We start from the raw sequence: 57,671 nt of genomic DNA on the forward strand, positions 1-57,671 counted from the left end.
GGAGATACAACCAGATCTTGTGCTGATTGATCTGAAGCTTGCCGATGAATCGGGCCTGGATATTATCAAGGAAGCACGCGTACGCGGGTTCTCATGCAAGTTCATCCTGCTTACGTCCTCAGCCAGCCGGGAAGATTTCCTGAAGGCGGAGGAAGTGCTGGTAGACGGTTATGTACTGAAGGAAGCTCTGCCTGAGGAATTGCTGTTTGCAATTCAACTGGTTCACAAGGGCAGGAAGTATTACGATCCCGGGCTGATGGAAGACAAGATGCGCATGAGCGGCAACAGTCCAACCGATGAGCTTACACCCAAAGAGAAGGAAGTCCTGATCGAACTGGGACAGGGGGCCTGCAACCGTGAGATTGCTTCACGCCTGTTCATCAGCGAATTCACCGTCAAAAAGCATGTCAGCCAGATTCTGGCGAAGCTGCAGGTGGCGGACCGGACACAGGCAGCCTTATATGCCAATGCTGTCGGGCTTACCAAATATGAGATGTCATACGATTAATAATTATCCCTGTGAATGATCGGGGACGGAGCACGGACCACGTTGTCCGTGTTTTTTTGCGTCCAGGGACAATAACCATCACACGGGAAGAGTGTAAGGCTCACCAGTGATGTTAGCATTTTTCAGTCATATGGTACTAAAGTATACCATCCACCCCCTCTGGAGGACCGAACGGAGTCACTCAAAAGTGAAGTGTAAAGTGATGCGAGGGGGCATGTGATAAATCCTGCGCATTGTTAGAATAAAAGCAAGACATCTGAAACTTTCATGATTGCTTTCAAAACGAACACAAGCGGAAGGAGGGTTACTGTGGAAAAGACGATTTTGGATTACATTAACCTGATAAAGAAAAAATTATGGTTAATCATGGTATTTGTACTTATCTCCTGCGCCACCACCTTCTATGTCAGTAAAAACTTCGTTGCACCCGTCTACTCCGCCTCTGGACAGCTACTGGTCAACAACGTTGTGAATGTCCCCGAGAGCAATAATCTTAACGCACTGAACTTCAGTCTTAACCTCATCGAGAGCTATAAGGAAATCATGAAGTCCCCCACCCTTATGAAGAGTGTAATCGCGGAGCATCCCGAATTCGGCCTGACAGCGGGCCAATTGGCTGCCAAGCTGCAGATCAAATCCTCTGAGAAAAGCCAGGTGATTAATCTGAGCGTGGAGGATAAGGATTACGGTACCGCAGCTACGATTGTTAACGCGGTTTCGCAGACCTTCATCCGTAGCCTGCCGGCACTGATGAACCTGAATAATGTAACCTTCCTGACTCCGGCTGATCTTGCTGCCCAGCCTCAGCCGGTCAACGGCGGAGTGACCATGAATATTCTCATCAGCTTCGTGGTGTCGCTGATGGCAGCGGTCGGGATTATCCTGCTGATGGAGACGCTGAACGGTACGCTGAGAAACGAGAAGGAAGCGGAATTCGAGCTTGGCCTTCCGGTCATTGCCAGCATTCCGGCGATCCGCAAGCGCGATTTCGGCAAATCGGACAATGACAAGGCAAGAGTAGGGGAGGGCAAATATGTTACGGCTGAATAGAAGTCTAATCACAGACATGAACCCGTCCTCGCATATCTCCGAATCCTTCCGCTCGCTGCGCACGTATATCCGCCAGCTCGGCTTGCTGAAAGGGACGGGCGGACAGGTGCTGCTCTTCACTTCTGCAGAGAGCGGCGAAGGCAAGACCACCATTCTCGCCAATCTGGCCGTATCCTTCGTACAGGATGGCAAGAAGGTGGCGGTGGTGGATGGTAACCTGCGGAAGCCCGGCCTGCATAGCATCTTCGATGTGGAAGGCAGCCAAGGGCTGGCAGCTTACTTAAGCGGCTACGAGGAAGCCAAGGATATTGCTGTCTATGGCAGCTTGGCGAACCTGGCGGTGATTCCTGCCGGAATAACCCATGTCAGTCCGCCGGACTTGCTCGGCAGCGAAAGAATGGCCGGGCTGCTTACGGAGCTGAAGGCAAGCTTCGATCTGATTCTGCTGGATTCGCCGCAGGGCGTAGATTACAGCGATGCACGGATTCTGGCCCCCCTCTCGGATGGGGTGGTCATAGTAGCCAGACACGGCCGGACGAAGCGCGAAGCGCTCCGCAAGCTGAAAGGTCTCATGGAGCAGACAGGTGTAAGGATTCTCGGGATTGCGATGAACCAGACCAGATAGAACACCAAATCGGCAAGGTGAACAAAACTACTTGGGAGGTATGTGTGATGAAAAAGGTAAAAAAGGTAATTATCCCTGCAGCCGGGTTAGGCACACGGTTCCTTCCGGCGACCAAAGCAATGCCTAAGGAAATGCTGCCCATTATCAACAAACCGACGATCCAGTATATCGTGGAGGAGGCCATTGCCTCCGGGATCGAAGACATCATCATTGTAACCGGTAAGGGAAAGCGGGCGATTGAGGATCATTTCGACAATGCCTTTGAGCTTGAATCCAGACTGCTGGAAGATGGTAAGCTGGAGCTGCTCAGAGAGGTGCAGCGGTCCTCCAAGGTGGAAATTCACTATATCCGGCAAAAGGAACCCAAGGGTCTCGGTCATGCTGTATGGTGTGCGAGACGGTTCATCGGCGATGAGCCGTTCGGCGTTATGCTCGGCGATGACATTGTTACCGGACAGGTTCCCTGCCTGAAGCAGCTGATCGATCAGTATGAGGAGACCCAGAATTCGGTGATCGGGGTGCAGGTCATTCCGGATGAATTCACGAACCGCTACGGGATTATCGAGCCGGATATGCAGGACGGGAAGCTCTACCGGGTGAACAATTTCGTGGAGAAGCCTCCGCTTGGAACAGCGCCTTCTAATCTGGCGATCATGGGCCGCTATGTATTTACCCCTAAGATCTTCAAGTATCTTGATCTTCAGGAGAAGGGCGCGGGCGGCGAGATTCAGCTGACGGATGCGATTCAGAAGCTGAACCAGAGCGAACGTGTCTACGCTTATAACTTCGACGGTACAAGATATGATGTCGGTGAACGTCTTGGATATATTTTGACCACACTGGAATTTGCCCTTGCGAGCGAAGATTTACGCTATCAGGTCATGGATGCCATGGCAGAATGGCTGAATAAGGCGGGACAGAAATCGCTAAGCAGCTGAGACCGTCCCCCCAACCCGATGGTTACAAGCCGGAGTCAAGAAGTAAGGCTGCATAAACCTTTACGAGAAATGAGGAGAGATGAGCATGCAAAAACTGCCGGAAGACTATGAGGCCGTCCTGCCGAAACTTTACATGCTGCATTCGGGTGAAGAAAGCAAGGGAATGGAATCCTATCTGGTCTTGAAGCGGATCATCGACATCTTGTTCTCCGCCCTGGGTCTGCTGTTCCTGCTTCCGCTGTTCGCAGTGGTGGCTGTCCTGATTAAGCTGGAAGATCCGAAGGGCAAGGTGTTCTTCCGCCAGGATCGGGTCGGCAAGGACGAGAAGCTGTTCCCCATGTACAAGTTCAGATCCATGGTGTCTAATGCCGAGGAGCTTAAGGCCAATCTCATGGCCTACAACGAAGTAAGCGGCGCGATGTTCAAGATTAAGAATGATCCCCGCATTACGCGGATTGGAAGATTCCTGCGCAAGACCAGTATTGATGAACTGCCACAGCTCTGGAACGTGCTGATGGGGCATATGAGTCTGGTGGGTCCCCGTCCTCCGCTCGTTGAAGAGGTGGAGCAGTATACGGATTACGACAAGCAGCGGCTGATGGTTACACCCGGCTGCACCGGCTACTGGCAGGTGAACGCCAGAAACAGTGTCGGCTTTGATGAGATGGTTCAGCTGGATCTGACATACATCCATATGCGCAGCACAATGCTGGATCTGAAGATTATCGTCAAGACTGGCCTGATGCTGCTCGGTTCCAAAAATGCGTATTAAAAATATGGGAATTAGGTGATGCCGATGTTTGTACACGGAGATGTACCTGAGATTTCCATTATCATTTGCACCTATAACCGGTCAGCTCTGCTGGTCAAGACGCTGCACTCGCTGCTGCCGCTGGAGAATTTGCACCAGGCCGAAATCATCGTGGTGGATAATCAGTCTACGGATGATACGGCGGCCGCTATCAAGGGGTTCATCGGGACCTATGGTGATGATATGGATATCCGTTATTTGCTGGAGCCGGTTCAAGGGCTGTCAGCAGCCCGCAACACGGGCATTCTGGCTTCTAAATCGCAGCTCATTGCTTTCTTGGATGATGATGCGATTCCTTGCCGGACCTGGATTACGACGATTGTCAGCACATTTGCGGCTAGGCCGGAAGTGATGGCTATGGGCGGCAAAATCGCTCCGATCTTCGAGAGCAAACGCCCGGATTGGCTGATTAAGCCGTTCGAGCTTCCTTACACGATTGTTGATCTGGGGGGCCGGATCAGAGAGTATCCGAAGCGGCTTCATCCCTGCGGTGCCAACATGGCGATGCGCAAGCCGGTGTTCGATATCAGCCTGTTCCCGCTGGAGCTGGGCCGCAAGGGCGACTCGCTGCTCTCGGGTGAAGAGACCTGGCTGTTCAGCCAGCTCCAGCAGGAGGGACATTCCATTCTCTATCATCCGGAGATGGCTGTGGATCATTTCGTTCCGGCGAACCGGCTGACAGAGGACTGGATCATGAAGCGGTATTACAGCCAAGGCATATCGAACGCTATGAAAAGTGAAGGAATGAAGGGCCACCTGCTGCTCCTGGGCAAGACGGGGGCCAAAGTGATCTACATCCTGGCAGATTCTGTTCTCTCCCGCAGTAAGGGAAGAAGGCTGCTGAATAAGTGCCGGCTCGAGAGTATTCGCGGAACTCTCCATATGATCTGGAACCGGAAGAGGGAATCCGCAGCGGGGTGAGGGGAGGACGCGCGATGACCAATTTTGAGTGGGGCGCCAAAATAAATAGTCTGCCATACGGAATGCTCTATCTCGTAACTGCACTGTTCCTGGGAACAGCCGTCATCTTCCAGCCGGTCATCGCAGTAGCGGCCGTATTCTTCATTCTGCTGCTGGTTGCCTCCCTATCACGCCCAGAGCTGATCAGCTATTTCGTTCTGCTGACTACGGCAGTCTCGATTAACTTTTTGTACAGCGGGAGTATGTTCGGTATTGAGATCCTGTCGCTCTACAAGCTGGTTATTCTGATGCTGCTCGTACCGTGTATCCTGGTCAATGGCCTGAAGTTCAAGCTCAGCCCTCCCTTATGGGCGATGCTGGCCCTGATCCTGCTCACCTTCAGCTTCTCCATCTGGCTGCCGGAGATGAGCACATCCATTGCGGTCAAAGCCTTCATCGGGCTATCCCTGCCCTTTGTACTGCTTCTGATTAACTGGAAGAAGGAAGTCGCCGAGAAGCAGATCCGGATCATTACCCTGCTGCCTCTGGTCAGCATGTTGCTGGGAGTGGTGCTGCAGGCTGCGAATATACATTCACTGGTAGCCGTTGAGTTCACAGGCGCGGTGCGGGTGCAGGGGGCGAACATTCCGCCTCACCTGGCGATGCTGGCCTTCATGGGAGTAGCGATCGCGTTCATTGAGATCAAGCGCAGTCCGCTGTATACGCGGTTCAATTACATCATGCTGGGGCTGAATTTCTTCATTTTGGTAATTACAGGCACGCGCGGGCCGATTCTTGCCCTGGTGCTGATGGTACTCTATTATTTCTACGATATCTCCCGCGCCTTCCTAAAGGGCAAGAAGAAATTTCTGATCCCGCTGCTGTGTTCGCTGCTGGTCATTACCTCGGCCGTATACATGCAGATGGACAACATCAAGAAGCGCTCCTTTGAACGGACGACCGAGACCGGGATAGACCTGTCGGGACGGGCGGAGGCCTGGGAGTACTTTTTGAACAAAGCCGCGGATTCACCTTATGCCGGGCGGGGGCTTGGAGCGGTAACGGTGGCGAATGACGGTACGCTGTACGGCGGGTTTGTCGTTCCGCACAATGAGTATATCCGCTTCTACTACGACGGAGGATACATCGGTGCCATTCTGCTGCTGCTGTCCTTGCTCGCTGTGTTTCTTATGGTGTACAGGGTGCTTTTACCAGCGGTGAAACCTTATTATCTGCTCTTTATTGCAGCTTTTCTGATCTACTCTTTCACGGATAACACGCTGTCGACGGTCCAATTCATCATTCCGTTCTGTTGGTACCTGAACTGCCTGTACCGATCTTCACAGCTGGCCGATTCCCCACAAAAAGAAGTGATACGATGAACCAAGTGAATATGTTCGATGTCAATTTCGATAACTATGATTTCATGGACCTGCTTGATTACATAGACAGAACTATTCAGGAAAGGAGCCAATCCTACATCCTGACCTGCAATGTCGATCATGTGATCAAGCTCCGCAAGGACAAAGAGTTTCGGGAGGTCTATTCCGAAGCAGGGGCTGTTGTAGCCGATGGAATGCCGCTGATCTGGGCGTCCAAGATGCTCGGTAAACCGCTGAAGCAAAAGGTATCCGGGGCTGATCTGTTCAGCCAACTGGGTAACGCATTTGAACAAAGGCAATACCGGTTGTTCTTCCTGGGGGCCGCCGAGGGTGTGGCAGAGCAGGCAACGAAGAATCTGAAGGCCGCCTTCCCGGGCATTAACGTAGTGGGCTGTTACTCTCCTTCTTACGGCTTCGAGCACAACGAAGAAGAGAACCAGCGGATTATCCAGATGCTGACCGAGACCCAGCCGGATATTGTGTTCGTAGGCGTGGGAGCACCGAAGCAGGAGAAGTGGATCTACCGTCACTATACCTCCTACCAGGCGCCGGTCTCCATCGGCGTAGGGGCCACCTTCGACTTCCTGTCCGGCTCGGTGAAGCGGGCACCGGATTTCATGCAGAGAACCGGCATGGAGTGGCTCTGGAGACTTAGCCAGGAGCCGGGCCGGTTATGGAAAAGATACCTTGTCGACGATGCCCAGTTCCTGGTGCTGCTATTCAAGGAGATGCGCAAACGGGGCAAGGTGAAGAACAGCAGTGCCGATTGAATGAGAGCGGCGAAAGAGGGGGGCAGGGAATGAAGATGCTAAGCAGAGATGAGAAAAGTCTGAATCTTCCATCGGCACAAGCCGTGAAGTCGGCTGTAATGATGACCTTGATCTGCGCTTCGGCTCTGGCCCTGCCGCTTGCGATCGGCTTCGCCAGTGCGAATCTGAGCGCGTCGAACAGCCTGCAGGGCATCATTCTGGCAGGTATCCTCTTTCCGGCCTTGCTGCTGGCCCTGCTGAATACACGGATGCTTATTCCTTACACTTTGCTGATCTGGGCAGTTGCCCCGGAGCTGCGGCGGATTGCAGACTGGTACGAAGGCGTATATCACTCCGTCTCCCTGCTCAGTCTGGCCCCGCTGCTGACCGGAGCGACCTTAGCCATTCCCGTGCTGCGGGAAATTCACCGGATTCGCAAGTCCTCCACCCGGATCATGCTGCTGTTCTCCGTCGCACTGGCCTACGGCGCGTTGATTGGCCTGGCGAAGAACGGCATCGGCTCGGTCTACGATCTGGCGAATTACATCGTCCCGCTGCTGCTCATTCCCTTCTTCGCGGTCACGCCGTTTAAGCCGAAGGATATCGACCGGCTGCTGTACGCTTTTGCCAACATCGCCGTGCTGGTTGCGATCTACGGGATCGTGCAGTATCTGACCGTTCCCCCTTGGGACGCCTTCTGGATGCGGAATGCCGATATGATCTCAATCGGAACCCCGTATCCGCTGGAGATCCGGGTCTTCTCGACCCTGAACTCTCCGGGTCCGGCTGCAACCTTCCTGGTCTTCGCCCTGGTGCCGATGATTCTGGAGAAAAGATGGCAGGGTACGCTGCGCTGGCTCGGTGTTCTGCTCGTAGTGGTCTGCCTGCTGACTACGCTAGTCCGTTCTGCATGGCTGGTCCTGCTGGTGATGCTGCTGGTCTACATCGCTTCCTCTCCCTCCAAGGGCAAATGGAAGACGCTGCTCCAGCTCGTATTCGTAGCAGCCGCGCTGTTCTGGATTGTTCCCAAGCTGCCTGGAGCAGAGGGGCTGGTGGCCCGGATGGAGACCCTGACCTCCGTACAGGAGGATCATTCCTTCAATGAACGCCTCAGCCTCTGGACCAATATGCTGCCGATGGTGGCTGGCAATCCGGTAGGGCAGGGGATCGGCAGTGTAGGCCAGGGCACCAAGCTTGGCAACGGCGGAGAGCTGGGGGAATACGGGAATATGGATAACGGCTTCATCGCGCTGCTGCTGACCTTCGGCGTACTCGGTGCATTGTTCTTCTTCGGGGCACTCGGTGCGGTCATCAAGGAGATCGGCGTTAGAGTGACCCGCAGGAACGAACTTCAGCCTTACGCCAGGCTGGCGCTGGCGGCGTGGATGGGAGCTGTAGCCAGCCTGATATCGGATAACGGCTTTCCCGGTCTCAAGGGATATCTGATCTGGATGCTGATCGGACTTGGCCTCAGCGCCAAGGAGCTCACTCAAAGCAGAAAGAAGGGAATACCGCATGCAGCAGTCCAGCGCCAAATCACTACCCGCTAACCGGGTATGGTCCACCTTCCGGAGATTCACGAAGAGTAAGGACAATAGCTCGGCTGCTGTCAAAACGATGTTCGTCAGTGTGCTGATCCTGCTGGTCAATATGCTGACCGGCGTACTGACCGCCCGTTATCTCGGCCCGACCGGCCGGGGGGAGCAGACAGCGATGGTGAACTGGTCGCAGTTCCTGGCCTTCAGCATGAGCTTCGGCATTCCCTCGGCGCTGATCTACAATGCCAAGAAAAATCCGCAGGAAGCGGGAGTGCTGTACCGGATCGCGCTGCTGATCGGCCTTGTGTTCGGAACCATCGCCATGACGGTCGGGATACTCGTGCTGCCTTATTGGCTGGGGTCCTTCAGTCATGAGGTAGTGGTCTTCGCCCAGTGGTCCATGATCCTCTGCCCGCTGATTGTTATCTCGCAGATTAACAATGCGGCCTTCCAGTTCAGAGGGGATTACAAGACCTTCAACTGGATGCGGTATCTGGTGCCGCTGCTGACACTGGGGGCCATCGGCATTCTGATCCTGAGCGGCTACATGAATCCTTATACGACCGCACTGGCCTATCTGGTTCCGTCAGTTCCACTGTTCATCGGAATGACCATCCTGCTGCTGCGGACCTACAAGGTCAAGCTCCGGGATTCCTACCGCAATTTCAAAAGATTGTTCACCTACGGCCTGGGCTCCTACGGTAATGATCTGCTCGGCCAGTTCTCAGTATACATAGACCAGATCATCATCGCCGGACTGCTTAGACCGGCGGATCTGGGGCTCTATGCGGTAGCGGTTAGCCTGTCGCGTATGGTGAACTTCTTCGCGAATTCGATCACGGTGGTGCTCTTCCCGAAGGCCTCCGAGATGGCGAAGGACGAAGCGGTTGCCCTCACCTTCAAGGCTTTCCGGATCAGTACTACCTGTACTTTGCTTGGCGCAGTATTCCTGATGGTGGTAGCGCCGTTTGTCATCCCGCTGCTCTACGGCAAGGATTTCAACACCGCGCTCACCGTGTTCCGCCTGCTGCTGCTGGAAGTAACCATCAGCGGCGGGACGCTGATTCTGGCACAGGTGTTCATGGCACTGGGCAAGCCGAAGTTCGTATCCATCCTTCAGGGGGTCGGCCTGATCCTGGTGATTCCGCTGCTGTTCCTGCTGGTGCCGAAGTTCGGATTGTTCGGAGCCGGGGTGGCTATGCTCTCCTCCTCCGTGCTGCGTTTCCTGTTCATTATTCTTAATATCAAGTACAACCTGAAGGTTAAGCTTCCACGGCTGCTCATTAACGCCCAGGACCTTCAGTGGATGAAGACGACGATGAATTCGTATATTCGCAAGAAACCTATGGATGTGTAGGCAGTTAAGTAACTAGTTGTTTCGGCGAGCCGAGTACACGAGGCGAGCCCCTTATCTGCTTAAAAAACAAAGGGACGGTGCTTGGAGAAGCGGAGAGAAAATTTGGAGCTGTAGGAGCGTTAGCGTCCGCCTTTGTTCTCTGATTTCACCCGCTATCAGCGGTCCAATCAAAGAAATCAGAGAACAACAGCGGCCGGAAGCCCAAACTTTTCTCGCAGCGACGACACACGCCGGACCCTACCAGGCAAAGGAGGATACCTTCATGGATTCAGTAACAAGCGTGCTTGGCGGCCGGGGCAGCTACCCGATCTCGGCAGTCATCATCGCCCAGGACGACGAAGTTCGAATCACCAAAGCCATTCAGTCCTGCCGGTTATTCGCCGATGAGGTGGTCGTAATCGACGGAGGAAGCAAAGACGGGACCGTAGGGCTATCCGAGAGCCTGGGATGCCGGGTGTATGTCAACCCCTGGCCCGGATATGCGAAGCAAAGGGAATTCGGAGTGGAACGTGCCATCCATGATTGGGTCTTCCTGATTGATACCGACGAAGTGGTCAGCGAGGAGCTGGCCCGGGATATCCTGGAGCGCAAGCCGGGACTGACCGATGCTACGGTGGCGTTCTCGCTGTACCGGATTGGTGATTTTCTCGGCAAATGGCTGGATAAAGGCGAATATCTGGTGCGGCTGTATAACCGCAAGGAATACGGTATCCGCAATTCTCTGGTCCATGAGATGCCCGAGGTGTCCGAGGAACGGACGGTGAAGCTGAACGGAACGCTGTGGCATCAAGGCTTCCGCAGCATCAACGATCATGTCGCCCGGTTCAACAAATACACCGATCTGGAAGCAGAGAGTGCGTTCGCCAGCGGCAAGCCGTTTAAGCTGAGTCATCTGCTGCTGCGTCCGCCGGCACGGTTCCTGCAGAAGTATTTCCTGCATGGCCTGTTCAAGAAAGGCATCTCGGGCTTTGCGGTATCCGTCTTCTGGGTGATGTATGAATTCATGGTCGGCTTCAAGCATTACGAATTGCACAGCGCAGGAAGGCTGGCCCGGCATAACGAAGCGGGCCAGGCCGAGAAGGAGAACAAGGGGGAGAGAAGCTATGTCGTACAATGACGGACTCAACATTATGACGACCGGCCTCAGCTGGCCCTCGTTACAGCCCGGAGGACTGAACACCTATTTCAAATCCGTGTGTGAGCAGCTGTCCTCACGGAATCAGGTGCATGCCCTGATCTGCAGCCAGGAGACGCCGGAGACCGCGAAGGAACTGATCATCCATAATGCCGGAGACCCGAAGGAGACGATCTGGAAGCGCAAGGATGCCTTTCAGCGCAAGGCGGCGTCCCTGATGGGGGATGGCAGCGGGAGGATTGATATCCTCTACACCCACTTCGCACCTTACGGCATCGGGCCTGCGATAGAAGCGAAGAAACGGGGAATTCCGGTGGTGATGACCTTCCACGGGCCCTGGAACGAAGAGATGAAGATTGAAGGTCAAGGCATCAAGCATAAGGTCAAGACAACGATTGCCAAATCGATAGAACATAAGGCTTACAAGCTGGCGGACAGATTCATTGTCCTCAGCGATTACTTCCGTAATATGCTGCACGAGCTGCACGGCGTACCGCTGCACAAGATTACCGTCATTCCGGGAGCGGCCAACGTGGAGCGGTTCATGCCGGCCACGAACCGGCTGGCGATCCGCCGGACGCTGAATCTGCCGGAAGGCGCAACCACGGTCCTGACGGTCCGGCGGCTGATGAACCGGATGGGGCTGCTGCAGCTGCTTGAAGCCTGGAAGCAGGTGAGCGAGCGGTTCCCGAACGCGATTCTGCTGATCGGGGGCAAGGGCCCGCTGCGCGGGGAGCTGGAAGAGAAAATAGCCGATTACGGGCTGGGCAACAAGGTCCGGCTGCTTGGCTACATTCCCGATCATGAGCTGGCTTCTTATTATCAGGCAGCGGATATGTTCGTCGTTCCTTCCCAGGCGCTGGAAGGCTTCGGCCTGATCACCGTTGAGGCTCTGGCCTCGGGGCTGCCGGTAATGGCGACTCCGGTCGGCGGCAACAAGGAGATTCTCCAGGGCTTCCGTCCGGAGCTGCTGTTCAAGAGTGCCGCCAGCGAAGATATGGCGGAAGGCATGATTCATATGCTGAGCAACCGCAAGCTGCTGCCCGGCCGGGATGAATGCCGGAATCATGTGCTGGAGAAGTACACCTGGCAGCATGTAGGCGATCAAGTGGAATCTGTGTTCCTCGAAACTTTGGGAAAGGGTGTGAGCGTAGGATGATCAAAGTCGCTTATATTGATCACACCGCCAAATGGAGCGGGGGAGAGGTCGCCTTGTTCAACATTCTCACCAATATCGGTGAGCAGATTGAACCGCTGGTTATCCTCGCAGAGGAAGGCGCGCTTGCTGAACGTCTGCGGGAGAAGGGCATAGACGTCCGTATCATCCCGCTGGATGAGAGCATCCGCAGCCGTGGCCGCAATGCCGTGAACCTCGGGGCTCCGGCGGCTGCGATGAAGCTGCTGGCGTATGGCCGCAAGCTGGCTCCGCTGCTGAAGGAAGAGAAGGTGGATTGTGTGCATACCAATTCCCTGAAATCAGCCTTTTACGGAGCCGTCGCTGCCAAAAAAGCAGGCGTGCCGCTGATCTGGCACATCCGCGATCACATCGGAGCACCTTATCTGAAGCCGGTTGTCGCCAAGGCGATCCGGCTGCTGTCACGCCTGCTGCCGAACGGGGTCATTGCCAATTCCCACTCCACGCTGAATGCGCTGGAGCTGCCGCGCTCGAAGAAGACACTGGTCGTCTACTCGGCCTTCGCCAAAGCCATCGGTGAAGGCATCGGTAAGCGGGACCAGAAGGACTTCAACGTCCTGCTGGTCGGACGGCTCGCCCACTGGAAGGGCCAGCATATTGTGCTGGAAGCCGCGAAGACCTTCAAGCATGACAGCCGCGTGAAGTTCTGGCTGGCCGGGGACGCGCTGTTCGGCGAAGAGGAATACAAACAGGGATTAATTCAGCAGATGCAGCAAGGGGACATCACCAATGTCAGCCTGCTGGGTCATGTGGATGATATACAAGGACTCATGAATAAAGCGGATTTACTGATTCATACGTCGATCACCCCTGAGCCGTTCGGCCAGGTTATCGTCGAAGGTATGGCGGCCGGACTGCCGGTGATCGCCTCCAATGAAGGCGGACCGGTGGAGATTGTGGTTCCTGGTGAGACGGGACTGCTGATCCAGCCTGGAGATGCTACTGTACTTGCAGATTCCATCACCTGGATGCTGAACCATCCCGAAGAGCGTAGACGCATGGCGGACAATGGAATGAGACGGGTGAAAGAGCATTTTGTCATCGAGAACACGGTCAAGGACATCGTCGCTTACTACAAAGGTCTGCTGGCTGTCACCTGATCCTCCCGCTCACGATAATGATTAAGGCTTGCATCACATCTGTTTCAGTCATGCGTTCACTGCTTGATGATGCTGCTCCAAAAAACTTTGAGGATGATTCACATGAAAATTGCGATAGCGCACGATTATTTAATCCAGATGGGCGGGGCGGAACGGGTGGTGGAGGTCTTTCATCACATGTACCCGGAAGCTCCGATCTTCACAACGGTTTTTAACGGAAGCCGCCTGACCGATAACCTCAAAGACGCGGATATCCGGGCCTCCTGGCTGCAGAACATTCCGGGAGTGAAGCGGAATTTCAAAGGTGTGCTGCCGCTCTACCCTATGGCTGTCCGCGATTTGGACTTCAGCGGGTATGATATCGTCCTTAGCTCCAGCAGTGCTTTTATGAAAAGCATCCAGGTGCCCGAGTCCACCTTCCATCTGTGCTACTGTCATACGCCGATGCGTTTCGCCTGGGATTATGACACGTACATGGAGCGGCAGTCGAATTCAGGATTGTTCAAAAGACTGCTGAAGGTGTATATGCAGCGGCTCAAGAGCTGGGACCAGCGCACCTCCAAAAATGTAAATCAGTTCGTCGCCAACTCTTCTGTCGTGAAAACGCGGATTCAGAATTATTACCACCGGGATTCCGATGTCATCTTCCCGCCGATCAATACAGCCCGCTTCAGCAGCTCCTCGAACATTGGAGATTATTATCTGATTGTCTCGCGGCTGGTCTCCTACAAGCGGATCGATCTGGCGGTGGAGGCGTTCAACCGTAACGGGCTTAAGCTGTATATTGTCGGGGACGGACCGGACAGGAAGCGTCTGGAAGGCATGGCTAAGGGGAATGTATCTTTTCTGGGCCGGCTGGAGGATGAGGAAGTTACAGGGCTGATGTCCCAGTGCCGGGCGTTTGTTTTCCCGGGGGAAGAGGATTTCGGTATCACGCCGCTGGAGGCGAATGCCGCTGGAAGACCGGTCATCGCCTATCAGGCCGGGGGAGCGCTGGACACGATTATTCCATACGTTAACGGCGTGTTTTTCCAGCACCAGGAAGTTGATGATTTGCTTAAGGCTATTGATGAGGTGGAGGCCTATGCGTGGGATATCGACCAGATTATGGGCCATGCACGCAAATTTGATGAGCAGGCGTTTATGGTTCAGTTCAAGCAGTATGTGGAACAGGCCTACGTCAATTTCCTAAAAGGAGGATGAAACTATGAAACTCGCAGTAATTGGTACCGGCTATGTAGGACTTGTATCAGGCGTCTGCTTCACCTTGAACGGGAATCATGTCATCTGTGTGGATAAGGATGAGGAGAAAATCAATAAGCTGAACCGGATGGAATCCCCCATCTATGAGCCGGGCATTGAGGCCTTGATCGAAATGAATCTGCGCGAGGGCCGGCTAAGCTTCTCGTCCGATCTTCAGGAGTCGGTCCGCCGCTCCGATATCGTTATTCTTGCAGTGGGTACTCCTTCACTTCCGGGCGGCGAAGCCGATCTGAGATACATTGAAGGGGCAGCAACCGAAATTGCCCACGCGATGGAGGGCTACAAGATCATCATGACCAAGTCGACGGTTCCCGTTGGCACCAATGAGCGAATCCGCAAGCTGATCGCCTCCCATACAAATCATCCCTTCGATATCGTCTCTGCCCCTGAATTCCTCCGCGAAGGCTCTGCGATCCGCGACACCCTTCATCCCGACCGGATCGTGATCGGACTGGATAATTCGGCGCTTGAGCCGACCATGCGCGAGCTTCATAAGGGCTTCACAGACAACGTATTCGTTACGGATATCCGCAGCGCCGAGATGATCAAGTATGCGTCCAACGCTTTTCTGGCGACGAAAATATCGTTCATTAACGAGATTGCCAACATTTGCGAAAAGGTAGGAGCTGATGTAACCGAGGTGGCAGAGGGGATGGGCATGGACCGGAGAATCGGATCTACCTTCCTGCAGGCCGGAATCGGCTATGGAGGCTCCTGTTTCCCGAAAGATACCAATGCGCTGATCCAGATCGCCGGCAATGTGGATTATGAGTTCAAGCTGCTCAAATCAGTCGTCGAGGTGAACAAAGGCCAGCGGTTCATGATCATCTCCAAGCTGCATGAATCGCTGGGCAGCCTGCGCGGCGCCGTAATCGGTATCTGGGGGCTTGCGTTCAAGCCTAATACCGATGATGTCCGCGAGGCACCGGCCCGGGAGATCGTCGAGGCGCTCGTCGCCGAGGGAGCAATTGTGAAGCTGTATGATCCTATTGCCGCGGACAACTTCCGTAAGGAATATGATCACCCGCAGCTCCGCTGGTGCGGACTGGCCGAAGAAGCCGCTGAAGGCAGCGACGCCGTCTGCCTGCTGACCGACTGGAGCCAGTTCAAGGAGATCAACCTGCACCAGCTGGCGGGAACCATGCGCCGCCAGGTGCTGATCGACGGCCGCAACGTCTATACCAAAGAGCAAATCGAAGGCACCGGCCTCGAGTACATCTCCGTCGGCCGCCCGCAGATGGGCGGGCTTAGCGGATTCTCCGCCAGCGTGGCTGGCGCGGTGTAGAGCGGCGATCCACTTGATGCATTACGCCGAAAGTGGGCTGCGCGGTGAAATGAGAGGGATAAATCCCATTAAATGCGCCGAAAGTGGGCTGGATGGCGAAATGAGAGGGATAAATCCCATTAAATGCGCCGAAAGTGGGCTGGACGGCGAAATGAGAGGGATAAATCCCATTAAATGCGCCGAAAGCGGGCTGGACGGCGAATTGAGTGGGATAAATCCCATTAAATGCGCCGAAACGGTTCGGCCCCCTAATTATGGAGACATTCTGCTAAAAACTCGTGTTTTCGCAGGATCTTGTTTACAGCTTTATTTCTATCGGTTTTAGCTTGCCTGCTTTCCATGCGGCGTGGTATTGCTTGGGGCTCATGCGCTGCAAACTGCCATGAAAACGGCGCTCGTTGTAAAAATTAATATAAACTGCGACCGCTTCATAGGCTTCTTCAAACGTTTCAAAGTACCTTTTCGTGTACAAATCTCTCTCCAAAATACTGTGAAACGACTCAATGTAGGCGTTCATATTCGGCGTTTTTGGAGGAATCCGCTCATGCTCCAGAGGACGCTGCGTTTCCGCACACAGCTCGCCAAAGACGTCGCTTAGGAATTGCGGGCCGTTATCGGAACGGATCACCGGTGAGGGATCTCCAGGCTGTAAACGTCGGCCCAGCGCCTCCCTTAACGTGGCACAGACTTGCTTCGCTGTACAGCTCGCGCCCACGTGGTAGCCGACGATACAGCGGTCAAACACATCAATCATATCAAAGATAAAAAAGAAGCGGTCGTAGCCATGAATGTATCCATATTTAATGTCAATCTGCCAGAGTTGGTTGGGGCCGGTGACCACTCGATTTCGCGCTAAACGTCGAGGGTATTTTAGGTTCCTCACCGGCTTTTTCTGAAGCAATCCGAGCTTCTTGCACAGCCGGTACGCCTTCTTGTGGTTGAGGATTAAGCCCTGCTGGACCGATAGGGCATACGCCAGGTTCCGGTAGCCATAGCCGTTCTCCTCGCCCTCTACCAGCTCACTCAGCCACTCCTCGATCTGTAGGTCACTGACCCGCAGACCGCCGGTAGTGAGGGAATAGGCGGGGATCGGACGACCCGAAGTCACGACCGCATCCGGGGCACTCCAAAGCCCCAGGAAACGTTTTTTATGCGCATAATAGGTGGAAGGTTGAACCTCCACGATACGTAGAACCAGTGTAGCCGAATAACCCCGCTTTATCGCTTCGTCGGCCAGTTCGAGTTTGTCTTGTAAGCGGGGTTGGCTTTTTTTAAGAGTTCACGCAGCAGTTCGATTTCCAGATCCTTTTCACCCAATAACTTAATGGCCGTCTCCATCTTCGTCTCCAGATCTTGGACACGCTCCGCATCTTCAATCCGTTCTTGGACGGACGGAGTGGCCTCTTCTCCAAATCGTTCTTTGTAGAACTTCACCCAATTGGCAATGGTGCTGGGAGAGACGGAATACTTTCGGGCCAGGAAGGAAACCTTGGTTCCATTGATCGCTTCTTGGGCTACTTTGATCCGCTGTTCGTCATACAACTTGTTGCTTCTCATCGGCTCCACTCCCTCTTCTTAGTGTACCTCTTACATGTCAAGGTCTCCACTTTGATTAGGGGGCTTAAGAGGAAAGCGGGATGGATGGCGAAATGAGAGGGATAAATCCCATTAAATGCGCCGAAAGTGGGCCGCACGGCGAATGAGAGGGATAAATCCCATTAAATGCGCCGGAAGTGGGCTGTACGTTGAAATGAAGAGTATAAGTACCCTTGATTTATCGGATGATGGCCGAATGGAGCAAATGAGGAGCACAAATGCCCCTGATTTCCCGAATTCGAGCCAAATGGAGTAATTGAAGAGCACAAGTGCACCTGATTTCTTGAGTGCGGGCCAAATGGAGTAACTGAGGAGCATTAGTGCCCCTTTTTTAACTAACTAGCTTCTGCCGCCGCGAACTTGTGCGGCGAGCCCTTGGCACAAGAGTCTTGAATCCCGATCTTGAATCCCATTGTCTTGGATTCTATTGCCCATACTCTTGTTCTCTCCAGCCGCTAACTCAGCGGCGACGCCTTGGAACAAGCGGCACTTAAGAGTCTTTGAGCCTTTGAATTTTTCTCCGCCGCAACAGTAGGCGGCAACCAGGGATTCAACTGCTGCCGCGCAAGCATAGCGCGGCAGCCCGGCCCCCCTTGCCGCTACAACAAGCGGCAATATCGGATCTTTAGCCGGGAGCTTCGCCTGCGGGCGAAGCGGATGTAAAAGCACAGCCTGTTATGAAATGGAGCGGAGAGGAATTTTGGAGCTGTAGGAGCGTTAGCGTCCGCCTTTGTATTTGGATTTCTACCGCGAGGAGCGGTTCTAATCAGGAAATCCAAATACAACAGCGGCCGTAAGCCCAAAATTACTTGCAGCGACCCTCATAACAGGCGGGATTTTAACTCACAGCTCCGCAACAAGAAATACCCAATAACAATACGATATGGAGGGTTCACTATGAAACTAGTACTTCTATCAGGCGGCTCCGGCAAGCGGCTCTGGCCGTTGTCCAATGATTCACGCTCTAAGCAATTTCTGAAGGTACTGGAAAGCCCGGCAGGTGAACCGGAATCGATGGTACAACGGGTATGGAGACAGCTGGAGGAGAACGGCATGGCAGGGTCCTCTTATCTGGCGACCGGACGCAGCCAGGTGGAGATGATCCAGAGCCAGCTCGGCAGCGAGGTGCCGATCATCGTGGAGCCGGAGCGGCGGGATACCTTCCCGGCCATTGCGCTGACGGCGGCCTATCTGTATTCCATCGCGGGGGTGTCCCCAAGCGAGACCGTGGCGATTCTGCCGGTGGACCCATACGTGGAATCCTCCTTTTTCGAAACGGTGCTGCAGCTGGAGAACACCATGCTGGTGAGCGGGGCGAACCTGGCGCTGATGGGCGTAGTTCCCGAGCATGCTTCGGAGAAATACGGCTACATCATTCCAACGGGCGCCGATGCGGGAGCCAATGGTTACCTGCAGGTCAGCCACTTCCAGGAGAAGCCGGACCGCGTGCAGGCCGAGGAGCTGATCAGCCAGGGCGCGCTCTGGAACTGCGGAGTGTTCGCCTTCCGTCTGGGTTACCTGCTGGATATCCTGCAGCGCAAAGGGCTGCCGCTGAATTACGAAGAGCTGCAGAAGCAGTATAAGCTACTGTCCTCGATCAGCTTTGATTACGAAGTGGTGGAGAAAGAGGAGAACATCGTCGTACAGCCATACGCCGGATTCTGGAAGGACCTGGGTACCTGGAACACCCTGACCGAGGAAATGACCAGCAACCATGTCGGCAAAGGCTTTGTGACCGCTGACTCCGAGGGCACCTGCCTCATTAACGAGCTGGATATTCCGATTACGGTAATCGGGGCGAAGGATCTGATTATCGCCGCCAGCCCGGACGGCATTCTGGTGACGCACAAGACTGAGAGTCCGCGGATCAAGGAAGTGCTGAAGTCTTTTGAACAAAGACCGATGTACGAGGAGCGCCGCTGGGGTCACTACAAGGTGATTGACTATGTGAAATATGACGAGGGCAACGAGGTGCTGACCAAGCGGATTTTCATCAATGAAGGTAAAAATATCAGCTATCAGCTGCATCACAAACGCAGTGAAATCTGGACCTTCATCAGCGGAGAAGCCAGCATTGTCATCAATGAGAAGATGCATACGGTGAAGGCGGGAGATGTGGTGCGGATACCGGAAGGAACCAAGCATGCCATTCTTGCTCTTACCGATGTGGAGTTCATTGAGGTGCAGACGGGGTCGGAGCTCGTAGAGGAGGATAACATTCGTATTACTCTGGACTGGGAGGATATAGCTCTACATCAGTTCATTTCGTAGGTCTAACTTATCTATTTAACCAAATGTTACAATTTCAAATCAGGCATTAAGAACTATTTTTTGGGATAATTTCGACATTACTATACATTAAATTTGCATAGAGACGATACTTAAGGTAAGAGGGATTGATCCTTCCAAAACGACAATGGCAAACCTAATCGAAAGATAGGGACGCAAAGCTATAGGGCCTTCGCAAGAGTGGCAGCCTGGCTACCGAAAGGAAGAGAATATTGTGAAAACTTACCGTAAGTCTCGTTTGTTCTGCGCTGTGTTGTCGCTGGCCGTGGTATTGTCTGCTGTACCCGTGGGACTGGGAATCGCCCCTTCCACCGTCAAGGCTGCCTCCTCGGAAGGAGGGCCAGTGAACCCTAATGCCTCCCCTGAGGCGGTCAAGCTGCTGAACAATCTGTATGATATCTCGGGAAATGGAATCATTACAGGCCAGCATGACTATTTCGAGAGTCCTGATGAGCTGAGCAACAAGCTGAAGGGAACAAGCGGACAATACGCAGCACTACATGGTTATGAGCTTGGAGCCATCGGTGGACAGAGTGAGAGCGGAGTAGCTGCACAACGCAAAAACATCGTCTGGAGTGCGACGAACTGGTCCAGAGCGGGCGGAATTGTCGCCATGACCTTCCACCAGAACCTGCCGGGCACCAAGCACGAATGGTCCAATGTGCAGAAGTCAATCACCCAAGCGCAATTCAACAAATACGTAACCCCCGGCACTACAGAGTATAATGCGCTGATCACTGATCTGGATAAAGTAGCTGTCTCTCTGAAAAGCCTGCGGGATGCTAAGGTTCCGATCCTCTGGAGACCGTACCATGAAATGAACGGCGGCTGGTTCTGGTGGGGCAAGAAAGACAACTTCACTGCACTATGGAATATTATGTATGACCGGTTCGTGAACGTTCATCAGTTAAATAATCTGATTTGGGTATGGAACCCGAATGCGCCGAATGCCAACTCTGATCCCTATGCACGGACCTATCCGGGCGCGGACAGAGTGGATGTGCTGGCAGCAGATATATATAATAACGACTACTCGAATAAATATCATGATGATCTGACCAGCCTGGCTGGCGGCAAACCGATCGGCATCGGCGAGAACGGCGAAATGCCGAACATCTCGAAGCTGAAGCTGACCCAGCAGAATTATGTGTTCATGATGAACTGGGGCAAGATGCTCTATGAGAATAACAGCACGGCGACGATCAAGAATTTCATGAATGACAGCTACACACTAACCCGTGACCAATATAAGGCCTGGTCTGCTCCGGCGGCGGCTCCTAAGCCAACCGCAACGCCGACGCCTACAGCAACCGCAACCCCAACACCGACGCCAACAGTAACGCCGACACCAACCGCAACACCAATGCCAATTCCGACACCAACCGTTGCGCCGATCCAGAAGCCGGTCCCAACCTCCGGTGAGACGGAGAATAAGCCTGCTCAGAATGGCTTGCTTGGAGAATACTTCAAGAACATGACGCTCTCGGGGACGCCGGTTATGGTACGTAATGACGACGTCATCAGCTTCAATTGGCGTCAGGGTACGCCTAATGCTGCACTCGGCATAGACTACTTCTCGATCCGCTGGAGCGGCCAGATTAAGCCGGCTTACAGTGAGACCTATCAGTTCTATACTACATCGGATGACGGTATCCGCTTATGGGTGAACGGCACAGCCGTCATTGACAGCTGGGTGAAGCAGAGTGGAACTGCCCGCACAGGCAGCATACCCTTGACTGCCGGGCAACTGTACGATATCAAGGTAGAGTATTACGAGAATGCAGGCGATGCGAATGTCCATCTGATGTGGCAGAGCCCCAGCCAGGTGAAGGGAACCGTACCAGCAAGTGCGCTTTTCTCAACAATTAACACATCCATACCTGCTCCGGCTGCAACAGCAGTACCGACTCCGGTACCAGCAGCGACAGCAGCGCAAGTTCCGACAGCAACGCCGGCACCAGTAACGACACCAATGCCAATACCAACACTGACGCCAGTACCGACACCAACGCCAACACCGGTGCCTACGCCAACAGCAGCCCCTGTTCCCGTCCCTTCCCCTACAGCAACGCCGGCGGATCTGCCGGTAGAAGTCCCTGCTGCCAATGGACTGTACGCGGAATACTTCAATAACATGACGCTATCGGGCGAACCCGCTGTAGTGCGTACCGATGCTGTGCTTGATTTCAACTGGCGCCAAGGTTCGCCGGATGCCACCGTCGGCATAGACTTCTTCTCTGTCCGCTGGAGCGGGAAGATTAAGCCGCTGTACACGGAGACTTATCAGATCTATACCACTTCTGATGACGGTATCCGCGTACGGGTGAACGGTGAGCTTGTGATTGACAGCTGGGTGAAGCAGAGCGGCACCGAACGCATGGGCAGCATCAGCCTGACCGCAGGCGAGCTGTATGATATTCAGGTAGAGTATTATGAGAATCAAGGGGATGCAAAAGCGCGGCTGATGTGGCAGAGTCCGAGCCAGGCCAAAGGTACCGTTCCGGCAAGCGCGTTGTTCCTCCCGTCCGCTTCTTAAGCTCATAAGGTCCGCAGCTGTGTTCATCATTGGCGCTGTTACTGGTTAAGACGTTACAATTATAAATCCTGTAAGCCACTCTTAATGGCTCTGCTTACCAGCAGGGCTACTAAGCTATAGAAAGGCAGACAGTCCGGTAGGCGCAGCCTCCGGGGCCCTGCCGGAGAGTGTGGCTGGAGAAAGGAGATTACATTGAACACTTACCGTAAGTACAGGCTATATACAACTATTTTTCCTCTGATCCTTATCCTATCATTACTTCCATGGGGGGAAGGGCGCAGTCTGCCCGCAGCCGCCAAGGTTACGGCACCTGCCGCCCCCGCTTCCATCAACAAGCCCATTAATCCATTGGCCTCCAAGGAGGCTTCCGCACTGTTAAGCTATCTCAGTGATCTCAGTGGCAAGGGGATGATATCCGGCCAGCATGATTACCTGGAGAGCCCCGATGAATTCAATAATAAGCTCCGCACAACAAGCGGCCGCTATGCCGTTCTGCATGGCTATGAGCTGGGAGCCATAGGCAACCAGTCCAAGGAGACCATCGCCAGGCAGCGTCAGGCTGTCGTGGACAGCGCCATCCGGTGGCATGAGGGCGGCGGAATTGTCGCCATGACCTTCCATCAGAATCTGCCGGGAACCGCGCCGGTATGGACCAATGTGCAGAAGCCGCTTAGCCAGAGTCAATTCAAGCTGTATGTCACTCCCGGAACGCCGCAGTACAAAGCCCTGGTTGCCGAGCTGGATGACGTATCCAAATATCTGGGCGAACTGCGCGATGCCGGAGTTCCGGTGTTATGGCGGCCCTATCATGAAATGAACGGCGGATGGTTCTGGTGGGGGCAGAAGGATGAGTTCGCCAGGCTCTGGGATCTTGTGTATGACCGCATGGTGAATACACATAAGCTGAACAATCTGCTGTGGGTGTGGAATCCGAATGCCCCCAACAAGTCGTCGGAGCCTTACTCTGCTTATTTTCCCGGCACTGCCAAGGTAGATATTCTGGCCGCCGACATTTATGATAATGATTTCAAGCAGTCTTATTATGACAGCCTCCTGAAGCTGGCGGGCAGCAAACCGATCGGAATCGGGGAGAGCGGAGAGCTTCCAGACCCTGTCATCATGTCTCAACAACAAAGCAAATGGGTATATACGATGACATGGGGCAAGATGCTGGTTGAGAATAACCCGCCCGTGAAAATTCAAAGCTTCATGAACCATAAATACACCGTATCCCGGGAGGATTACAAGCTTGCGGTGGGTACCAAAACCCATGCTGCGGCTGTAATAAGCTCAAGGAACGGCCTGAGAGGTCAGTATTATGGCAATATGGATCTGTCCGGCACACCGCTGCTTACCCGTAATGACAGCACCATTCAATTCAACTGGCATGGCAATGCACCGGCCTCCGGCCTGCCCAAGGATTCGTTCTCGGTACGCTGGACCGGGACTCTTAAGCCTCTCTACAGTGAAAAGTACACGTTCACCGCTTCTTCCGATGACGGCATCCGCGTATGGATCGGCGGCAAGCTCCTGATCGACAGCTGGAAGAATCAGAGCAGTGCCAGCAGGGAGGGCAGTATCACGCTTTCTGCGAATACCCCCTACGCTATCAAGGTAGAGTATTACGAGAACCGCGGGGATGCCAGCGTCAGTCTGATGTGGAAAAGCCAGAGTCAGAAGCAGATGATTATTCCCCAGAGTGCGCTGACGCTTCCTTAAGGAAGCCTTACAGAAGACGAAGCGTAACGTAAGTCCGGTACAGAACAGAACAGCACAGAACCCCCGGAAGAAAGCGAGGACAAGGGAATGAGGACTAGAGTTCAAAAGAAACCCAGTAAATATCTCCACAGGCTACTAAAATTTGCAGCACTGATCATCTTGATTCTGTTGTCCGTCTCTGTCTTCGGAGATTACGGGACGAAGGACGGTGAAGCGGATGTGGATCTGTCTTCATTGTCAGCGGCCAAGGATGCCGGTCCTGAGATGCCGGAAGGAACTGTTCTATGGAAGCTTGGCAAGCATGACGGCTCTGCCGCTGAGTTCAAGGCGGCAGGGTCAAGCGGGGTGAAGAAGACGCTCAGCATGGCTTCATCCACTGCCAGGTCGGCAGAACTGAAGTCGCTGCCCTCCGGCCTGCACGGGGAGACCAACCCGGAGCTGCGGATTCAGTATGAGCTGGATAAGATCCCGGAGCACGGGGTCTTATTTCGCGTCAGCATTATCGATGCCTACAAATCCGTACCCCAGATGAGCGTATTCTCCAACCGTCAGCTCTCAGGCATTATCCAGATTGCCGGGATTGCCGGAACAGGCAGTAAGTACGACTTCCGCAAAACCTATGAGCTGTACATTCCCAAAGAGCAGCTCATCAGCGGCACCAACGAGTTGACGCTGCGGACGGCCAGGGGAATCTATTCCTCAGAGGCTGAGGATAAGTACAACTGGTGGACATGGGATAATCTCAGTCTGGAGGCGCTGAAGTCTCCGATTAAGGAGCCGATTCACGGCAGCTATACGCTGACCGGGACGGTGGTGAATAACAAGCAGTTTTATTTTGACGAGGGTGCAGTTACGCATCTGCCCTATATTATGAAGTGGCTGGGCGTAGCCTATAGCGGCAATATCATGCGGACCAGTTGTGCCAGCGATGTGGGCCGCTCGTGTGAGAATATGGAGGAGTACTACAAGGTCCTGAAGGATTACAATATGCAGGCCGTAGCGCTCTATCTGTACACCGGCGATATCAAGCTGAAGGCGGACGGATCGCTGCCCGAGGATGCCGAGAAGAAGCTGACGGAATATTTCCAGAAGTACAGCCCATACTTCCAGTATTACGAGGTGGATAACGAACCGGGCCTGTTCAACCGATCCAAAGCGGTCAATCTGGCCATAGCCGAGTGGCTGAACAGCAAGGGTAAGACGATCGCACCGCATCTGCAGACGGTTGCACCCGGATGGGCCTACTGGCCGGGCTACAGCGAAGACTCGTGCGGCAATCAGAAGGGGGCGACTAAGCAGTGCGGAGACCCGGACGGCTGGGAACGCGACCCGAAGCAGCGCGATGAGCTTGAAGCGGTAACGGATCTGACGAATGGCCATTCTTATGGGGATTCCTATATTTTCGGACAGGGCGGGAGCTTCACGGAGAACCTGAAGACCTTCGGGGGCTCGGTAGACGGCCTTAGCAAAAAAATGCTCGCCACCGAGTTCGGCACCTCAGACTCCCATTTGGACGCCTATCAATATGGGGCCACGGAGCGGACCTCGGCGGTGTTCGACCGGATTATGCGGGCGCATCTCGGCTATGCCGATATGTTCGTGCAGCATGCCGCCTTCTTCAAGAATTTCAGCCTGTTCAAATACGGATTCAATCTGGAGGACCATGATCCGGCCACTACAGAGATTTACTACACCAAGGAAGGCGAAGAATCCCGCGTCAGTATCATGCGCAGGCTGGATCTGGCTTATGCTACACACGGCGCTCCGCTGACCTACCAGATCAGCAATAAGGAGGAGCTGAAGGATAAGCTGGTCTACGTAAGAGCAGTGGACACCTCCACGCTTGAGCCGCTGGCGGGCACCAAGGCAACGTCCAACAAGGTGCTGGTGAATGTCGTCAATTTCGAGCGGACCGAGCAGACCGTCAAGTTCAAGGTCACTATGCCGAAGAAGAAGGAGTACGAAGGAGAACGGTTCGGCAAAGGTGATACTTATGAAGAGGCGCGCAGTTATGTATCCGGCAGAGCCGCTTCGCCGGAGCTGGAATTCACAGAGACGCTGGCCCCGGGAGAAGGCGTGCAGTATATCCTGGAGCCTTCCTCCGAGGTGGCGGATGTAGCGCCGCAAGGCCTGAAGGCGACTGCCGTCAAGGGATTATCGATGCAGCTGAACTGGCTGGAAGCCCCCGGAGCAAGCTATGAAGTGCTCCGGGCGGACGGCCCGGAGGAGAAGCTGAAGGTCATCGCCACAGCAGTGAAGGGAACGGAGTACCAGGACAGCAAGCTGAAGGAAGGAACACTTTATACTTATGCTGTAAGAGTGTCCGGCTCTGGCGTAATGTCAGAGCAGACACAGATTACAGCAACCGGACTTGTCCCGCTGGACCGGGCAGGCTGGAAGGTGACGTCCAGTGTAAATAAGGAGGCTTCCAATCCGGCAGGTGCTATTGACGGAGACCGGCGGACCCGCTGGGATACGGTCAAGCATCAGGCTTCGGGGGAGTACTTCCAGATTGATCTGGGCGCAGCACATACGGTAGAAGCTATAGATATGGATTATCCTTTGTCGCCATACGACTATCCGCGCGGCTACACTGTCCAGGTATCGGATGATGCCAAGAGCTGGAGACAGGTCGCAGCGGGCAAAGGACAGCTGGAGAAGACCAAAATTAGTTTCACCCCGGTCAAGACCCGGCATATCAAGATTACCCAGACCGGCTCCGGCGGCAATTATTGGTCTATTCAGGAGCTGCAGGTGTATTCAAGAGAATGAAGGACGGCATAATAACCTCCGTGGAATTCAGCCCACCGGGGTTTTTTTCTGTCCGGATATGAAGCATATAATTTCTTATCTTTGAATCATAAACATACTATAAATACAAATACATGGGGCCAAGGCGGATACCCGGCTCCGGGAAAGGTGTGAACCGGTTCATGACTCATCTTGCAGATCAAATCATCCTGCTGCTGGCGGCTTTGCTGCTAATCGCCGTGCTTTCCACCAAATTCTCCACCCGTTTTGGCATGCCCGCACTGGTCCTGTTTATTGCAGCCGGTATGGTACTCAGTCATTTCATTTATTTCAACAATGCTTCGCTCACGCAAATTGCCGGTATTTTTGCCCTGGTGGTCATTCTGTTTGAGGGCGGCATGCAGACGAGCATGAAGGATATCCGCCCGATTCTGAAACCGGCGTTGTCACTGGCTACACTCGGAGTACTGCTGACTACAGTCATCGTCGGTATTTTCGCAAAATTTATACTCGGTGTGCCCTGGGCGGAGAGCTTCCTCTTCGGGGCCATTGTCGGCTCCACAGATGCGGCGGCGGTATTCTCCGTGCTGGGCGGCAAAAATATCGACAAACGGCTGACCTCAACGCTTGAAGCCGAATCCGGCAGCAATGATCCGATGGCTGTATTCCTTACTGTGTCGCTGATTGAATGGGTGCAGCATCCCGATACCGCAGTATGGAGCCTGGTGCTGTCGTTCTTCTGGGAGATGGGGGTAGGACTGCTGGTCGGGATCGTTATCGGCAAACTGGCAGTGTATTTGATCAACCGGATTAATCTGGACTCCACCGGGCTGTATCCGGTCATGGCGGTCGGCTTCGCAGTTCTGACTTACGGGGTCTCGGCTATGGTACACAGCAGCGGCCTGCTTGCCGTCTATGTCATGGGGCTGGTGCTGGGGAATTCCGAGCTGATGTACCACCGCACCATTATGAACTTCAATCATGGCTTTGCCTGGATGATGCAGATTGCCATGTTCATTCTGCTCGGGATGCTGGTCTTTCCGCAAGAGCTGGCGGCTGTTGCCTGGCAGGGGCTGCTGCTGTCGGTCATCCTGATGGTTATAGCCAGGCCGCTCGGCGTATTCCTTAGCCTGCTCTTGTCCCGGTTCTCCTTCCGTGAAAAGACACTGATCTCCTGGGCCGGGCTCCGGGGAGCCGTCCCGATTGTCCTGGCGACCTACCCGCTGCTCGCGGGGCTTCCCCAGGGCAGGCTGTTCTTCAATGTCGTATTCTTCGTTGTCCTGACCTCGGCAGTGATTCAGGGGACAACCATTTCGCCCCTGGCCTCACGGCTGAGGCTGGTGGGCCGGGAGCCTGTGTCCCAGCCCTCCTTGATGGAGCTGGTAGCGCTCGGGAAGACCGATTCTGAATTCAACCACATCGGAATCGAGCGGCACATGCCGATCGCCGGGAGGCAGATTGCCGAGATCGGCCTGCCGGACGATATTCTGTTCACGGCAATTATACGGAACAAAGCAATCGTGACGCCGCATGGCAGCACGGTTATTGAGCCCGGAGATACGGTATATGTGCTTAGCCCCAAGAGCAAGCGGGAGGAGATGCGTGCCATCTTCCGCAGCGGACAGGGACGGGCGGCAGAGACGGATATCCCTTCCGTATAAGGGACATCCTACGGGAGAATGTTAGCTTCTCCGGTTCAGGTGATTTATGTCAATCCAATGTGCTTTTGCAGAATTGTGACTCAAATTATAGGATAACCTCCCGGAGTAATGCTAGAATGTGCAGTATATCAAGGCTGTACGGCATTAGATTGCAATACAGCGAAAAGTATGTTAAATTGTATGTAGATTTAGAACGAGTCTAAATACAATGAAAAAGAAATACACACTCCGGGAGGTTATTTGAATGAGTACACAAGTTAACAGCCACACAGCACTGTATGCTGCCCTGAATCGTCAGACCGCGAACTGGACTTTGCTTGGAGTGAAGCTGCATCACTACCACTGGTATGTCAGTGGAACTCAATTCTTCACGCTGCATGAGAAATTCGAAGAGCTGTACAACGAAGCTGCGGGTTATGTGGATGAGCTGGCTGAGCGGCTGCTCGCTATCGGCGGACGCCCTGCTTCTACTATGGCAGAGTACCTGAAGCTCTCCAGCCTGAAGGAAGCTGCCGGCGGTGAGAGTGCGAAGGAAATGGTTGCACAGCTGGTTCAAGATTTCACTGCCGTAGCTGAAGAGCTGAAGCAGGGCATCACTTACGCAGAGGAGGCCAGCGACCAGCCTACCGCTGATTTGCTGACCGGAATCCGGACAAGTGTAGAGAAGACATCCTGGATGCTGAACGCTTACCTGGAAATATAAGAATGTATAGGTTTCACGCTATACATTATCCTTCTATTTCTCGCTGAAACGGTACCGTCCTTTAAAAGGACGGCAAAGCCGTTTCCACTTGCGTAATTCCGGCATAGGACATATAGAAGAGCGCCCGCGTTATACCTGCGGGCGCTCTTTGTTTACTTAATAAATACCCCGCCGAAGGGCAGGGCTTCCCGCAAGAAGCGCTTGATAATGCCGTCTTCATTATTGTCGCGCTCGAAGCGTCTGCTCTGGCGTCCGGCCTGGAACAGCACAGGCCCGTGGCCGGTCATCTTCCAGTGATAGCTCATATGCTGGCTGGCGAGATGGTTGCCATAGACCGTCAGCTCAAGCTTGGCATTCTCAGGATAAGCGATAATACTGCCGGCATCCACGTACAACGGATCGAAGGGATGCAGCTCGGCTTCGCAGACCGTGCCCTCCGTCAGAATGCCAATGCTGCCGCGGCCGGAGAATTTGACCTTGACGATATCCCGGGTAATCAGCATATTCTTCATGCTAAGCACTCTCGTCTGCATGGAGACACCCTTGCTGTAGAAGAAGAGATGCCTGAAATCGTAGAGCAGATCACTTTTGCTGTCGAGCTGGATGGTCTTAACCCGGTAGCCCGGCGGCAGCGCAGCTGTGAACCGGCAAGGGCCGGTCAGATCCGCCCGGATCAGCTTGCGCTTGCGGTACATGCCCTTCACATCCATGAACCGGTCGGCCCGTCCCGCCGAAGGGCCCTGGTAGGCAATAATCTGCTGCGGATGCAGCACGTGAACCTCCTCGTTCTCCTGAACGGTAAAAGCAACCGCCTGTCCGCTGCCGCTGTCGCCTTCATCCTGAATGTCAATATTCATTCTTCATTCATCCTCCTTAACGCAGCCGGTCACTTCTTCTGGAACGGTGGCGCATCGTGAAGCGCAGCACCCGGATCAGCAGGAAGTAGCCCAGTAGAAGAGCAATCCCGGCGATGACCGTCACCTTGATCCGGTTGAAGTAGTTCTCTCTCGCTGTCCGGTCATTCTTCAGCTCGTCCACGACCTGGCTAAGCTGTCGGTTCTGCTCCTGCAAGGCAGCATTCTGGGACTGATACGTCTGCATCTGCTGCAGGCTGTCCGTCAGCTGGTCCTTGGCTTCACCGAGATCCTCCTTCGTCTGCTGAAGCTCTTCTGCAGTCTTCTGGTAACTCTCCTGCAGCTTGGTGACTTCTCCGGGAAGCTCCGAGAAGCTCTGTATTCCATTGTATATATCATTCAGATAATTGGCCTTGGCCTCGGGGGCAGGCCAAGTGAGAGTAAGGCCAAGCATAAGCAGGGATGAACCCAGCAGCTTCAGCAGCACTCCTGTTACCCGTCTTTTCATTAACTGATCACCACCTGTTAGAGCTAATTGTCTTCTCATTTTATCATAGCTGCTTGCCGTTTGAACAACCTTGGCGGCTGTAGGCATAATTACCCTTCATGCGCATGGAGAGAACCATATGGGTAATACAGCATTTAGGCAGCGCGGGTTTCTATAATTTCTATCATATTGAGTGTCGCTGGAAATTAACGTATACTGTGAACGGAAAGGGGCTGTACCCAATGAATAGATGGCTCAAAACACTGTTGTTCCTGGCAGGCTCCGCCCTGATGACCCGGTTTATTCCGTTCTCCTCCTTATTCCGTAATCTGGATACGATGTTCCATGAGTTCGGCCATGCCCTGATGACCCTGCTGCTCTCCGGCAACGTGCTGCGCATTGAGCTGTACTCCGATCACAGCGGTGTGACCTATTCGGCGATTGCTGCCGGAGGCAAGGCGATCCTGGTGTCGCTGGCGGGTTATCCTCTGGCTTCACTGTTCGCGTTGCTGCTCTTCTATTTCTATAGTAGAGATAAGCGGGAATGGGGGCTTGTTCTGGCCAGCCTGGTTGCGCTGATTATGCTTGTCCTGTACGTGCGGGGCGGCTTCGGAATGATTTGGCTGAGCGGCTTCATTCTGCTGAATGCTGCGATGCTGTTTCTTTGGCCGAAGGTCAGCAAGGTGTACTATTTATTTCTTGCGTTCCTGACCCTGGAGGAGTCCGTGATGGGGACCCTATTCCTGGTCTATGCTTCCGTCGTGACACCTTCCCGTGCAGGGGATGCGGCGAATCTGTCCAGATTGACCATTTTACCGGCCCCCGTGTGGTCACTGCTGTTCTTCCTCTTTGCACTGCTATGTGCAACCTGGGCCCTTGGACTGTTTTTCCGGCACGAGCAGGCGGGCAGACGGGCCAGAAGGCTATAATGCATGACTTTGTTCGTCATATTTTGACAAAAGAATAGGCTTTCGTAAAGAGGCAATTACCTTTTGGGGTAGGTTGGCTCTTTTTTTGTCGATATTATAGGACCGAACATACATTCCATGACAAGGAGTTGTCCGCCAATATTGGTACATTAATAGAAGACCCAAAATAAGAAAGAGGTGGAAATATGCAAGCAAGTATTCAGACGTTGTTTACATGGAGTCAGGAGCGTATTTTGGCAGGCGGTGCAAAGAAAGTGGTTCTGCTCGTGGAGTGGAAAGGAGTATCGCAAAATGAGGATTTCCGCAAGAAGAGCCGTAAGGTTGTAGCCCGGGATATTGAGCTGCGTATTTGGCTGGAAAGTCATGTCAAGGTAACAGGATGTTACGGCTGTAGTGCAGAAGAAGGAGAGGGGCGGTCACTGCTCCTGAAGCTTGGCAAAATCCATTCCGGGCAGCGCAGGTATATCGCCCTGGAATTCATGATGGCGGGTATGCCTGCAGGCATACATGAAGCCCTCTGGCTGCAGTGGCAGTACAAGCAGCCTACGGTGGAGCGTATCCGCGAGCTGCCGCTCAAGAAGCTGGGAATCGAATATTCCCATCATACCGACCTGCTGGGAGCCCGCTGCTGCTTCCATGTGGAGAAGCATCTGGCGCTGCTGCAGACAGAGGCGCTAATCGCGGAAGCCCAGGGGGCCCGGATGACAAACAAGCCGGAAGTGCCCACGGAGATGCTTCGCAGGCAGGCGGATCAGCTGCTCCTGATGGCTGCCCGCTCTGGGGATACGCAGCTGCTCAGAGAAGCGGAAGCGCTGTATAAAAGACTGGAGGTTGACAATCTGCCGTGGACCAGGACAGGAATGAGATAATTACAGGAAAGCTGCGTAGATAGAATAGAAAACCCATACATATGGCTCAAATATTGAGTCTCACCCGGCGGAGCAGATAACGAAATGCGTAATATAAATGTGGTAATATAGTAAAATAGTTCTATTATATTTTCTTATCTCGGTTATTACATCCTTGGTTATAGATATATATAACTAGTTTATTTAAAAATAATGGGTCTATTTTACCATAAGTCAAGGAGAACTGAATATGACAGACCGATTAATCCGGCTGATGCGCATCATTACGCTAGTTCAGGCCAAACCGGGAATTTTGGCCCGTGAGCTGGCGGAACGATGCGGCAACAGCGAGAGAACGATTTATCGGGATATGGATGCGCTCAGTGCCATGCATATCCCCATTACTCATATGGGACACGGCAAGGGGTATGCTTTTATCGGGAATTTCGCGCTCTACCCCTTGAATTGGTCAGAAAAGGAAGAAGAGGCTTTTTCACAGTTGCGCAGTATTATGCCGGAGATCAAACCTTTACTGCCCCCGAGCTTTGAAGATGCGTATGAGAAAGTGATGGCGGCAGATTATAAGCAAAAGGCAGAAAGGGAAGAAACAATGGAACCTATGAAAAAGGAAGCCGGACAGAACTGGACGGAAAAAAACAGATCTCAGGGAGATCAGCCCTTCTTTCTAACCGACATTCTGGATGCCGTAATGAAGCAGAGAAGCATACAGGCCGACTATAGTGAGAATGCCTATGAAGAAAAAGGTATCCGGATTGATCCCTATTGCCTGGTCCCGCTAGAGAATCGTTTTCACCTGATTGGTTTCTGTCACCGCTTCGGAATTATCCGCACGTTTCATATTAACGGCTTCTCGAGTGTGAATCCGCTGGACAGGTGGTTCTCCAAAGATCAATTCGACTTACAAGCCTTCATGGAGCAGAAGTGGTCCCTGGAACAGGATAGCCTGCAGGTTGAGTTCAGAGTCAAATTCTCGCAGCGGATGATGGAACGGCTGAAGCAGGAGGAGATGTTTGTGAAGCCGAGCAGGGTGGACCGCCAGAACCGCAGCCTGCATTTCAAGGTCGCTGTGGAACAGGATATCGGCTTCGTCCATTGGATTATGAGGTACAAGGAAGAGGCTGAGATTATGGAGCCGCCGTATTACCGGGATGTGCTGAGACATCAGCTGGAGAAGTGGCTGTCGCTGTACAAATAACGACATGTTATTTTTCCTAGAATTTCATGCTCTGTAGTATTCATATAAAATTCATAGGGTTAGTTATTTGCACAAATTTCCCTTGCCTAGATAGGATATCCATAGTAATGTTATACAATAAATAACATTAATATGTATTTAAAGTCAATTACTTTACTTATTATGTTAGGTATTGGCTAATATATCTAACTTTTTAAATAGTTTTCTGACCAGGCATTTGACCTTCGTTCAATTTTTAATAGAAGAGAGGGAGAGACTTGATCCAGCCGATTCTGAGCATTGAAAACCTGCATACCCACTTTTTTACCGACCGCGGTGAGGTTCCTGCAGTAGATGGTGTCGATCTCTACATTAATCCGGGCGAGGTTCTGGGTGTGGTGGGGGAATCGGGCTGCGGCAAGAGTGTCACCTCCCTGTCTATCCTGAAGCTGGTCCCAAGCCCCCCAGGGAGAATTGTAGACGGACGCATCCTGCTGAAGGGCCGCGATATCGTCCCGCTGAAGGAGAAGGAGATGCGCAAGATCCGGGGGGATTCGGTCTCGATGATCTTCCAGGAGCCGATGACCTCGCTGAATCCCTTATTCACCGTTGGACAGCAGATTATGGAGACGGTACGCCTGCACCGCAGCCTCTCCAGGAAGGAAGCCCGGGAGCATGCGGTCGATATGCTGCGCAAGGTCGGAATTCCCCGGCCGGAAGCGATCGTAGACGAGTACCCACATCAGCTATCGGGAGGCATGCGCCAGCGCGTCATGATTGCCATGTCGATCTCCTGCAGCCCCGAGCTGCTGATTGCCGATGAGCCGACAACCGCACTCGATGTAACGATTCAGGCCCAGATTCTGGAGCTGATCCGCCAGCTGAATGAGGAACAGGGTACTGCCGTCATGCTGATTACCCATGATCTTGGCGTGGTTGCCGAGATGTGTCACCGTGTGGCTGTTATGTATGCCGGCAAGGTGGTGGAGGAGGGCAGTGTCCGTGATATTTTCAAAAATCCGCTGCATCCGTATACGAGAGGTCTGATTGCCTCCGTCCCCCGGATGGATGAAGCCAAGGAACGTCTCTATTCCATTCCGGGCAATGTGCCGATTCTCAGCACAGATATGCAGGGCTGCCGGTTCGCACCGCGCTGTCCTGAGGTCATGGAGCTCTGCATGCAGAGCCTTCCGGTGCTGACACGGCAAGAGGAACAGCACAGCTGCAGATGCTGGCTGCATGACAGTCCACAGGAGGATGCGGTATGAGTGAGAGCCTGCTTGAGGTCAAGGGACTCCGGAAGTATTATCCGCTGAACAAGGGCTTCTTCAGCCGGGCTCACGGCAGTGTGAAGGCTGTGGATGATATCTCCTTCACTGTGGACAAGGGCGAGACCTTCGGTCTGGTAGGGGAGAGCGGCTGCGGCAAATCCACCACCGGCCGTGCGTTACTCCGGCTGATTGAGCCGACAGCGGGCGAGATCTGGTTCGAGGGGGAGGAGCTCACGAAGCTGTCTGCGGAAGATATGCGGCGCCGCCGCCGGGAGATGCAGATTGTCTTCCAGGACCCGTTCTCCTCGCTGGACCCGCGCCATACTGTGCAGCGTATTCTTGAAGAGCCGATGACTGTACACGGCACCGGCGATGCCCGGCAGCGCAAGGCAGAGGTGGAGCGGCTGGCGGATGTGGTCGGATTGTCCAGGGCGCATCTGCAGCGTTATCCTCACCAGTTCTCCGGCGGACAACGCCAGCGCATCGGCATTGCCAGAGCACTGGCACTCCATCCGAAGCTGATTATCGCGGATGAGCCTGTCTCTGCGCTGGATGTGTCGATCCAGTCCCAGGTGATTAACCTGATGCAGGATTTGCAGCGGGAATTCGGCTTAACTTACATATTTATCGCCCATGATCTCAGTGTGGTGAAGCATATCTGCGACCGGGTAGCGGTGATGTACCTGGGGCGGATTGTCGAAATTACGGACAAGCATAAGCTCTATGCCCGGCCGCAGCATCCCTACACCCAGGCTCTGCTGTCTGCGGTTCCTGAACCTGATCCCGATATCCGCAAGGAGCGGATCATTCTGCAGGGAGAGGTACCGAGTCCGGCCAATGCGCCAGTCGGATGTGCATTTAACACGCGTTGTCCGCGCGTGATGGAGCAGTGCCGGGTGATCCGACCTCCGCTGATAGAGACAGAAGCCGGACACTTCACAGCCTGTCATCTCTATGATGGAATATCTCGTACACAGAAGAACCTTGGTTTATAGCAGTGCTACTTGCACCGCTCTATATAAACACTTTGCTATTTCAATGAAAGAAGGGAGCTTTCTGGAGATGAACAAATGGGGTAATCTCGCATTGGTACTCATGCTTGGCGCGGGACTCGCGCTCAGCGGCTGCGGCGGAGGGAACAACACAGGCAACACGGGAAATACCGGAGGGAATACGGCGGCAACAAATTCTCCGGCAAGCCTACCTGAGACTTCCGGGACATCACAGGATACCCTGATTCTGGGGCGCGGGGGCGACTCGGCTTCCCTGGACCCGGCGATTGTGACGGATGGGGAGTCGCTGAAGATTGCACATCAGGTCTTCGATTCGCTGCTCGAATATAAGCCGGGCACCTCTGAAGTCCAGGCCTCACTTGCCGATAGCTGGGAAGTAACGCCGGACGGGCTGAGCTACACCTTCAAGCTGCATCCCGGCGTGAAGTTTCACGACGGAACTGATTTCAACGCCGAAGCGGTCGTGTTCAATTTCCAGCGCTGGAGTGATCCGGCCAGTGAATACAAATTCGAAGGCGATTCTTTCGACTACTATGACTCCATGTTCGGTCCGGACGGGTCACGGGTGATCAAGGAAGTGAAGGCGGTGGATGAGTCCACAGTTCAATTTGTACTGAACCAGCCGCAGGCGCCGTTCCTGCAGAATATCGCCATGACCACCTTCGGGATTGCCAGTCCTGCTGCGGTCAAGGAGAAGAAGGAGAATTTCAAGAATGAGCCGGTAGGGACAGGTCCGTTCGTGTTCAAGGAGTGGAAGCGCAATGATTCCATCACGCTGGACAAGAATACCGCCTACTGGAAAGAAGGGCTTCCCAAGCTGAATAAGGTCATCGTGCGCTCGATCCCGGACAATTCGGCCCGCTTCACGGCGCTGCAAAACGGGGAAATCGACCTGATGGAAGACCTCAGCCCGGATGACTTGTCTACGCTGGAGAGCAGCAGCGCTCTGTCCAAGATTGAGCGTCCGCCGTTCAATGTGGCGTACCTCGGCTTCAACTTCAAGAAGAAGCCGTTCGACAATGTGAAGGTAAGACAGGCGCTCAGCTATGCGGTCAACAAGCAGGAGATTATCGATGCCTTCTTCGCCGGTCAGGCCCAGGCAGCGGTCAATCCGATGCCGCCTTCCTTGTGGGGCTATAACGACAGCGTGAAGGATTATGAGTATGATCTGGACAAAGCCAAAGCAATGCTGGCCGAAGCGGGCTATCCTGATGGACTGCCTGATCCGGTAACCCTGTACGCGATGCCTGTATCCCGCCCTTATATGCCTGACGGCAAGAAGGTTGCCGAAGCGATTCAAGCGGAATGGGAGAAGATCGGAGTCAAGACCGTGATTGAGTCCCCGGAATGGGCTACTTATCTCGATGACACCAAGGCCGGGGAGAAGGATGATATCTTCATGCTCGGCTGGACCGGCGACAACGGCGACCCGGACAACTTCCTGTATACCCTGCTGGACAAGGATGCCATTCCCGGCAATAACCGTGCCTTTTATGTGAATGAAGAATTGCATACGCTCCTGACCGGTGCCCAAAAGGAGACGGACCAGGACAAGCGCTCCGAGCTGTACAAGCAGGCTCAGGAGATTATCAAAGCTGATGCGCCGTGGATTCCGCTGGTTCATACCACACCGCTGCTGGCCGGCAAGGCCAATCTGAAGGGCTTCGTTCCCGGACCGACAGGTACAGAGTATTACAGTGAGATTTATTTTGAATAAATACACCTTTGGAAGGTGAACGGAATTGAACTCTTACCTCATAAAACGTGTGATGGTGCTGTTCCCGGTGCTGATCGGCATGACCCTGATCGTCTTCTCCATCATCCATGCCATTCCGGGTGATCCGGCCGAGACAATTCTCGGCCAGAAGGCGACGGAGCAATCCAAGCAGGCGCTGCGTAACCAGCTTGGCCTCGACAAGCCCTGGCTGCAGCAATATTTTAACTACATGGGCGATTTGGTCCAGGGGGACCTGGGCACTTCGATCCGTACCAAAACGCCGATTGCCAAAGAAATCATGCCGTATCTGGCCGCTACGCTGGAGCTGACGGCTGCCAGTATGCTGTTCGCAACCTTCGTCGGAGTGAACGCCGGTATCCTCAGCGCCTGGAGGCAGAACTCCTGGTTCGATTACACGGCCATGATCATCGCGCTCATTGGGGTATCGATGCCGATCTTCTGGCTGGGGCTGATGGAGCAGCTGCTCTTCGCGCTGAAGCTGCATTGGCTGCCGTCCATCGGCAGGATGGACCAGCGCAATCCGGTGGAGACCCTAACCAACCTGTACGTGCTGGATACGATTCTGGCCGGGCGGTGGGATCAGCTGTGGACGGTCATTAAGCATCTCATTCTGCCGAGTATTGCGCTTGGCACGATTCCGATGGCGATCATTGCCCGAATGACCCGCTCCAGTATGCTGGAGGTGATGAATTCCGATTACATCCGTACAGCCAAGGCCAAGGGTATGTCGCAGTTCCTCGTGGTCTATAAGCATGCACTGAAGAATGCACTGATTCCGGTGCTGACGGTAATCGGTCTGCAGACGGGGGCGCTGCTCGGAGGGGCGGTGCTGACCGAGACCATTTTTGCCTGGCCCGGGGTAGGGCGTTATATCTTTGAAGCGATCAGCTCGCGGGACTATCCGGTGATCCAGACGGGGATTCTGATTATTGCTTTTATCTTTGTGGTTATCAATCTGCTGGTGGATCTGCTGTATGCCGCTATCGATCCGCGCATCAATTACAAGTGAGGGGGAGCAGCTATGGGACAGGCAGCACTAAAGGCTTCACCTCCTAAGGCTCCGGCGGATCAAGCCTCCGGCCCCTGGCGCGATGCGTGGAAGGCCTTCCGCAAGAACAAGACGGCTATGGCCGGGCTTGGCATTATCCTGTTCTTTGTACTGATTGCGCTGCTCGCGCCGTGGATTGCCCCGTATGATTTCAAGGCCCAGCAACTGGTGAACCGCTTGAAGCCGCCGTCGGCGGAGCATTGGTTCGGTACGGATGATCTGGGGCGGGATCTGTTCACCCGGGTGATCTACGGGGCGCGGATTTCACTCTGGGTAGGATTTTTCTCCGTAATCGGCTCGATCATTGTCGGCACCGCGCTGGGCATACTCGCCGGATACTACGGCAAATGGATGGACATGATCATCTCCCGTCTGTTTGACATTTTGCTGGCTTTTCCGAGTATTCTGCTGGCTATCGCTATTGTAGCTATTCTGGGACCTTCCTTGCAGAATGCGCTTTACGCGATTGCCATCGTCAACATTCCGACCTATGGCCGGCTGGTCCGGGCCAGGGTGCTGAGCCTGAAGTCCGAGGAGTACATCACGGCGGCCAGGGCCATCGGGATGAAAAACGGGCGGATTCTGTTCAGCCACATTCTGCCGAACAGCCTGACGCCGATCATTGTTCAAGGCACCCTCGGCATCGCGACAGCCATCATTGAAGCTGCTGCCCTGGGTTTCCTTGGACTTGGCGCTCAGCCGCCGGACCCGGAGTGGGGCAAGATGCTCTCCGATTCCCGGCAGTTTATCCAGAAGGCCCCTTGGACCGTAGTCTTTCCAGGCCTGTCCATCATGCTGACCGTCCTGGGCTTCAACCTGATGGGCGACGGCCTGCGGGATGTACTGGACCCGCGGATGAAGAACTGAATCTGAATAAAAGGTATTAGCAAGGGCTGTCCCCAAGCCATATTAATGGCTGCTTGGGACAGCTCTTTATTTTGAGGGAAGGTTACCGTTCTGTGAACAGAAACCCCAACTTTTTCTAAAATAACCTTGTGAATTTTCGAACAATATCCAAAACACTTCGTAATGTAGGTTGAAAGGGTGGCGGGGAACAGATGATGACCGACAAACAGCTCGTTGAAGGATGCAAGTCCGGTCAACAAGAGCATCTTGAGCTTCTCATTGTCAGGTATAGGGATGATTTATACCGGTTCTGCCGCCATCTTACCTTGAACCGGCAGGATGCGGAGGATTTGTTCCAGGAGGTATGGGTACGCGTGCTCCGCAAGCTGGAGAAGTATGATGCGGAGCGTCCCTTTAAGCCTTGGCTTTTCCAGGTGGCATTCAACATGTACCGTGACCACTACCGGAAGTGGAAAAGCGTATATGCCCTCTGGACCTGGTTGTCCTCGGATTCGGAGCTTATTCAAATTAGAGACCCGGCTTCGCTGGCAGAAGAGGATCTGCTGCGGCATGAGGAGCACCGGTTCCTGGAGGAATGCCTGCGCAGTCTGCCCAAACGTTATCTTGCTCCTCTCGTGCTGTATTACTATGAGGAGTTCAGCTATGAGGGCATTGCGGAGGTGCTGGGAGTGCCCCTCGGAACCGTCAAATCCCGGTTAAACCAAGGCAAGAGGCTGCTGCACACTTTAATGAAGGAGATGAACTAAAATGAAGGAGCCCAGAGACGAAGACAGGCTGCTGGCGGAATATTTCAAGCTGCCTGTTACGTCATCCCCAGAGCTTGTCTCTAATACGATTCAGCGGATACAAGGGCGCAGGACAATGGGCACACTTTCCATTTTAATGGCCCTGCAATGGCTGGTATTCATGGTGCTGGCACTGTCTTTCCTGGCTGGTCCGGCTGCTCTACAGTGGAAGATTAGTATGGGGCTGCTGTTCATCCTGTCTCCAATGATCGCCGGAACGTTACTATTGTACCGAACTATGGGAGGCAGGGGGAGGGTCTTATGAGAGTTCACTTCACCGTTGAGAAGTTCGTTTTTGGGGGGATGACGGCAATCGTTCTGGCCAGCTGCATTGCGCTGGGATACAGTATAAGTCCGTATATGGGCGATTTTGTGGAGGAGAATCTGACCTGGCTTATTGTGATGAGTCTGCTGGCCCTGCTGTTCCTGAGCCTCAATGTGCTAATTGCGGTATTCATTTACAAGGATGCCTCGCGGCGGCGGATGAATGCCTGGCTGTGGGTGACTGCGGTCATCTATATTCCCAATTTCGTCGGTCTGATCCTTTATCTCCTGGCGAGAAAACAGCACCACATTCACGCTGCATCTGATGCAGGCAATCAGGATATTCGTTGTCCGCACTGCGGCCATCTAATCTAAACAGGGGAGGGTTAAGAATATGAACAAGAAATGGATAATAATGGGAATCTTAATCATCATGGCGTCGGTGCTGCTGGCTTCCTGCGACAAGAAAATAATGTACGTCGGGTCCAGCACGAAGAGCAAAATGAGCGGCTCCTACAAGTTTTTTACGGGCACAGAGGAGAAGAAGCTGAGCATGAAAAGCGGCGAAACGCTCAGCATCGATTACAAATCCAAGGTGGAAGAGGGCCAGTTGTCCATGAAGTTATATGGGCCGGATAATCAGGTGCTTACTGAACTGGGAACCAATAAATCCGGTACTGAGAAGGTGCAAGCCGATAAGGACGGGAAATACCGGATTGAGATCAAGGGTGAAGATACCAAGGGAAGCTTCAAGGTTGCCTTCAAGGTCGAATAACAGGAACTGGTGAGAAGATTATTGCGAATAGCCTTAGAACAGGCCTCTTCCCTATACATAGGGTGGGGTTTTTTGTTGTGCGGACGAGGGTAATCCCTGATTTTAATACTAATTATATCTAAACATATACAAACATAATCAAATACATTGTATAATTCGATTTAACTTGCTAGAATATGATCAAAATAAAGAATAGTAATTGGGAGGTATGGAGTGTGCTGAAGAAGGGGTTGGCGGGTTTATTGGTGCTGCTTATGGTGGCGGGAGTGTCGGCGGGTTCAGCAGGAGATGTGGAGGCGGCTGTGAAGAAGACGGAGATTATTGTCTCCGCAGCAGCGAGTCTGCAGGATAGTCTGGACAAGATCGCGGTGCAGTATGAGAAGCAGCATCCTGAGATTAAGCTGGTGTTCAATTACGGCGCCTCCGGTACGCTGCAGAAGCAGATTGAGCAGGGGGCACCGGCCGACTTGTTTTTCTCGGCAGGCGATAAGCAGATGAACGCGCTGGTGGATAAAGGGCTGATCGCGGACCACAAGGCGCTGCTGAAGAATCAATTGGTCCTCGTAGTGCCTTCCGATTCGAACACGAAGCTTACAACCATTACTGACCTTACCGCTCCAGCCTTCAAAAAAGTAGCCGTAGGCCAACCGGAATCGGTTCCGGCCGGACAATACGCCCAGCAGTCCTTGACCGCGAAAAAAGTATGGGATACGCTGCAAAGCAAGCTGGTCTTCGCCAAGGATGTCCGTCAGGTGCTGTCTTATGTGGAGACAGGCAATGCAGATGCCGGGTTCGTCTACAAGACGGACGCGTTAACCTCGAAGAAGGTGAAAATCGCCCTGACGGTGGGCGGCCATGTACACAAGGCGATTAACTATCCGGTGGGCATTGTTAAGGATTCGAAGCATCCGGCGGAGGCCAAAGCGTTCTACAGCTATGTACAGACAACTGCTGCCAGCTCCGTCCTCACCGGTTACGGCTTTCAATTGGCGAAATAAGTAACTTCTATTAGATAGGGTGAAAAGAGATGGAGATCAATTGGACCGACTTTTTCGCCCCGGTCTGGCTGTCCATCAAGATTGCGGTATTAACCAGTGTGATCGTGTTCCTGCTGGCCACGCTGGCTGCCCGGAAGATGGCGGGACGCCGGTTCTTCGGACACAGCCTGGTCGAAACGGTCCTGCTGCTGCCGCTGGTGCTGCCGCCGACCGTGGTCGGCTTCGTCCTACTGGTCTTCCTCGGGCGGCGCAGCTGGATCGGCAGGCTGTATGAACAGTTCACAGAGCAGACGATCCTGTTCACCTGGGGAGCAGCGGTGATTGCCGCAGTCGTGGTAGCTTTTCCGCTGGTCTACCGCACGGTCAAGGCAGGCTTCGAGGGGGTAGAGAAGGACCTTGAGGATGCAGCGCGGGCGCAGGGAGCCAGCGAGCTTCAGGTGCTGCGTTATGTCACCCTCCCGCTGGCCAGCCGTTCGCTGGCTGCCGGATATGTCCTCGGCTTCGCCCGCGGACTGGGCGAGTTCGGGGCAACGATTATGGTGGCGGGCAATATTCCGGGACGAACCCAGACCGTGCCCACCGCGATCTATGTAGCAGTGGACGGAGGCAATATGACGCTGGCCTGGATGTGGGTCGGCTCGATCATTATCATCTCCGCACTTATGCTGATGTTCGTGAACCGCCGTACCTGACGGCTTATAATCCAATTTATATGCTTTGAGTCCCCTGCCGGCGGTAATCGGAGGGGGAGACGCCAGTCTCCTTCTTGAAGATCCGGTTGAAGGACCGGTAATTCTCGAAGCCGATGGATTCGGAGATTTCAAAGGTTTTGTGGTCGGTGGTGAGCAGCAACAGCTTGGCTTGTTCGATCCGCAGGCGGGTCAGGTATTGGACAAAGCTCTCGCCGACGGCCTTCTTGAACATGGAGCTGAAGTAGGGCACGCTGTAATTGATCGAAGCAGCCAGCTCCTCCAGCTTGTAGGGATAGCTGAGATCTTCACGCATCTGTTGAATGATACGTGTGATGGAGGCGTCGATCTTGCGGCCGCCCTCCTGCAACTGCTGAAGCTTGCGGAAATAATCGCAGGTGATCTCATGTACAGAGTTGAATGTCTGACACAGCTCGATTTGTACACGCAGCTCCGCTTCGAGGTCCGCACCGCCTTCTGCCCCAATTACGTTATGGCTCATATCCAGGAAGACTCGCAGGTACAGGGACTTGATCTGCTCCGGGTCCCATGCTTGCTCCATGGCCTGACGGTGCAGGGACAGCCGCTCCTGCTCCAGAGCCGCCGTGCTGAGATGCGGCTCCAGCAGCGCTTTCTTCAGCACCTTGCTCCAGAAGCGGCTCTGCGGCTCGGGAATCCGCTGAAAGCTGGAGAGCTGCCCCCACTCCCGGATACCGATAAGCTCATTGCAGCGGTAAAAGAACGGATACGGCGCCGAAGCCAGCCGCTTCAGCGCCTCCGGCCGGTCCTCCAGTCCCTGTTCGAAGCTGCACAGCAGGGCGATGCAGCTCATCCGGAGATTCGCGGCCAGAGACTCCAGCACCTGCTCCAGAAAGCGGGGTCTCCCCTCCTTCAAGCTGTCAGTATACAGGGCAAGGAACCGCCCTTTGTCGAGGGCGATAACCTTATGCGGGCCTATACTGCCGAGCAGCTCCTTCAGCACGTTCACCCCGGCGAATTGCCACAGCTTCAGCTCCTCCAGCTGGTCGATCGGGAAGCGCAGGGAGTTGCGGTCCAGCTCCAGCAGCAGGGTCATGAAGCCCTGGCCGTGAAGCGGAAGCTGCGAGTCCGCAAGACTGCGAAGCCATTTGGCTTCAGCCGCCGGGCTGCGCAGCATGTCCAGGAACAGGCTCTGCTCGATCTCCACTTCGCTCAGGCGAACCTGCTGCTTCAGCTGCAGATAATTGTCTCTCGTCTCGTCGCGTGAATCCGCCAGAACAGCCAGCTCCTCCATCGTCCGGGTCAACAGGCCCGGATCGGAGAGGCAGTCATCCTTAAGCAGATAGGAGGCTGCCTTCAGATGAATGGCCTGCTGGGCATAGTGGAAGTCCTGATGGCAAGTCAGGATAATGATCTGCGGCGCACGGACCCCGCTCCGTTCAATCTCGCGCAGCATCTCCAGCCCGTTCATGCCCGGCATCGTAATGTCGGTAACAATCAGCTCAGGCTTATGCTTCAGGAACAGCTCCAGCCCGTCCCGGCCATCCTCGGCTTCGCCGACAAGGGTGAACAGGTCAGCGCGCTCCTCAATGAAATGCCGGAAGACGGTTCTTGCCGGAATCTCGTCCTCCACAAGGACAACTCTATAGTGATTCATGAGGTTCCTCCTTAATCAGAACGTTCCCGGACGGCAGCAGCATGCGGATCGTCAAGCCTTCGCCCGGAGCGCCTGTGAGCAGGATTTGTGTCTCCGCCCCGAACAGCAGCTTCATGCGCATCCATACATTTTGCAGCCCGATGTTCTCGGAAGACTCTTCCTGCTGGAGATGGAGCTGCAGCTTCCTCAGCTCAGCCTCTTCCAGACCGGTTCCGTCGTCCTCGACTTGTACAATAATATGGCTCCCTCCGGGGCTTCTGTATACCCGCACATTGATATGCCCTTCCGGTGCCTTCCGCGGGAGAATGCCGTGGAACACGGAGTTCTCAATCAGCGGCTGCAGACCCAGCTTCGGAATCATCATGCCACGCAGCGGCTCCTCGATCTCAGCCTCCAGATGAATCTGGCATTTGTAACGCATATTCAGCAGCCCGACATAATCCGCCAGATATTCAAGCTCCTGCTGAAGCTGTACCGTCTGCTCGAAATTCTCCATCGAATACCGCAGCAAGGCCACCAGCCGTCCCATCAGGGAGTTGATCTTCTCATAATCCTTCATCATGGCGAACATACGGATCGTATTGAGGGTATTGTACATGAAATGGGGGTTGATCTGCGATTGCAGCGCCCGGATCTCCAGCTTGCGCTTCAGATCCTCCGAATCATGCAGGTCTGCAAGCAGATCCTGTATGCGGACAGCCATTGTATTGAGCATCCGGCCCAGATCCCCGATCTCATTACTCTCGAAATGGGTGACCCGGGCGTCGAAATTCCCTTTTTTCAGAGCATCGACCTGCCGCTTCACAGCCTGTAGAGGCCGGTAGAGCTGATACCCGAAGCCGACCACACAGAGCGCCCCCAGACAGACCAGTATCAGCAGAAAATAAGTGACCGTCCGGCGGATGATCTCGGCGCTGGCGGTAAGCTCCTTGGACGGAATCTCCGAGAGTACGATCCACTTGTCGTAGGTGGAGGTCTGCTTGACAGAGACAATAGAGGAGCCTGCCGCGAACTGATCCGGGCGCTTCAGCTCCTTCCAGCGCTTCAGAATCTCCTGCACCCGCTGCGTATCCTCCTGCTTCTCGAGCTTGCTGGTCGTGGCAATGGTCAGGCCGTCTTCTGTCAGCAGGGAGATGGAGCCCTCGCTCCCAAGCTGAATATTCTCAATCTGCTGCTGGTATTGGCTGTTATTCATGGAGATCAGCAGCACGCCCTTCAGGTCCTTATATAAGTCGAAGGGAACGCGTGAGATATAATAGGTGGACGAATGAAGGATAGCAAGTTCAGGCAGGGAGTGCTTGTCCAGAAAAAGATTCGGCCGTCCCGAAGCCAGATACGCTTCAATCAGCGGCCCGTATGGAGACTCCTTCAGCATGGCCGGGGCTTCTGTGGAGGAGAGGACTTCTCCTGTAACGGCGGAATAGACCTGCAGACCCTCCACATTCCCGATGATGGCGGAGGCGCCGCTGAGCACGGAGATCAGATCCTTTTTGCGGACCACCTCTTCAAAATATTGAGCCGACGGCGACACCAGCGCACTCTGAATGGACGAGATCCGGGAGTACTGCTCGCTGAGTTCCCGCAGCCGGGTCATGGTTAATTCAATCCGGTCTACGACCTGATTGACGAGCTGGGCATTCAGGCGGTTCACCTGCTGCTCCACTGTCGTACTGGATACGCTTACAGAGATGAAGGACAGCACAATCAGCGGAATCACCGAGATGGCGAACATGACCACAATCATCTTAATATAGAAGCTCCGCCGCAAAAAGCTGAAAAAGGGTGAATTCATAGAGTCACATCCGTTAAGGGGTTTTGGACTACGGATACCGGGCAGGCTATCCTAAACAGATTATAGTACATTGGCGGACATGGAGATACCTGCGGACCGGCAAATCTTAAAAATGGTGACACTTTGGCTGGAATCCGGCATGTTCTTAAGCTCCGGCGTCTTCTATAATCCAAAGTGTAAGCACGATGTAAACGCAATCAATACAAGCAAATGGGGGATGACAATGAGTATCACAAGAAAGCTTGTACCGCTTGTAGCTTCAGCGGCATTGATGGTAACTGCACTGGCAGGCTGCGGCGGCGGTAACAATTCAGCAGCAGGCAGCACAGCGGCACCGGAAGGCAGTACACCAAGCGGTGCGGCCGGCAAGCCGGCCAGCATCAAGGCCATGACCATTCTTTTCGGTAATCCGCCGGAGATGACGAACAACAAGGCGCTGGAGGATCTGGAGAAGCGCGGCAATGTAGATCTGAACGTTACCTTCGTTCCATCCGAGGCCTATACGGATAAACTCTCTGTGGCAGTATCCGCCGGAGATTCCTATGACCTGCTGCTGATGGATGGCGGCAAGGACGATAAATTCAACAACCTGGTGAAAATGGGCGCTTTTCATGACCTGACGCCTTACCTTGCGAAGACCAAGAATATCAGCCAGATTGATGAAGTGGTCTGGAACGGTGCCAAGATTGACGGCAAATCCTACGGAATTCCCCGGCCTCGCGGTCTCTACGGCGGAGGTGAAGCCAATATTCTGATCCGCAAGGATTGGCTGGATAAATATAATCTGCCGGTTCCGAAGACCATGGATGAGCTGACGAATGCGCTTGCGGTGTTCAAGGAGAAGGACCCGGCGGGCGGCGGCAAAACCATTCCGTTCACGATCTACGGTTCAGACGGTGTGAACAGCCCCGGGCCTTTCTCGGGTGTCCTCCCGATCCAGTATGCCTTTGGCATTCCTAATGTGTGGAAGCTGGACGGAGACAACGTGGTCCGTGATTTCCAGACGCCTGAATACAAGGCATTCCTGGAGTGGCTGAGAGATTCCTGGAGTAAGGGCCTGATCGACAAGGATGCGCCGGTACTGAAGAACCAGGGGCAGGCGCGGAGTAAGTTCCTTGCGGGCACAGCGGGTGCTTTTGTCGGGAATGTCAGTGATATTGTAGAGACCAACGTAGAAAAGCTGAAGCAGACGGACCCGAAGGCCGAAATCGCGATTGTCGATGTGCTTGAAGGCGCGAACGGACAGAAGGGTGCTTCTGTACTTTCCGGGTACTACGGACTGTGGGCGGTTCCAAGCTCCGTGCCGGAGGATAAGGTGCAGCAGATTGTAGACTTCCTTGACTTCACGGCCTCTGAAGAGAATGTAGCGTTCTCCAAAGCGGGAGTCACCGGCATCCATTCCAGTGATTTCAAGAATGGGGTTGCGGTGCAGACCGAGGAGCAGAAGAAGCAGTATGAGCTGGATAAGCCGAACAATTTCATTTTGGAGAACCGTGCAGATCCATATGTGTATGCCAACTCTAAGGAGCCGGACATCCTGGCGCTGCAAAAGGCGACCCTGGATACGATCAGCAAGATCGGAGTGGAGAATCCGTTCCTCAGCTACAACTCACAGTATGCCAGCAAGAATCCGGACAGCTATAAGAAAATGAGTGCGGTAATGACGAAGTATGTGCTGGGCGAGGGAGCCTGGGAGGATGTGCAGAAGGAAATTGATACCTGGACGAAGGGTTCAGGCGAGCAGATCACCAAGGAACTGCTAGACCAGTATCACGCAGAGCATTCCACGAAGTAATACAACACAATACACAGAGGCAAAGGAGGGGGCTTTCCCCTTTCTTTTGCCCATTTGGATAAGGAGGTTTAGCCTGTGCAGAGAGCTTTACGACCCAAACGGTTTCATCAGCTATGGCCCTTTTATTTACTGGCAGCACCGGGTATTCTCTACTTTCTCACCTTTCATTACATCCCGATGACAGGACTCATTCTGGCCTTCAAGGAATACAGCCCGTTCAAGGGCATGATGGACAGTCCCTGGGTAGGGCTGGATAATTTCAGACAGTTTTTCGGAACCTCCGATTTCTATATGTTGCTGAAAAATACGCTGCTGATCAGTCTGCTGAATCTGATCATTTATTTTCCCTTTACCATCTTCCTGTCGCTGCTTCTGAATGAAGTACGGCTCAAGGTGTTCAAGCGTGTCTCGCAGACCATCGTATATCTGCCCCATTTTCTCTCCTGGGTCGTGATTTACGGGATTACGATTTCCTTCTTTGGGCCTTCGGGCGTCATTAACCATTACCTCGGCCAGTGGTTTGACGGCAACGCCAATTTCCTGGTCAGCAACGAATGGTTCCGGCCGCTGGTCATCTTCCAGTCGATCTGGAAGGATGCGGGCTGGGGCACGATTATCTTCCTGGCGGCACTGGCGGGGATTAACCCTGAGCAGTATGAAGCAGCCAAGGTGGATGGAGCAAGCCGACTGCAGAGCATCTGGCATATTACGCTCCCCGGCATCAAAGGGACCATCGTGATTCTGCTGCTGCTTCGTCTCGGATCCTCTATGGACTCCAACTTCATGCAGATCTTCCTGATGACCAATAGCCTTAACCTCGATGTTTCCAATGTGTTCGATCTGTTCGTCTACCATGTCGGTCTGGAGCAATTCAATTACAGCTTCGCGATTACCGTAGGCATGTTCAAATCCGTTGCCAGTCTGATCCTGGTCCTCGGAGCCAATTATGCGGCTAGGCTGCTTGGCGAGGAAGGCATATTCTAGAACAAGAACAGGAGTGGAGAGGTTATGAAGCTTAAGGCAACCTGGTTTGACACCATTATTGTAGTCATTATTTGCTTAATCAGCTTGCTGGTTATTCTGCCTTTTCTGTATATTATCGCGGTCTCGTTCAGTCCGCCGGGAGATTCGATGGCCGGGAATTTCTTCATCTGGCCTAAGCACTGGACACTGGACGCCTACAGCTATCTGCTGAATGCGAATACGTTCCTGACCTCCGTCAAGAACTCTGTCATTATCACGGCGATGGGCACGGTGCTCAGCCTGTTTGTCTCGATTACACTGGCTTATGCCCTGTCGAAGAAATTTCTGCCCGGACGCCGGATCATGCTGCTGGTTATTTTCTTCACGATGATCTTTCACGGAGGCATGATTCCGAACTATCTGGTCGTCAAAAATCTGGGCCTGATCGATTCCTACTGGGCAGTAGTGCTTCCGGCAGCCTCCAGTGCCTTCAATATCATGGTCATCCGCTCGTTCTTCCAGAGCCTGCCTGAGAGTCTGGACGAAGCGGCAAGAATCGACGGGGCGGGGGAATTCAGGATTCTCTACTCGATCGTGCTGCCGCTGTCCAAACCGATTATCGCCACCTTCACCCTGTTCTTCATGGTGCAGTTCTGGAACGAGTTCTTCTCGGCGGTCATCTACCTGAATGATACGACGCGCTGGCCGATTCAACCGCTCCTGCGGCAGATGGTAGCGATCAGCGCCTCCAATATCTCGGCAGAGGCGGCGGTGGATGCCTCGCTTGCAGCCAATCTTGGACCCAATGTCCAGAATGCGGCCATTCTGCTGGCGATGCTGCCTATAGTCATGGTGTACCCTTTCCTGCAAAAGTATTTTGCCAAGGGTGCCATGCTAGGTTCGATTAAGGAATAGACATTCAGGCGGAGAGATCCGCGAATATAAAGGTGATGATTGAATTGACTATGGGTTATAAGGACCTGCGGCACAATCCCGCATACACGAAGCCGCAGCTTTCTGCTGGAGAATTCTTAAGCACGATGCTGGATTTGAACAGACCGGAGCTTGCAGAGGTAGCTGCAAAGCTGGACTTAGGCGATGTCCCCGGAGCACAGGATGCTTATTTAGAAGTCATTGCAGCGGGTAACAACGGAAGATATTACTTTGAGGTGAAGGATGTTCCTGGGCTTACGGCGTACGCCGCCAGCCATTACAGCGGAGAGGAGGAGGCGCAGCAGGATATTGCCGAGGCGGACCGGATTGTGGAGGGGGATATTCCCCTGTTCAAAGGGAAAAGAGTGGTCTTCCGGCACGGAAGCTATGACTGGAACAGCTGGCTGTTCGACAGCTCGCAGTATCAGCTGCATCTGACCCGGTTCGTCTATGTGAAGCGCCTGTCCAGAGCCTATGCGCTGACCGGTGATGACAAATACGCCAAATGCTTCAATGATATGATCAGCCATTTCATTGACGATAACCCTATGCCGGTGGATGATACGTTCCGGGCGGAGCATTCAACCTGGGACCCCCTGTCGGCAGGTGTGCGGATGTTCATGCTGCCGGAAGCCTTCATTACCTTCTTCGGCTCCCCGGCCTTCGAGCCTGAGGTGAAGCTGAAGCTGATTCAGTCCTTCCAGCAGCATGGGGAATATGTCCGCAAATACCATGCCAGCGGCGGCAACCATGTCTGCATGCAGCTCCGGGGGCTGACTCAGACGGCGCTGCTTCTGCCGGAGCTGAAGGATTCTGCTGCGTGGCTGGAATACGCCGGACGTAAGCTGCCGGGATACATCCTTGAGAACGTCTACCCCGACGGGGTACAGTTCGAAGGCAGCCCGAATTACCACCTGATCGTCATGCGCGAGCTGTATGAACTGGTGGTTCTGTACCAGAAGCTCGGCATCGATGCCGGAGAATACCAGGAGACGCTGGAGAAAATGTATGTCGTCACGATGCATCTGCTGGCACCGGACGGGCAGCTGGTCAAGTTCGGCGATACCGATGTTCAGGTGCTCAGCGAGCTGCGCAATGTCATGAGCCTGGGCGCTTATCTGTATCAGCGGGGGGACTTCAAAGCGCTCGGGCATGAGCGGCTGCCGTTCTCTCTGCTGTGGAGAGTGGGGCCGGAGGCTGCAACGGAGTATGATAAGCTGAAGGCCGTGGAGCCTGCGGAGACGGCAGCCTGCTTCCCGGCAGGCGGATATGTGACCTCGCGCCAGGGCTGGAGCCGCAGTGATATGTACATGGCGATGCGTGCAGGTGTCGGGATCGGCGGGCATGCGCATTCCGATGCGCTCAGTCTGGTGCTCTACGCCGGAGGACGCGAGCTGCTGGCGGATTCGGGTATGGGCTTGTTCGAGTGGAACAAGGAACGTAAATATACAGTCTCGACCCGGGCCCATAACACTGTAGTTATCGACGGGCAGGACCAGCATGTCCGCAGCTTCCACTGGAATACGCCGCCTACGGCGAGCTGCAGAATCTGGGATACAGAGTTCAATGAAGCCTATGATTATGCCTTTGCGAGCCAGTACGGGTATACCCGGTACGAAGATCCGGTGGTTCACTCCCGCAAGGTGCTGTTCGTCAAGAACAGCTATTGGCTGATCGTGGACCTGTTCGAAGCAGAAGGCCAGCACCGTTATGAGCAGTACTTCCACCTGCCGCCGGGTGCAGCGGCCTACGATTCTCTCAGCGGGGAAGTGGTCTCGCAGCTGGAGGGAGCCAATCTGCTGCTGAAGCCGCTGCCCTCCGGGCTGGCGGAGGACCAGCTGACGCTGGAGCAGGGACTGATCTTCAAGCAGGGCCACTACAGCGGGAATCCGGTAATGAAACGTTCCCTTACCTTGACTGGGAGTGCGGCGATCGTAACCCTGGCCGTTCCCTTCGGCGCAGCGAAGCCGCAGGTGCATGCAGAACGGCTGCCTGTCCGGCAACATGGGGAATTGCTCTCGGTGCAGGAGGCAACTGCGCTGCGTATCGTGATGGAGGATCGGGTGGATGACATCTGCCTTTACCATAAGAGTGTCGATGTCACCAGCTACCTTGACCATACCGGCAATATTATCTCCGAGGCGCTGCTGCCCCACAAGACGGAGCCGGAAGGCATCGCGTTTGCCGGAGGCAGCTATAACCGGGATGTTATTGTTAATATTGGTCTTAGAGAATAGCAGAACAGAACTAAGCAACGCCCATCCTGAAGCGGGGATGGGCGTTGCTTAGTTGTCAAATATATTCCATCTCTCTTCCGGTGATAGCTTGGGGCAAGTGCTGCAATACTCTCCGGCATCAGGCCCAATCCTGATCCGGTAGGCCAGGCAGCAATGCTTGCGCAGATAGAAGGGACGGCCTTGCAGCTTCGGATGCTCAACCTTGCGGAACCGCATGGATAATTCATCCGGCTTCTCCGGCTGAAGCAGGGTAGTATAATCCTGGCCGATGATCCGGCCCCGGTCCTCAAAGTCCCAGAGTTCCTTGTCCGTATGCAGCCGTCCATACAGGTTATGCAAATTATGCGCAATCAGCGACCACATGACTTTCTCCTTGGCTCCCGTATACTCTGATACAGCCTGGAGCACCTGCCGTAAATGTGCCAGCAGGTGCTCCATATAATCGGAAAGGCAGGCTTGGCGTACTTCCGAAGGATTAACAGGCAATTTGTCCGTGGCTGTCGTCTCCGCTTCATAATGCATCATTCCTGCATCCGTTAGCCGGAACCGTAAAGCACCGGGCAGCAGAGAGAGCGGGGTATCGAAGAGAGTGATGGAGGCGGCCAGTCCCATGATCAACACCGAGTACCTTTTGGCAAACAAAGTTCCGACCACAAGACCTGCCGGTTCCCCAAGCTGAACCGATTGCTGGCCGATAATGAGCGGTAGCCGCGCTTCATCCAATAGATCTTCTGTACTGAACGGAAAAGAATTACTCCGGTTCTCCGTGACCGTCAAGGCAAAATGCTGCTGCATGAAATCTTGTATCGACTGACTCCCAAAAGGTTCAACGCCGCTCATGGCTCCATCCATGCGTTTATTTCATCAATAATCTCACCCCGGCCGATAACTCCCCAGCCCTTGAAGAGCCAAAAGGAATCGGTCTCATGAACCCTTCCTTCCTGTACGGCGGGAATGTTCTTCCAGAGTGCGCTCTTCTGCATATTGCCCAAAAAATCCCGGGCATTCGGGTCCGTCTCGAGGACGATAATGTCTGCCCCAAGCTCCGGCGTTTTCTCCAGAGATAAATCCGCTCTTTGCTCTTCCGGCGTAAGTGCTGCAGGCTCAAATCCGAGATCCTGGTAGAGCAAAGCATTGGTCGGATGACCTTTTTGTGCATACACTTGGAGCGCCTTCTCGCGTACACGGAGATAGGCAAGTTTTTTGTTGTCCAGCGCTTTGATTTTCTCGCTGGCCTGGACCGTTTTCTGTTCCAGTTCAGCAATTTTTTCCTTCGCCAGGTCCGTCTTGTCATACATCTCCGCAATGGTTAGCAGATCCTTGGTCCAAAAGGAAGTATCGTCGCCATAATCAAGCCATTCATTTCCAAGAACGATGGTAGGAGCGATTTTGTTCAGTTGCTCATACTTATTCTCGGCCGTCCGGCTCTCAATAAGAATCACATCCGGATCAAGCAAGGTAATGGCCTCAAGGTTGGGATTATCCGCCGAACCTACAGTTTGTACCCCCTGCAGCTTGTCAGCCAGATAGGGAAGATACTCTCCTCCGTACCGGACCTCGGTGTTCACACCGGAGGGCTTCTCTCCGATAGTCAACAGATGATCTATGTACTCTGCCGCGAGAACAACGACCTTTTCGATTTTGGACGGAATCACGGCTTCTCCCTTAAGATGGGTAATTGTGCGTGTGCCCGGTTCCGCAGCCGCCTGATCCTTGGTTTGGGAAGCGGAGGGACTCTGCTCTCCGGAAGCCGGTTGTCCCGCTCTATTGCTGCAAGCGGCCAGTATCAGCAGCAGAACGGCAAGGAGCAGGATATGGATGGATTTCTTTCTATTCATGGGTTTCTATTCTCCTTTGTGCGATAGATAATAATAATCATTATCATTATGATAGGAGAACGATGCATACTTTACAATGGATTATAACCCTCTGTTGGCATGGATAATTCTATCGTTCAGCGTACCTATCCGGGATGCAACATAAGACATGGCCCACATCCGGCCTGAGGGTCCAAGGGTTTTGAACAACAGATCTCCTGCATCGAACACCCGGCGCTGCCTCACTGCATCCAGTGAAGACCATTCTTGGGATGACAGCAGCGTCTCCAGCCGTTGTCTCGATTCCAGGGTAGGGTCCGCAGCCAAAAAGATGTACCCCGGGTTATACCGCGGAAGCTCATCAATCTCAAAATCCACCGCCTCGGTCTGTTCAGAGAATGAGAGGGAAGGGCGTAGTCCAAGATCTCTGTATAGTAGGGTTCCTGTCTGATTGGAGGCACCGTACAGGCGGTAGAATTCGGAGCTGACTCTGATAAAAGAAACCGTGGGCAGCAGTACATTCTGTGCTTCCAGCCGTGATCTAAGGAGGTGCTTCTGCTCTGTGTAGCAGTTCATCCAGTCGTCAGCCTGCTGCTCTCTGCCCAGAATACGGGACAACCGGGACAACTGCTGCTCCACATTATCGGTATGCTTAAGAACAACCGTGGGTGCGATGGACTCCAGCAACTCGCCTGGTAACAGACGGTCGCTCCCAATAATCAGATCAGGCCTCACCCGTGCCAGCTCTTCATAATTCAACCGGGAACCGTTCAGGCGGACAATTTCCTGCTCCAGCACACCCGGGTAGGGGAGGCTATAATTTCTTGACACCCGTTCCCGGTAAGACAGCGCAGCCACTGGCGTCAGTCCAAGTGTCATCAGGTAATCATCCAGACCATAGTAGAGAACAGCAATACGGATATGATTGTTTTTAAGGTAGCTGGCCGGTGCCACGCCTTCCGATTTTTTGAACACCCGGCTAAAATAATGCTCGTCCTTATAGCCCACTTCCTTGGCGATCTGCTTGACACGTTCGGAAGAGAAGAGCAGCTGCTTAGCCCTTTTTATCCGTTCCTCCAGCAAATAGGCCATAGGTGTCTTTTCTGTAAGCTGCTTGAACGCTCTGATAAAATGATTGGTGCTTAAGCCCGCCATTAGAGCCAGTTGCCCAACTTTAAGCTCTTGGTTGTAGTTGTTCTTCATGTAGGCGAGCACATTATCCATCCCTACAGCCTTGTCCTGCCCAATACGCTTACCTGGTTGAAGTATCAACGCGAGCAGCTGTTGCAGCCGGTACTTGGCGTGCATGATATCCTCCGGGTTACGGGTGCGGTGAAAGGAGGTCATTTGCCGGCTGATCTCTGCAGCCCGTGGATGGCCGGGTGCTTCAAGCTTCCCGTTAACCGGAAATACCGGAGAATGGAGCTCCTGGTGCATGTGATCCTTACGAAGCTGTATACAGGAGAAGAAAATGATCATATAACGTAGCGGTTCTGCCGTCAGCGCTTTGCCTTCCACTGAAGTTTCGGGCAACAACAAAAAGAAGTCTCCTTTATTCGCCGTAAGCAGCCCCCCATTTAGGATAATCTGCCCTTTACCTTCTGTGACATAACACAAGGCATGGTGGTGAAGGGTCCTTCGGGGCAAAGTTTCCCCTTCTGCAAATCTTCCGTAATAGCTGTGTACGCTTGAAAAAAACAAGCGCTCCAGCCTGAACGCTGCCTGTGGTATTGTGGATAACATGCGTTCCTCCTCGTTCGGCCCGTGTCTATTGAATTCAAGTCTCGTAAACAATATTGCCCGTCTCGCTCAGGTCATAACTGTGAATTGAGCTTAGCTCATTACGGAAGGCTTCAGAGCGCAGAATATCCAGAATGGCGTTAATCCAGACTTCATTCTCCGGCTTCTTCACCATGACCAGATCGTAGCGCTCGCGGATCAGCGGAATGAAGTCGATGCCGTCAATGATTCTGGCGGCTTTCTCGGTGCCGATGCCCACATCCGCCCCGCCTCTTGCCACCAGGCTGGCTACTGCCAGATGGCTGTTCTCTTCATTAATGTATCCGTTCAAGCGGGAGGACGGAATTCCATGCAGGCGCAGCTGTTCATCCAGCAGCACCCGGGCGCCGGAGCCGCGCTCACGGTTAATCAGCGTTAGCCCGTCTTGCCGGAGGTCCCCCCAGCTGCGGATGCCTCGCGGATTGCCCTTTTGCACATAAAAGCCTGCGCTGCGTGTTAGCAGATGCACTACAATATAGGAGAAGCCTACGAGCAGCTTGCGGATATAGGGCAGGTTGTATTCGCCGCTATCGCCATCCAGCAGATGGGTACTGACAATATCTGATTCGCCCTGATACATGGCAATGAGGCTGTCAAGACTGCCCGCATAGGAACGGAGCGGGCGGGTGGAGGGCAGGGTCCGCTCCAGATGGGTCGCCAGAATATCAAGTGACATATCCTGTCCGGTAATGACTACATGTACACCGCTGCTCTTCATGCTGTGCGGCGGCGGGGAGGCGAAGGCCTGATAAGGCGCGGCGAACGGGGCTGTCTGCTGCGCCTGCGGCAGTGCAGCCTCGGTCAGCCCGTCCCCGGGCAGCGGATGGGCAGAAGGCCCGCTGTTGCGGGAATTCTGCTTGTACCTCTCCAGATCAGAGAGGTCAACCCGCATCTGCTTGCCGACACGGTAAGAGGGCAACTCGCCCTTTTTAATGAGATCATAGACCTTGAGCTTGGAGATTTTGAGCAGCCTGGCGATTTCCTCGGTTGTATAGGAAGTATTCTCGGTCATGTATTGTACCCTCCTGGGGGATGGACTGCGGCAGATTCACAAATAGCCATATTAGGATAGCCTTATTATGCTCAAGACTACCTTATTTTGTGAACCTGTGCAATCCGGGGAAGGCCCGGGAGAGAAGAGGGCAGAGACCCTAATAGGTCATATGCCGGTCCGTCTTCGCCTGCTGCACATCGGATAGCCCAATCAGCTCTGAGACGGTAACGAACTGGAAACCCTGCTTCTTAAGCGCAGGCAGAATAATCTTCAGTGCTTCCTTCGTCTGCGACGGCCCGTGGACATGGTCATGGAACAGGACAATATCGCCGCTCCTGGCATTGCGGATGACCCGGTTTGAGATGTTCCAGACGCCAGGGCGGTTCCAGTCGCGGGTGTCCTGATGCCAGGACCACAGTACGGGCTTCAGGCCCATGCTGTTGGACACATCGATCAAGGTCTCATCGTACATTCCGCCCGGCGGTCTGAACAGGCTGCTGTGTCTGCCGGATATCTTCATAATTTCCTTCTCCGTCAGCGCAAGCTCCTTCTGAATCTGCTCCCCGGAGATCGGTCTTTTGAAATAGACATGATTATAAGTATGGTTCGCCAGCTCATGTCCTTCACTAATCACGCGTCTGGCTACATCGGGATAAGCGGCGATCCGCTTGCCAATTGCAAAAAACGTGCATTTCGCTTGATACTCATGCAGCACCTCCAGAATGCTGTCCGTCTCCAGAGGGTCCGGGCCGTCATCGAAGGTCAGCGCAATCACCTTCTGGCTGGTGCGCACTTCCCAGATCATATCGCCGCGCTCCTCATAGTAGTAGCGGTTTTTTGCCTTGTTCGGACTGCCCAGGGCCAGATCGGAAG

The 57,671-nt window shown here is 53.8% G+C and carries 50 protein-coding genes and 1 riboswitch (2 of these 51 only partly in view); of the genes, 39 read left to right on the top strand and 11 right to left on the bottom strand.

The window, feature by feature from the left end; translation table 11 throughout:
• The 15 genes from NST43_RS03210 to NST43_RS03280 all read left to right on the top strand — a co-directional run.
• Positions 1-508: the 3' portion of a response regulator transcription factor gene (locus NST43_RS03210; protein WP_173136668.1), read on the top strand. It extends 128 nt beyond the left edge of the window; 508 of the gene's 636 nt are visible here — the last part of the coding sequence; the start codon falls outside the window, past its left edge; it ends in the stop codon at positions 506-508.
• Positions 509-817: 309 nt separating this feature from the next.
• Positions 818-1,558: a Wzz/FepE/Etk N-terminal domain-containing protein gene (locus NST43_RS03215; protein ID WP_209992117.1), complete on the top strand. Its 741-nt coding sequence runs from the start codon at positions 818-820 to the stop codon at positions 1,556-1,558.
• Positions 1,542-2,183, top strand: coding sequence for a CpsD/CapB family tyrosine-protein kinase (locus NST43_RS03220; RefSeq protein WP_209992116.1), 642 nt, complete (start codon positions 1,542-1,544; stop codon positions 2,181-2,183). The genes NST43_RS03215 and NST43_RS03220 overlap by 17 nt, the downstream gene beginning before the upstream one ends.
• A 47-nt stretch (positions 2,184-2,230) precedes the next feature.
• Positions 2,231-3,121 (top strand): UTP--glucose-1-phosphate uridylyltransferase GalU, encoded by an 891-nt coding sequence (gene galU / locus NST43_RS03225; RefSeq protein WP_339222519.1) that lies wholly within the window; start codon positions 2,231-2,233, stop codon positions 3,119-3,121.
• A 79-nt stretch (positions 3,122-3,200) separates the two neighbouring features.
• On the top strand, positions 3,201-3,893 hold the full coding sequence (locus tag NST43_RS03230) for a sugar transferase (protein WP_209992114.1): 693 nt from the start codon (positions 3,201-3,203) through the stop codon (positions 3,891-3,893).
• Positions 3,894-3,917: 24 nt separating this feature from the next.
• The gene (locus tag NST43_RS03235) at positions 3,918-4,853 is read left to right on the top strand and encodes a glycosyltransferase family 2 protein (protein WP_209992113.1); all 936 of its coding nucleotides are present in this window, start codon (positions 3,918-3,920) and stop codon (positions 4,851-4,853) included.
• A gap of 14 nt (positions 4,854-4,867) precedes the next feature.
• Positions 4,868-6,214 carry an O-antigen ligase family protein gene (locus NST43_RS03240; protein ID WP_339222520.1) on the top strand — a complete coding sequence of 449 codons (1,347 nt, stop codon included), beginning with the start codon at positions 4,868-4,870 and terminating at the stop codon, positions 6,212-6,214.
• Entirely contained in the window at positions 6,211-6,984 is a 774-nt protein-coding gene (locus tag NST43_RS03245; protein ID WP_209992111.1) for a WecB/TagA/CpsF family glycosyltransferase, read from the top strand. The genes NST43_RS03240 and NST43_RS03245 overlap by 4 nt, the downstream gene beginning before the upstream one ends.
• Positions 6,985-7,082: 98 nt before the next feature.
• Positions 7,083-8,513, top strand: a complete 1,431-nt coding sequence (locus NST43_RS03250) for an O-antigen ligase family protein (RefSeq protein ID WP_209992225.1) — start codon at positions 7,083-7,085, stop codon at positions 8,511-8,513.
• Positions 8,479-9,858 (top strand): oligosaccharide flippase family protein, encoded by a 1,380-nt coding sequence (locus tag NST43_RS03255; RefSeq protein ID WP_209992110.1) that lies wholly within the window; start codon positions 8,479-8,481, stop codon positions 9,856-9,858. The genes NST43_RS03250 and NST43_RS03255 overlap by 35 nt, the downstream gene beginning before the upstream one ends.
• A 262-nt stretch (positions 9,859-10,120) precedes the next feature.
• On the top strand, positions 10,121-10,975 hold the full coding sequence (locus NST43_RS03260; RefSeq protein WP_209992109.1) for a glycosyltransferase family 2 protein: 855 nt from the start codon (positions 10,121-10,123) through the stop codon (positions 10,973-10,975).
• Positions 10,962-12,152 carry a glycosyltransferase family 4 protein gene (locus NST43_RS03265; RefSeq protein ID WP_339222521.1) on the top strand — a complete coding sequence of 397 codons (1,191 nt, stop codon included), beginning with the start codon at positions 10,962-10,964 and terminating at the stop codon, positions 12,150-12,152. Before NST43_RS03260 ends, NST43_RS03265 begins: the two co-directional genes overlap by 14 nt.
• On the top strand, positions 12,149-13,288 hold the full coding sequence (locus NST43_RS03270; protein WP_339222523.1) for a glycosyltransferase family 4 protein: 1,140 nt from the start codon (positions 12,149-12,151) through the stop codon (positions 13,286-13,288). The genes NST43_RS03265 and NST43_RS03270 overlap by 4 nt, the downstream gene beginning before the upstream one ends.
• A gap of 102 nt (positions 13,289-13,390) precedes the next feature.
• Complete coding sequence (locus NST43_RS03275) at positions 13,391-14,491, top strand: glycosyltransferase (protein WP_209992106.1); 1,101 nt, start codon at positions 13,391-13,393, stop codon at positions 14,489-14,491.
• Positions 14,492-14,495: 4 nt separating this feature from the next.
• Positions 14,496-15,836: a UDP-glucose/GDP-mannose dehydrogenase family protein gene (locus tag NST43_RS03280; protein ID WP_339222524.1), complete on the top strand. Its 1,341-nt coding sequence runs from the start codon at positions 14,496-14,498 to the stop codon at positions 15,834-15,836.
• 298 nt (positions 15,837-16,134) lie between these two features.
• On the opposite strand, the gene NST43_RS03285 is transcribed toward NST43_RS03280, so the two are convergent.
• Both NST43_RS03285 and NST43_RS03290 read right to left on the bottom strand, forming a co-directional pair.
• Complete coding sequence (locus NST43_RS03285; protein ID WP_339225308.1) at positions 16,135-17,073, bottom strand: IS3 family transposase; 939 nt, start codon at positions 17,071-17,073, stop codon at positions 16,135-16,137.
• The gene (locus NST43_RS03290) at positions 17,055-17,393 is read right to left on the bottom strand and encodes a helix-turn-helix domain-containing protein (RefSeq protein WP_039310863.1); all 339 of its coding nucleotides are present in this window, start codon (positions 17,391-17,393) and stop codon (positions 17,055-17,057) included. Before NST43_RS03290 ends, NST43_RS03285 begins: the two co-directional genes overlap by 19 nt.
• A 936-nt stretch (positions 17,394-18,329) precedes the next feature.
• Between NST43_RS03290 and NST43_RS03295 the strand changes: the two genes are divergently transcribed.
• From NST43_RS03295 to NST43_RS03320, 6 genes are all read left to right on the top strand, one after another.
• Positions 18,330-19,703 carry a sugar phosphate nucleotidyltransferase gene (locus NST43_RS03295; RefSeq protein ID WP_209992104.1) on the top strand — a complete coding sequence of 458 codons (1,374 nt, stop codon included), beginning with the start codon at positions 18,330-18,332 and terminating at the stop codon, positions 19,701-19,703.
• A gap of 137 nt (positions 19,704-19,840) precedes the next feature.
• Positions 19,841-19,921: riboswitch (cyclic di-GMP riboswitch) on the top strand.
• A 14-nt stretch (positions 19,922-19,935) separates the two neighbouring features.
• Positions 19,936-22,257 (top strand): PA14 domain-containing protein, encoded by a 2,322-nt coding sequence (locus tag NST43_RS03300; RefSeq protein ID WP_339222526.1) that lies wholly within the window; start codon positions 19,936-19,938, stop codon positions 22,255-22,257.
• A 192-nt stretch (positions 22,258-22,449) separates the two neighbouring features.
• Positions 22,450-23,976, top strand: a complete 1,527-nt coding sequence (locus NST43_RS03305; protein WP_339222527.1) for a glycosyl hydrolase — start codon at positions 22,450-22,452, stop codon at positions 23,974-23,976.
• Between the two features lie 219 nt (positions 23,977-24,195).
• Positions 24,196-26,748, top strand: a complete 2,553-nt coding sequence (locus tag NST43_RS03310; RefSeq protein ID WP_339225325.1) for a discoidin domain-containing protein — start codon at positions 24,196-24,198, stop codon at positions 26,746-26,748.
• A gap of 161 nt (positions 26,749-26,909) precedes the next feature.
• A complete protein-coding gene (locus NST43_RS03315; RefSeq protein WP_339222528.1) occupies positions 26,910-28,388 on the top strand; it encodes a potassium/proton antiporter in 1,479 nt (492 codons plus the stop codon).
• A gap of 244 nt (positions 28,389-28,632) precedes the next feature.
• The gene (locus tag NST43_RS03320; protein ID WP_209992100.1) at positions 28,633-29,091 is read left to right on the top strand and encodes a Dps family protein; all 459 of its coding nucleotides are present in this window, start codon (positions 28,633-28,635) and stop codon (positions 29,089-29,091) included.
• Positions 29,092-29,243: 152 nt separating this feature from the next.
• On the opposite strand, the gene NST43_RS03325 is transcribed toward NST43_RS03320, so the two are convergent.
• A complete protein-coding gene (locus tag NST43_RS03325; protein ID WP_209992099.1) occupies positions 29,244-29,948 on the bottom strand; it encodes an AIM24 family protein in 705 nt (234 codons plus the stop codon).
• 16 nt (positions 29,949-29,964) lie between these two features.
• The gene (locus tag NST43_RS03330; protein WP_209992098.1) at positions 29,965-30,453 is read right to left on the bottom strand and encodes a hypothetical protein; all 489 of its coding nucleotides are present in this window, start codon (positions 30,451-30,453) and stop codon (positions 29,965-29,967) included.
• A gap of 221 nt (positions 30,454-30,674) precedes the next feature.
• Here NST43_RS03330 and NST43_RS03335 point away from each other — a divergent pair, with 221 nt between their 5' ends.
• The 14 genes from NST43_RS03335 to modB all read left to right on the top strand — a co-directional run bounded on the left by NST43_RS03335 (position 30,675) and on the right by modB (position 42,855).
• Positions 30,675-31,361: a M50 family metallopeptidase gene (locus NST43_RS03335; RefSeq protein ID WP_339222530.1), complete on the top strand. Its 687-nt coding sequence runs from the start codon at positions 30,675-30,677 to the stop codon at positions 31,359-31,361.
• A 185-nt stretch (positions 31,362-31,546) separates the two neighbouring features.
• A complete protein-coding gene (locus tag NST43_RS03340) occupies positions 31,547-32,230 on the top strand; it encodes a hypothetical protein (protein WP_209992096.1) in 684 nt (227 codons plus the stop codon).
• A 229-nt stretch (positions 32,231-32,459) separates the two neighbouring features.
• Complete coding sequence (locus tag NST43_RS03345) at positions 32,460-33,425, top strand: WYL domain-containing protein (protein WP_209992095.1); 966 nt, start codon at positions 32,460-32,462, stop codon at positions 33,423-33,425.
• A gap of 257 nt (positions 33,426-33,682) precedes the next feature.
• The gene (locus NST43_RS03350) at positions 33,683-34,672 is read left to right on the top strand and encodes an ABC transporter ATP-binding protein (protein WP_339222533.1); all 990 of its coding nucleotides are present in this window, start codon (positions 33,683-33,685) and stop codon (positions 34,670-34,672) included.
• Positions 34,669-35,670: a dipeptide ABC transporter ATP-binding protein gene (locus NST43_RS03355; protein ID WP_339222534.1), complete on the top strand. Its 1,002-nt coding sequence runs from the start codon at positions 34,669-34,671 to the stop codon at positions 35,668-35,670. Before NST43_RS03350 ends, NST43_RS03355 begins: the two co-directional genes overlap by 4 nt.
• A gap of 67 nt (positions 35,671-35,737) precedes the next feature.
• On the top strand, positions 35,738-37,405 hold the full coding sequence (locus tag NST43_RS03360) for an ABC transporter substrate-binding protein (protein WP_339222536.1): 1,668 nt from the start codon (positions 35,738-35,740) through the stop codon (positions 37,403-37,405).
• Positions 37,406-37,430: 25 nt separating this feature from the next.
• Positions 37,431-38,435: an ABC transporter permease gene (locus NST43_RS03365; RefSeq protein WP_209992092.1), complete on the top strand. Its 1,005-nt coding sequence runs from the start codon at positions 37,431-37,433 to the stop codon at positions 38,433-38,435.
• A 12-nt stretch (positions 38,436-38,447) separates the two neighbouring features.
• Positions 38,448-39,341: a nickel transporter permease gene (gene nikC / locus NST43_RS03370; protein WP_339222538.1), complete on the top strand. Its 894-nt coding sequence runs from the start codon at positions 38,448-38,450 to the stop codon at positions 39,339-39,341.
• A gap of 191 nt (positions 39,342-39,532) precedes the next feature.
• Positions 39,533-40,087 carry an RNA polymerase sigma factor gene (locus NST43_RS03375; protein WP_339222539.1) on the top strand — a complete coding sequence of 185 codons (555 nt, stop codon included), beginning with the start codon at positions 39,533-39,535 and terminating at the stop codon, positions 40,085-40,087.
• A gap of 1 nt (position 40,088) precedes the next feature.
• Entirely contained in the window at positions 40,089-40,391 is a 303-nt protein-coding gene (locus tag NST43_RS03380) for a hypothetical protein (RefSeq protein WP_339222541.1), read from the top strand.
• Positions 40,388-40,765, top strand: coding sequence for a PLDc N-terminal domain-containing protein (locus NST43_RS03385; protein ID WP_339222542.1), 378 nt, complete (start codon positions 40,388-40,390; stop codon positions 40,763-40,765). Before NST43_RS03380 ends, NST43_RS03385 begins: the two co-directional genes overlap by 4 nt.
• 19 nt (positions 40,766-40,784) lie before the next feature.
• On the top strand, positions 40,785-41,165 hold the full coding sequence (locus NST43_RS03390; protein WP_339222543.1) for a hypothetical protein: 381 nt from the start codon (positions 40,785-40,787) through the stop codon (positions 41,163-41,165).
• Positions 41,166-41,419: 254 nt separating this feature from the next.
• A complete protein-coding gene (gene modA, locus NST43_RS03395; protein WP_339225326.1) occupies positions 41,420-42,163 on the top strand; it encodes a molybdate ABC transporter substrate-binding protein in 744 nt (247 codons plus the stop codon).
• A gap of 29 nt (positions 42,164-42,192) precedes the next feature.
• Positions 42,193-42,855, top strand: coding sequence for a molybdate ABC transporter permease subunit (modB, locus tag NST43_RS03400; RefSeq protein ID WP_339222544.1), 663 nt, complete (start codon positions 42,193-42,195; stop codon positions 42,853-42,855).
• 16 nt (positions 42,856-42,871) lie between these two features.
• On the opposite strand, the gene NST43_RS03405 is transcribed toward modB, so the two are convergent.
• A complete protein-coding gene (locus NST43_RS03405; RefSeq protein ID WP_339222545.1) occupies positions 42,872-44,488 on the bottom strand; it encodes a helix-turn-helix domain-containing protein in 1,617 nt (538 codons plus the stop codon).
• Positions 44,475-46,280, bottom strand: coding sequence for a histidine kinase (locus tag NST43_RS03410; RefSeq protein ID WP_339222546.1), 1,806 nt, complete (start codon positions 46,278-46,280; stop codon positions 44,475-44,477). The genes NST43_RS03405 and NST43_RS03410 overlap by 14 nt, the downstream gene beginning before the upstream one ends.
• 223 nt (positions 46,281-46,503) lie before the next feature.
• Between NST43_RS03410 and NST43_RS03415 the strand changes: the two genes are divergently transcribed.
• The 4 genes from NST43_RS03415 to NST43_RS03430 all read left to right on the top strand — a co-directional run bounded on the left by NST43_RS03415 (position 46,504) and on the right by NST43_RS03430 (position 52,208).
• Positions 46,504-48,075 (top strand): extracellular solute-binding protein, encoded by a 1,572-nt coding sequence (locus NST43_RS03415; protein WP_339222548.1) that lies wholly within the window; start codon positions 46,504-46,506, stop codon positions 48,073-48,075.
• A gap of 75 nt (positions 48,076-48,150) precedes the next feature.
• Positions 48,151-49,059 carry an ABC transporter permease subunit gene (locus NST43_RS03420; protein WP_209992081.1) on the top strand — a complete coding sequence of 303 codons (909 nt, stop codon included), beginning with the start codon at positions 48,151-48,153 and terminating at the stop codon, positions 49,057-49,059.
• A gap of 24 nt (positions 49,060-49,083) precedes the next feature.
• Entirely contained in the window at positions 49,084-49,953 is an 870-nt protein-coding gene (locus NST43_RS03425; RefSeq protein ID WP_036693658.1) for a carbohydrate ABC transporter permease, read from the top strand.
• Positions 49,954-49,988: 35 nt separating this feature from the next.
• Entirely contained in the window at positions 49,989-52,208 is a 2,220-nt protein-coding gene (locus NST43_RS03430; protein ID WP_339222550.1) for an alginate lyase family protein, read from the top strand.
• A gap of 48 nt (positions 52,209-52,256) precedes the next feature.
• Here the strand turns inward: NST43_RS03430 and NST43_RS03435 are convergent, their stop codons facing one another.
• The 5 genes from NST43_RS03435 to NST43_RS03455 all read right to left on the bottom strand — a co-directional run.
• Complete coding sequence (locus tag NST43_RS03435; RefSeq protein ID WP_339222551.1) at positions 52,257-53,060, bottom strand: hypothetical protein; 804 nt, start codon at positions 53,058-53,060, stop codon at positions 52,257-52,259.
• Positions 53,045-54,046, bottom strand: a complete 1,002-nt coding sequence (locus NST43_RS03440; RefSeq protein ID WP_339222553.1) for an iron-siderophore ABC transporter substrate-binding protein — start codon at positions 54,044-54,046, stop codon at positions 53,045-53,047. Before NST43_RS03440 ends, NST43_RS03435 begins: the two co-directional genes overlap by 16 nt.
• An 81-nt stretch (positions 54,047-54,127) precedes the next feature.
• The gene (locus tag NST43_RS03445) at positions 54,128-55,768 is read right to left on the bottom strand and encodes an AraC family transcriptional regulator (RefSeq protein WP_339222555.1); all 1,641 of its coding nucleotides are present in this window, start codon (positions 55,766-55,768) and stop codon (positions 54,128-54,130) included.
• 34 nt (positions 55,769-55,802) lie between these two features.
• Positions 55,803-56,816, bottom strand: coding sequence for a helix-turn-helix transcriptional regulator (locus tag NST43_RS03450; protein ID WP_339222557.1), 1,014 nt, complete (start codon positions 56,814-56,816; stop codon positions 55,803-55,805).
• Positions 56,817-56,955: 139 nt separating this feature from the next.
• Positions 56,956-57,671, bottom strand: partial view of a polysaccharide deacetylase family protein gene (locus tag NST43_RS03455; protein WP_339222559.1) — the 3' portion only. It continues 61 nt past the right edge of the window; 716 of the gene's 777 nt are visible here — the last part of the coding sequence; its start codon lies off the right edge, out of view; the stop codon is at positions 56,956-56,958.

Source organism: Paenibacillus sp. FSL H8-0332 (genome assembly GCF_037963835.1).
GTDB classification, from domain to species: Bacteria; Bacillota; Bacilli; order Paenibacillales; family Paenibacillaceae; genus Paenibacillus_AQ; species Paenibacillus_AQ rhizoplanae.

Bases quoted from the DNA above. Each gene is read 5' to 3' on its own strand.
- NST43_RS03290 (WP_039310863.1), bottom strand. From the start codon at position 17,393: ATGAGAAGCAACAAGTTGTATGACGAACAGCGGATCAAAGTAGCCCAA.
- NST43_RS03275 (WP_209992106.1), top strand. From the start codon at position 13,391: ATGAAAATTGCGATAGCGCACGATTATTTAATCCAGATGGGCGGGGCG.
- NST43_RS03315 (WP_339222528.1), top strand. From the start codon at position 26,910: ATGACTCATCTTGCAGATCAAATCATCCTGCTGCTGGCGGCTTTGCTG.
- NST43_RS03390 (WP_339222543.1), top strand. From the start codon at position 40,785: ATGAACAAGAAATGGATAATAATGGGAATCTTAATCATCATGGCGTCG.
- NST43_RS03435 (WP_339222551.1), bottom strand. From the start codon at position 53,060: ATGGATGGAGCCATGAGCGGCGTTGAACCTTTTGGGAGTCAGTCGATA.
- NST43_RS03325 (WP_209992099.1), bottom strand. From the start codon at position 29,948: ATGAATATTGACATTCAGGATGAAGGCGACAGCGGCAGCGGACAGGCG.
- NST43_RS03260 (WP_209992109.1), top strand. From the start codon at position 10,121: ATGGATTCAGTAACAAGCGTGCTTGGCGGCCGGGGCAGCTACCCGATC.
- NST43_RS03230 (WP_209992114.1), top strand. From the start codon at position 3,201: ATGAGCATGCAAAAACTGCCGGAAGACTATGAGGCCGTCCTGCCGAAA.
- NST43_RS03380 (WP_339222541.1), top strand. From the start codon at position 40,089: ATGAAGGAGCCCAGAGACGAAGACAGGCTGCTGGCGGAATATTTCAAG.
- NST43_RS03320 (WP_209992100.1), top strand. From the start codon at position 28,633: ATGAGTACACAAGTTAACAGCCACACAGCACTGTATGCTGCCCTGAAT.
- NST43_RS03375 (WP_339222539.1), top strand. From the start codon at position 39,533: ATGATGACCGACAAACAGCTCGTTGAAGGATGCAAGTCCGGTCAACAA.
- NST43_RS03265 (WP_339222521.1), top strand. From the start codon at position 10,962: ATGTCGTACAATGACGGACTCAACATTATGACGACCGGCCTCAGCTGG.
- NST43_RS03445 (WP_339222555.1), bottom strand. From the start codon at position 55,768: ATGTTATCCACAATACCACAGGCAGCGTTCAGGCTGGAGCGCTTGTTT.
- NST43_RS03220 (WP_209992116.1), top strand. From the start codon at position 1,542: ATGTTACGGCTGAATAGAAGTCTAATCACAGACATGAACCCGTCCTCG.
- NST43_RS03355 (WP_339222534.1), top strand. From the start codon at position 34,669: ATGAGTGAGAGCCTGCTTGAGGTCAAGGGACTCCGGAAGTATTATCCG.
- NST43_RS03255 (WP_209992110.1), top strand. From the start codon at position 8,479: ATGCAGCAGTCCAGCGCCAAATCACTACCCGCTAACCGGGTATGGTCC.
- NST43_RS03280 (WP_339222524.1), top strand. From the start codon at position 14,496: ATGAAACTCGCAGTAATTGGTACCGGCTATGTAGGACTTGTATCAGGC.
- NST43_RS03245 (WP_209992111.1), top strand. From the start codon at position 6,211: ATGAACCAAGTGAATATGTTCGATGTCAATTTCGATAACTATGATTTC.
- NST43_RS03405 (WP_339222545.1), bottom strand. From the start codon at position 44,488: ATGAATCACTATAGAGTTGTCCTTGTGGAGGACGAGATTCCGGCAAGA.
- NST43_RS03250 (WP_209992225.1), top strand. From the start codon at position 7,083: ATGATGACCTTGATCTGCGCTTCGGCTCTGGCCCTGCCGCTTGCGATC.
- NST43_RS03440 (WP_339222553.1), bottom strand. From the start codon at position 54,046: ATGAATAGAAAGAAATCCATCCATATCCTGCTCCTTGCCGTTCTGCTG.
- modA (WP_339225326.1), top strand. From the start codon at position 41,420: ATGGTGGCGGGAGTGTCGGCGGGTTCAGCAGGAGATGTGGAGGCGGCT.
- NST43_RS03450 (WP_339222557.1), bottom strand. From the start codon at position 56,816: ATGACCGAGAATACTTCCTATACAACCGAGGAAATCGCCAGGCTGCTC.
- NST43_RS03270 (WP_339222523.1), top strand. From the start codon at position 12,149: ATGATCAAAGTCGCTTATATTGATCACACCGCCAAATGGAGCGGGGGA.
- NST43_RS03430 (WP_339222550.1), top strand. From the start codon at position 49,989: ATGATTGAATTGACTATGGGTTATAAGGACCTGCGGCACAATCCCGCA.
- modB (WP_339222544.1), top strand. From the start codon at position 42,193: ATGGAGATCAATTGGACCGACTTTTTCGCCCCGGTCTGGCTGTCCATC.
- NST43_RS03410 (WP_339222546.1), bottom strand. From the start codon at position 46,280: ATGAATTCACCCTTTTTCAGCTTTTTGCGGCGGAGCTTCTATATTAAG.
- NST43_RS03295 (WP_209992104.1), top strand. From the start codon at position 18,330: ATGAAACTAGTACTTCTATCAGGCGGCTCCGGCAAGCGGCTCTGGCCG.
- NST43_RS03335 (WP_339222530.1), top strand. From the start codon at position 30,675: ATGAATAGATGGCTCAAAACACTGTTGTTCCTGGCAGGCTCCGCCCTG.
- NST43_RS03330 (WP_209992098.1), bottom strand. From the start codon at position 30,453: ATGAAAAGACGGGTAACAGGAGTGCTGCTGAAGCTGCTGGGTTCATCC.
- NST43_RS03360 (WP_339222536.1), top strand. From the start codon at position 35,738: ATGAACAAATGGGGTAATCTCGCATTGGTACTCATGCTTGGCGCGGGA.
- NST43_RS03415 (WP_339222548.1), top strand. From the start codon at position 46,504: ATGAGTATCACAAGAAAGCTTGTACCGCTTGTAGCTTCAGCGGCATTG.
- NST43_RS03345 (WP_209992095.1), top strand. From the start codon at position 32,460: ATGACAGACCGATTAATCCGGCTGATGCGCATCATTACGCTAGTTCAG.
- NST43_RS03240 (WP_339222520.1), top strand. From the start codon at position 4,868: ATGACCAATTTTGAGTGGGGCGCCAAAATAAATAGTCTGCCATACGGA.
- NST43_RS03385 (WP_339222542.1), top strand. From the start codon at position 40,388: ATGAGAGTTCACTTCACCGTTGAGAAGTTCGTTTTTGGGGGGATGACG.
- nikC (WP_339222538.1), top strand. From the start codon at position 38,448: ATGGGACAGGCAGCACTAAAGGCTTCACCTCCTAAGGCTCCGGCGGAT.
- NST43_RS03425 (WP_036693658.1), top strand. From the start codon at position 49,084: ATGAAGCTTAAGGCAACCTGGTTTGACACCATTATTGTAGTCATTATT.
- NST43_RS03340 (WP_209992096.1), top strand. From the start codon at position 31,547: ATGCAAGCAAGTATTCAGACGTTGTTTACATGGAGTCAGGAGCGTATT.
- galU (WP_339222519.1), top strand. From the start codon at position 2,231: ATGAAAAAGGTAAAAAAGGTAATTATCCCTGCAGCCGGGTTAGGCACA.
- NST43_RS03235 (WP_209992113.1), top strand. From the start codon at position 3,918: ATGTTTGTACACGGAGATGTACCTGAGATTTCCATTATCATTTGCACC.